This window comes from Streptomyces sp. NPDC058000, from assembly GCF_042886435.1.
Taxonomy (GTDB): domain Bacteria; phylum Actinomycetota; class Actinomycetes; order Streptomycetales; family Streptomycetaceae; genus Streptomyces.
In genome coordinates, this window is sequence record NZ_JBHVQS010000061.1 from 1 (window position 1) to 53,646 (window position 53,646).

51 protein-coding genes, 1 tRNA gene and 2 pseudogenes are annotated in these 53,646 nt (G+C 67.8%); 31 read left to right on the forward strand and 23 right to left on the reverse strand.

Features of this window, described 5'->3' with window-relative positions; all coding sequences use genetic code 11:
- Window positions 1-159: 159 nt before the first annotated feature.
- Window positions 160-1,494 (reverse strand): aspartate aminotransferase family protein, encoded by a 1,335-nt coding sequence (locus ACFVT2_RS35855; protein ID WP_390024952.1) that lies wholly within the window; start codon window positions 1,492-1,494, stop codon window positions 160-162.
- Window positions 1,495-1,584: 90 nt separating this feature from the next.
- Between ACFVT2_RS35855 and ACFVT2_RS35860 the strand changes: the two genes are divergently transcribed.
- Entirely contained in the window at window positions 1,585-2,334 is a 750-nt protein-coding gene (locus tag ACFVT2_RS35860; RefSeq protein WP_390024954.1) for an SDR family oxidoreductase, read from the forward strand.
- A 42-nt stretch (window positions 2,335-2,376) separates the two neighbouring features.
- Here ACFVT2_RS35860 and ACFVT2_RS35865 read toward each other — a convergent pair.
- The 5 genes and pseudogenes from ACFVT2_RS35865 to ACFVT2_RS35885 all read right to left on the reverse strand — a co-directional run.
- Window positions 2,377-2,847, reverse strand: a pseudogene (locus ACFVT2_RS35865) (DUF6309 family protein); the annotation flags it as partial.
- Entirely contained in the window at window positions 2,844-3,668 is an 825-nt protein-coding gene (locus ACFVT2_RS35870) for a phytanoyl-CoA dioxygenase family protein (protein WP_390024956.1), read from the reverse strand. The pseudogene ACFVT2_RS35865 and the gene ACFVT2_RS35870, both read right to left, overlap by 4 nt.
- A 433-nt stretch (window positions 3,669-4,101) precedes the next feature.
- A complete protein-coding gene (locus tag ACFVT2_RS35875; protein WP_390024958.1) occupies window positions 4,102-4,935 on the reverse strand; it encodes a hypothetical protein in 834 nt (277 codons plus the stop codon).
- A 328-nt stretch (window positions 4,936-5,263) separates the two neighbouring features.
- Entirely contained in the window at window positions 5,264-6,706 is a 1,443-nt protein-coding gene (locus tag ACFVT2_RS35880; protein ID WP_390024960.1) for a hypothetical protein, read from the reverse strand.
- Between the two features lie 536 nt (window positions 6,707-7,242).
- Window positions 7,243-7,392: a hypothetical protein gene (locus ACFVT2_RS35885; RefSeq protein WP_390024962.1), complete on the reverse strand. Its 150-nt coding sequence runs from the start codon at window positions 7,390-7,392 to the stop codon at window positions 7,243-7,245.
- A gap of 921 nt (window positions 7,393-8,313) precedes the next feature.
- Between ACFVT2_RS35885 and ACFVT2_RS35890 the strand changes: the two genes are divergently transcribed.
- The 4 genes from ACFVT2_RS35890 (at window position 8,314) to ACFVT2_RS35905 (ending at window position 14,195) form a co-directional block, all read left to right on the forward strand.
- A complete protein-coding gene (locus ACFVT2_RS35890; RefSeq protein ID WP_390025037.1) occupies window positions 8,314-8,853 on the forward strand; it encodes an endonuclease domain-containing protein in 540 nt (179 codons plus the stop codon).
- Window positions 8,854-9,469: 616 nt separating this feature from the next.
- A complete protein-coding gene (locus ACFVT2_RS35895) occupies window positions 9,470-10,843 on the forward strand; it encodes a hypothetical protein (protein WP_390024964.1) in 1,374 nt (457 codons plus the stop codon).
- Window positions 10,844-11,580: 737 nt separating this feature from the next.
- Window positions 11,581-12,513 (forward strand): P63C domain-containing protein, encoded by a 933-nt coding sequence (locus tag ACFVT2_RS35900; RefSeq protein ID WP_390024966.1) that lies wholly within the window; start codon window positions 11,581-11,583, stop codon window positions 12,511-12,513.
- 557 nt (window positions 12,514-13,070) lie between these two features.
- Window positions 13,071-14,195 (forward strand): hypothetical protein, encoded by a 1,125-nt coding sequence (locus tag ACFVT2_RS35905; RefSeq protein WP_390024968.1) that lies wholly within the window; start codon window positions 13,071-13,073, stop codon window positions 14,193-14,195.
- 647 nt (window positions 14,196-14,842) lie between these two features.
- Here ACFVT2_RS35905 and ACFVT2_RS35910 read toward each other — a convergent pair.
- The 12 genes and pseudogenes from ACFVT2_RS35910 to ACFVT2_RS35965 form a co-directional block, all read right to left on the reverse strand.
- Window positions 14,843-15,859: a hypothetical protein gene (locus ACFVT2_RS35910; RefSeq protein WP_390024970.1), complete on the reverse strand. Its 1,017-nt coding sequence runs from the start codon at window positions 15,857-15,859 to the stop codon at window positions 14,843-14,845.
- A gap of 2,944 nt (window positions 15,860-18,803) precedes the next feature.
- Window positions 18,804-19,709, reverse strand: coding sequence for a hypothetical protein (locus ACFVT2_RS35915; RefSeq protein WP_390024972.1), 906 nt, complete (start codon window positions 19,707-19,709; stop codon window positions 18,804-18,806).
- 4 nt (window positions 19,710-19,713) lie between these two features.
- The gene (locus ACFVT2_RS35920) at window positions 19,714-20,886 is read right to left on the reverse strand and encodes a cupin domain-containing protein (protein WP_390024973.1); all 1,173 of its coding nucleotides are present in this window, start codon (window positions 20,884-20,886) and stop codon (window positions 19,714-19,716) included.
- Between the two features lie 183 nt (window positions 20,887-21,069).
- Window positions 21,070-21,243: a hypothetical protein gene (locus tag ACFVT2_RS35925; RefSeq protein WP_390024975.1), complete on the reverse strand. Its 174-nt coding sequence runs from the start codon at window positions 21,241-21,243 to the stop codon at window positions 21,070-21,072.
- Window positions 21,240-21,602, reverse strand: coding sequence for a DUF6415 family natural product biosynthesis protein (locus ACFVT2_RS35930; protein ID WP_390024977.1), 363 nt, complete (start codon window positions 21,600-21,602; stop codon window positions 21,240-21,242). Before ACFVT2_RS35930 ends, ACFVT2_RS35925 begins: the two co-directional genes overlap by 4 nt.
- A 157-nt stretch (window positions 21,603-21,759) precedes the next feature.
- The gene (locus tag ACFVT2_RS35935) at window positions 21,760-22,344 is read right to left on the reverse strand and encodes a hypothetical protein (protein ID WP_390024978.1); all 585 of its coding nucleotides are present in this window, start codon (window positions 22,342-22,344) and stop codon (window positions 21,760-21,762) included.
- Window positions 22,345-22,364: 20 nt separating this feature from the next.
- Complete coding sequence (locus ACFVT2_RS35940) at window positions 22,365-23,048, reverse strand: helix-turn-helix domain-containing protein (RefSeq protein ID WP_390024980.1); 684 nt, start codon at window positions 23,046-23,048, stop codon at window positions 22,365-22,367.
- A 194-nt stretch (window positions 23,049-23,242) separates the two neighbouring features.
- Window positions 23,243-24,958: a relaxase/mobilization nuclease domain-containing protein gene (locus ACFVT2_RS35945; protein ID WP_390024982.1), complete on the reverse strand. Its 1,716-nt coding sequence runs from the start codon at window positions 24,956-24,958 to the stop codon at window positions 23,243-23,245.
- Window positions 24,955-25,296: a plasmid mobilization relaxosome protein MobC gene (locus ACFVT2_RS35950; RefSeq protein WP_390024984.1), complete on the reverse strand. Its 342-nt coding sequence runs from the start codon at window positions 25,294-25,296 to the stop codon at window positions 24,955-24,957. The genes ACFVT2_RS35945 and ACFVT2_RS35950 overlap by 4 nt, the downstream gene beginning before the upstream one ends.
- A gap of 432 nt (window positions 25,297-25,728) precedes the next feature.
- Window positions 25,729-26,541, reverse strand: coding sequence for a DUF2637 domain-containing protein (locus ACFVT2_RS35955; protein ID WP_390024986.1), 813 nt, complete (start codon window positions 26,539-26,541; stop codon window positions 25,729-25,731).
- 89 nt (window positions 26,542-26,630) lie between these two features.
- A pseudogene (locus tag ACFVT2_RS35960) lies at window positions 26,631-27,337 on the reverse strand (ATP-binding protein).
- Window positions 27,334-28,248: a hypothetical protein gene (locus ACFVT2_RS35965; protein WP_390024988.1), complete on the reverse strand. Its 915-nt coding sequence runs from the start codon at window positions 28,246-28,248 to the stop codon at window positions 27,334-27,336. Before ACFVT2_RS35965 ends, ACFVT2_RS35960 begins: the two are co-directional and overlap by 4 nt.
- 345 nt (window positions 28,249-28,593) lie before the next feature.
- Between ACFVT2_RS35965 and ACFVT2_RS35970 the strand changes: the two genes are divergently transcribed.
- The 5 genes from ACFVT2_RS35970 to ACFVT2_RS35990 all read left to right on the forward strand — a co-directional run bounded on the left by ACFVT2_RS35970 (window position 28,594) and on the right by ACFVT2_RS35990 (window position 33,505).
- A complete protein-coding gene (locus ACFVT2_RS35970) occupies window positions 28,594-29,136 on the forward strand; it encodes a helix-turn-helix domain-containing protein (protein ID WP_390025039.1) in 543 nt (180 codons plus the stop codon).
- Between the two features lie 188 nt (window positions 29,137-29,324).
- Window positions 29,325-29,561 (forward strand): helix-turn-helix domain-containing protein, encoded by a 237-nt coding sequence (locus ACFVT2_RS35975; protein WP_390024990.1) that lies wholly within the window; start codon window positions 29,325-29,327, stop codon window positions 29,559-29,561.
- Window positions 29,561-30,784 carry a tyrosine-type recombinase/integrase gene (locus ACFVT2_RS35980; RefSeq protein ID WP_390024992.1) on the forward strand — a complete coding sequence of 408 codons (1,224 nt, stop codon included), beginning with the start codon at window positions 29,561-29,563 and terminating at the stop codon, window positions 30,782-30,784. The genes ACFVT2_RS35975 and ACFVT2_RS35980 overlap by 1 nt, the downstream gene beginning before the upstream one ends.
- 172 nt (window positions 30,785-30,956) lie before the next feature.
- A complete protein-coding gene (locus ACFVT2_RS35985) occupies window positions 30,957-33,029 on the forward strand; it encodes a GNAT family N-acetyltransferase (RefSeq protein WP_390024994.1) in 2,073 nt (690 codons plus the stop codon).
- On the forward strand, window positions 33,026-33,505 hold the full coding sequence (locus ACFVT2_RS35990) for an ASCH domain-containing protein (protein ID WP_390024996.1): 480 nt from the start codon (window positions 33,026-33,028) through the stop codon (window positions 33,503-33,505). The genes ACFVT2_RS35985 and ACFVT2_RS35990 overlap by 4 nt, the downstream gene beginning before the upstream one ends.
- Before the next feature lie 526 nt (window positions 33,506-34,031).
- On the opposite strand, the gene ACFVT2_RS35995 is transcribed toward ACFVT2_RS35990, so the two are convergent.
- Window positions 34,032-34,787, reverse strand: a complete 756-nt coding sequence (locus ACFVT2_RS35995; RefSeq protein ID WP_390024998.1) for a GntR family transcriptional regulator — start codon at window positions 34,785-34,787, stop codon at window positions 34,032-34,034.
- Window positions 34,788-34,866: 79 nt separating this feature from the next.
- Between ACFVT2_RS35995 and ACFVT2_RS36000 the strand changes: the two genes are divergently transcribed.
- From ACFVT2_RS36000 to ACFVT2_RS36015, 4 genes are all read left to right on the forward strand, one after another.
- Complete coding sequence (locus ACFVT2_RS36000) at window positions 34,867-35,145, forward strand: hypothetical protein (RefSeq protein ID WP_390025000.1); 279 nt, start codon at window positions 34,867-34,869, stop codon at window positions 35,143-35,145.
- 584 nt (window positions 35,146-35,729) lie between these two features.
- Window positions 35,730-36,473 (forward strand): GntR family transcriptional regulator, encoded by a 744-nt coding sequence (locus tag ACFVT2_RS36005; RefSeq protein WP_390025041.1) that lies wholly within the window; start codon window positions 35,730-35,732, stop codon window positions 36,471-36,473.
- Complete coding sequence (locus ACFVT2_RS36010) at window positions 36,470-36,748, forward strand: hypothetical protein (RefSeq protein ID WP_390025002.1); 279 nt, start codon at window positions 36,470-36,472, stop codon at window positions 36,746-36,748. The genes ACFVT2_RS36005 and ACFVT2_RS36010 overlap by 4 nt, the downstream gene beginning before the upstream one ends.
- A gap of 309 nt (window positions 36,749-37,057) precedes the next feature.
- On the forward strand, window positions 37,058-37,291 hold the full coding sequence (locus ACFVT2_RS36015) for a hypothetical protein (RefSeq protein ID WP_390025004.1): 234 nt from the start codon (window positions 37,058-37,060) through the stop codon (window positions 37,289-37,291).
- 26 nt (window positions 37,292-37,317) lie between these two features.
- Here the strand turns inward: ACFVT2_RS36015 and ACFVT2_RS36020 are convergent, their stop codons facing one another.
- A complete protein-coding gene (locus tag ACFVT2_RS36020; protein WP_390025006.1) occupies window positions 37,318-37,545 on the reverse strand; it encodes a hypothetical protein in 228 nt (75 codons plus the stop codon).
- A gap of 220 nt (window positions 37,546-37,765) precedes the next feature.
- Between ACFVT2_RS36020 and ACFVT2_RS36025 the strand changes: the two genes are divergently transcribed.
- The 3 genes from ACFVT2_RS36025 (at window position 37,766) to ACFVT2_RS36035 (ending at window position 40,697) form a co-directional block, all read left to right on the forward strand.
- The gene (locus ACFVT2_RS36025; RefSeq protein ID WP_390025008.1) at window positions 37,766-38,134 is read left to right on the forward strand and encodes a hypothetical protein; all 369 of its coding nucleotides are present in this window, start codon (window positions 37,766-37,768) and stop codon (window positions 38,132-38,134) included.
- A 176-nt stretch (window positions 38,135-38,310) separates the two neighbouring features.
- The gene (locus ACFVT2_RS36030) at window positions 38,311-38,991 is read left to right on the forward strand and encodes a hypothetical protein (RefSeq protein WP_388980476.1); all 681 of its coding nucleotides are present in this window, start codon (window positions 38,311-38,313) and stop codon (window positions 38,989-38,991) included.
- Window positions 38,992-40,064: 1,073 nt separating this feature from the next.
- Window positions 40,065-40,697 carry a response regulator gene (locus ACFVT2_RS36035; RefSeq protein ID WP_390025010.1) on the forward strand — a complete coding sequence of 211 codons (633 nt, stop codon included), beginning with the start codon at window positions 40,065-40,067 and terminating at the stop codon, window positions 40,695-40,697.
- A 343-nt stretch (window positions 40,698-41,040) separates the two neighbouring features.
- On the opposite strand, the gene ACFVT2_RS36040 is transcribed toward ACFVT2_RS36035, so the two are convergent.
- Window positions 41,041-41,508, reverse strand: coding sequence for an NUDIX hydrolase (locus ACFVT2_RS36040; protein WP_390025012.1), 468 nt, complete (start codon window positions 41,506-41,508; stop codon window positions 41,041-41,043).
- An 18-nt stretch (window positions 41,509-41,526) separates the two neighbouring features.
- Between ACFVT2_RS36040 and ACFVT2_RS36045 the strand changes: the two genes are divergently transcribed.
- The 11 genes from ACFVT2_RS36045 to ACFVT2_RS36095 all read left to right on the forward strand — a co-directional run bounded on the left by ACFVT2_RS36045 (window position 41,527) and on the right by ACFVT2_RS36095 (window position 48,709).
- Window positions 41,527-42,306 carry a GntR family transcriptional regulator gene (locus ACFVT2_RS36045; RefSeq protein ID WP_044370888.1) on the forward strand — a complete coding sequence of 260 codons (780 nt, stop codon included), beginning with the start codon at window positions 41,527-41,529 and terminating at the stop codon, window positions 42,304-42,306.
- Between the two features lie 139 nt (window positions 42,307-42,445).
- Window positions 42,446-42,802 (forward strand): hypothetical protein, encoded by a 357-nt coding sequence (locus tag ACFVT2_RS36050; RefSeq protein ID WP_390025014.1) that lies wholly within the window; start codon window positions 42,446-42,448, stop codon window positions 42,800-42,802.
- Window positions 42,803-42,804: 2 nt separating this feature from the next.
- A complete protein-coding gene (locus ACFVT2_RS36055) occupies window positions 42,805-44,160 on the forward strand; it encodes an FtsK/SpoIIIE domain-containing protein (RefSeq protein WP_390025016.1) in 1,356 nt (451 codons plus the stop codon).
- 81 nt (window positions 44,161-44,241) lie between these two features.
- A complete protein-coding gene (locus ACFVT2_RS36060) occupies window positions 44,242-44,922 on the forward strand; it encodes a DUF2637 domain-containing protein (protein WP_390025018.1) in 681 nt (226 codons plus the stop codon).
- A gap of 19 nt (window positions 44,923-44,941) precedes the next feature.
- Complete coding sequence (locus ACFVT2_RS36065) at window positions 44,942-45,136, forward strand: hypothetical protein (protein ID WP_390025020.1); 195 nt, start codon at window positions 44,942-44,944, stop codon at window positions 45,134-45,136.
- Between the two features lies 1 nt (window position 45,137).
- A complete protein-coding gene (locus ACFVT2_RS36070; RefSeq protein WP_359820937.1) occupies window positions 45,138-45,329 on the forward strand; it encodes a mobile element transfer protein in 192 nt (63 codons plus the stop codon).
- Between the two features lie 17 nt (window positions 45,330-45,346).
- Window positions 45,347-45,502, forward strand: coding sequence for a hypothetical protein (locus ACFVT2_RS36075; RefSeq protein WP_103377280.1), 156 nt, complete (start codon window positions 45,347-45,349; stop codon window positions 45,500-45,502).
- Between the two features lie 23 nt (window positions 45,503-45,525).
- Window positions 45,526-45,834 (forward strand): SpdD-like protein, encoded by a 309-nt coding sequence (locus tag ACFVT2_RS36080; protein WP_390025023.1) that lies wholly within the window; start codon window positions 45,526-45,528, stop codon window positions 45,832-45,834.
- A 138-nt stretch (window positions 45,835-45,972) separates the two neighbouring features.
- Complete coding sequence (gene repSA / locus ACFVT2_RS36085) at window positions 45,973-47,340, forward strand: replication initiator protein RepSA (RefSeq protein WP_390025025.1); 1,368 nt, start codon at window positions 45,973-45,975, stop codon at window positions 47,338-47,340.
- Window positions 47,337-47,549 (forward strand): excisionase family DNA-binding protein, encoded by a 213-nt coding sequence (locus ACFVT2_RS36090; protein ID WP_390025027.1) that lies wholly within the window; start codon window positions 47,337-47,339, stop codon window positions 47,547-47,549. Before repSA ends, ACFVT2_RS36090 begins: the two co-directional genes overlap by 4 nt.
- Window positions 47,549-48,709: a tyrosine-type recombinase/integrase gene (locus ACFVT2_RS36095; RefSeq protein ID WP_390025029.1), complete on the forward strand. Its 1,161-nt coding sequence runs from the start codon at window positions 47,549-47,551 to the stop codon at window positions 48,707-48,709. The genes ACFVT2_RS36090 and ACFVT2_RS36095 overlap by 1 nt, the downstream gene beginning before the upstream one ends.
- Before the next feature lie 51 nt (window positions 48,710-48,760).
- Here the strand turns inward: ACFVT2_RS36095 and ACFVT2_RS36100 are convergent.
- A tRNA-Gly gene (locus tag ACFVT2_RS36100) sits at window positions 48,761-48,834 on the reverse strand.
- 568 nt (window positions 48,835-49,402) lie between these two features.
- Here ACFVT2_RS36100 and dcd point away from each other — a divergent pair.
- The 3 genes from dcd to ACFVT2_RS36115 all read left to right on the forward strand — a co-directional run bounded on the left by dcd (window position 49,403) and on the right by ACFVT2_RS36115 (window position 52,284).
- Window positions 49,403-49,978, forward strand: a complete 576-nt coding sequence (dcd, locus tag ACFVT2_RS36105; protein ID WP_390025031.1) for a dCTP deaminase — start codon at window positions 49,403-49,405, stop codon at window positions 49,976-49,978.
- 68 nt (window positions 49,979-50,046) lie between these two features.
- Window positions 50,047-50,544 carry a phosphoribosyltransferase gene (locus tag ACFVT2_RS36110; RefSeq protein WP_390025033.1) on the forward strand — a complete coding sequence of 166 codons (498 nt, stop codon included), beginning with the start codon at window positions 50,047-50,049 and terminating at the stop codon, window positions 50,542-50,544.
- Between the two features lie 153 nt (window positions 50,545-50,697).
- Window positions 50,698-52,284 (forward strand): ricin-type beta-trefoil lectin domain protein, encoded by a 1,587-nt coding sequence (locus ACFVT2_RS36115; protein ID WP_390025035.1) that lies wholly within the window; start codon window positions 50,698-50,700, stop codon window positions 52,282-52,284.
- 119 nt (window positions 52,285-52,403) lie between these two features.
- Here ACFVT2_RS36115 and ACFVT2_RS36120 read toward each other — a convergent pair whose 3' ends face one another.
- A complete protein-coding gene (locus ACFVT2_RS36120; RefSeq protein WP_390025043.1) occupies window positions 52,404-53,339 on the reverse strand; it encodes a Yip1 family protein in 936 nt (311 codons plus the stop codon).
- Window positions 53,340-53,646 lie beyond the last annotated feature (307 nt).

Genomic DNA, 53,646 nt, shown 5'->3' on the forward strand with positions numbered 1-53,646 from the left:
CCGGCCCCTACGACGAGAACATCACGGTCCACCCGGTCGGCATCGCCAACTGACCACCACGAAGACCCCTGACCTGAGTGTCTGGTTCCGGTGGGTTGGGTGCCGCGCCAGTCGGGGTGGGTTCGCCGGTGCCCGACGCCGAGGCCCGATGTCGGCTGGTCACAGCGTGCTGAAGGCTTCTTCCACGGCCTCGCACGTGGCGTCCAGATCGTCGTCGGTGACTGCGGCGGGGACGAACCAGCAGGCCATGGCGAAGGCGTTGGCGTGGACCCCGCGTTTGAGGAGTTCGTGGCGGAAGGCGTGGTAGCGGGCCTGGTCGGTGCGGAGCAGCTCGCGGTACTGGCGCGTGGGCGTGCCGTCGGGGGTGAAGACGGTCTGGAACATGGCGCCGACGCCCTGGACCGCGCAGGGGACGCGGCGGTCGTGGGCGGCACGGCGGATCGCCTCCATGAGCCGCTGGCCGCTGTCCTCGATGTGCTTGGCGACCCCCGGCTGGCTGAGGTGGCGCAGGGTGACCAGTGCGGACGTCGCGCACAGCGGCGAGGCGTTGTAGGTGCCGCCGTGCTTGACGTCCCCTCGCGCCAGAGGTTCCATCACGTGGCGCTGCCCGGCGAACGCGGCGATCGGCAGGCCGCCGCCCAGCGCCTTGGAGAAGACGGCGAGGTCGGGCACGACGTCGAACAGCGCCTGGGCGCCTCCGGGACCGGTGCGGAATCCGGTGCAGACCTCGTCGAAGACGAGCACGATCCCGCGTGCCGTGCACTCCTCCCGCAGCAGGTCGAGATAGCCCGGATCGGGCATGGTGCAGGCGTTGTTGGCGACGATCGGCTCGCAGATGACCGCCGCGAGTTCCCCCCGGTGGGCGTCCAGGAGGGTGCGGAGCGCCGTGGGGTCGTTCCACGGGCAGACGACCACGTCGTCGACGACCCCGGCCGGAATGCCCGGGGAGTGGGGTACGGGGTGGGGCGTGGCGTAGGGGCCGGCCTCTGAGGTGCCGGGGCGATTGGAGATGGCCAGGGTGTCGGACCACCCGTGGTAGTGGCCCTCGAACTTGAGGATCTTCGAGCGCCCGGTGTACCCACGGGCGGCACGCACGGCCCCTTGCACCGCCTCGCTTCCCGAGTTGGCGAACCGGACGAGCTCCGCACAGGGCACCATCTCGCAGATCAGCTCGGCGAGTTCCACTTCGGCGGTGTTGCAGGTGCCGAACATCGCGCCCGTGCCGAGGACGGCGGTGAGGGCCTCGGTGAGCTCCGGGGCGGCATGGCCCAGGATCGCGCTGCCGTAGGAGATGAGGTAGTCGAGGTATTCGTTGCCGTCGACGTCCCGGATGCGCGTACCGGACCCACTGGCGATGTAGAGCGGATAGGGGTGCGGGCCGGTCGAGGTCAGTCTGGAGGAGGAGCTGATGCCGCCCGCCAGCGATGCCTGGGCCCGGTCGAACCAGGTGCGACTGGCGTCGGTTCCGCCCAACGCCCTTATCTGGCCGGTCATATGTGCCTCCTGTTTGGGAGAGGGGTGCTTGGGCACGTTCGGAGAGCCCTTCGTACACAGGGGATCGCTTGAGGAGAGGACGGGTGGGACGTGACGGGGAAGACGGCGGTCGTCACCGGGGCGGGCAGCGGGATCGGGCGGGCGTGTGCGCTCGGTCTGCTGGCGGACGGCTGGACGGTGACCCTGGTGGGCCGGCGCAAGGAGCCGCTGGAGGAGACGGCGGCGCTGACGCCCGCCGCCGGCCGTGACCGCGCGGTCCCGTTCCCCGCCGACATCACCGATCCCACCGCGGTGGACGACCTGTTCAGGTCCGTCGTGGAACGGTTCGGGCGGGTGGACCTGCTGTTCAACAACGCTGCCGACGTCATGCCCTACACCCCGACGGAGGACGTGCGCGTCGAGGACTGGCACCGCGTGATGGACTCCATCGCCACCGGGACCTTCCTGTGTTCCCGCGCCGCCTTCCGCGTCATGAAGGAGCAGACCCCGCGCGGTGGGCGGATCATCAACAACGGAGCGCCCTCCGCTCAGGCGCCCCGGCCGGACTCCCTCGCGTTCACCGCGGCCAAGCACGCGGTCGCGGGGATGACGCGCTCGCTGTCCTTGGACGGCCGCCGCCACGACATCTCCTGCGGCCAGATCGACATCGGCAACGTCACCCCGGAGGACCGCCCCCAGCCGGCGGTCCTACAGGCCGACGGGTCACGGCGGGTCGAACCCACCATGGACGTGCGGCACGTCGTCGACATGGTGCGCACCATGGCCGCTCTGCCGCCCGGGGTGAACATCCAGTCCGTCCTGGTCATGCCCAGCGCCATGCCCTACGTGGGCCGGGGATAGCCCGGCCACATAGGCGGGGAACCAGTTGCCGGGCACCAGCTGCCCGGCCTGTTCCCAGGCGAGCATGCGGTGCAGCCCGTCCAGATGGATCAACCCCTCGCGGACGGCCAAGCCTTCGTAGTCGGGTCCCGAAACGGGCCGGGTACTCAGGAACAACGGGCGGCGGGGGGCCGTGCTCTGCCGGGCGAGTTTGAACGCGCACAACGGGTTGGAGCGCGCGTACGAGGCGCCCAACGCCGCCAGTCGCTCCGCCGCCGCGGCCACCGTCAGCCCCGACTTGGGGACGAGCTCCACCTCCCCGTCCTCCCCCAGGTGCCAGGGGAGCACCACACCGCGCACTTCCGGACCCGCCAGCAGCACCTGATGCCAGCCGCCGCCCAACTCCCCCTGCCCGTTGCGGATGTGCCCCTCCGCCTCGTCGTTGGTGTTGGCCTGATCGGAGGCGTCGAAGGGGTGCTCCTGGGCGAAGTGGCCGATGACCGTGTCGAACCGGACCGCTCCCAGAATTCTCATCCGCTGCGCCTTCCCGCCTCGTGGTACTCGCCTTCGTGCTTGCCTTCGTACTCGCCGAAGTGCCGTTCGGCGAACAGCTCCGGACGTCCTGCGTCCAGACCGCGCGAGCGCGCCACTCCCAGCACCTGCCGCCAGTACGGCTTGACCGGCGGCCACAGCGTGCCCGTACGGCAGTACGAGCCGTCGATCATGTAACGCGGCCCCGCGTTCGGCTGCGGCGCTGACGCGGCCCGGCGGGTGTGAAAGAGCGCCGAGTGGAGTACGACGGTGGACCCGGCAGGCAAGTCGTCGATGAGCACCTCGCCCGGCAGGACCGCCGTCCCCAGGTGGCTGTGGGCGTCCTTCTCCGCGACTTCCCGGTGCGAGCCCGGCAGCACGGCCAAGCCACCCAGCTCTGGCTTGAGTCCGCCTATGTAGTGCAGGGCGTGGATCATCGGTAATCGGCGGTCGCGCTGCGGCCGTTGCTCGTAGTCGTGGTGCCAGCTCTTGCCGGCTCCCCCGGCCGGCCGCCGGTCGCTGTGCAGGTGGTGGAAGACGAAGGACTCCCCCAACAGGTCGGGGTGGCCGAGCAGGTCCATGAGCGGCGGGTACACCGCGAGCTCGCCGTGCGCCTCCAGGTCCACCTCGACCACCTGCGGCGACTCGGCACCGGAACGCAGACAGGCATCGATGGACTTCTGACGCCAGCCTGTCTCCACCCACTTGTCGACCTCCGGAGCGAGGCGGTCGACGAGGTCCGCCGACAGGAATCCGGGAAGGACGAGAAAGCCGTCCTCGGCGAAGTCTTCGATCCGAACCTCATTGGCACGCGTGCCACTCACGTGTCGGAACCCCCGGTTCACTCGGATGTTGCCCCATGGACGCCACAGTGCTCGGCGTTTCTTATCCAAGGCCGATATGCGTCATGCGCATGACGGGGTGAATGGCCAGAAAGGCGCACTGAACGTGCCGGGGTCACAGCCGCGCGCGGGACACCTCCAGGCCGGAGCGGATGACGCCTGTAGGAACAGATCACCCAGCCAGGTTCGGATCTACGGCCGGAAGCTCACGCTGGAGCGTCGCCGGTGCCGAGCACCGCCCGCAGGCCGAACCGGCGCCGGACGAGCACCGAACTGGTGCCCGCCCGGCGCACGGCCTGCTGATCCCCCGCCTGATCACCCACCAGCCAATCCGCCAGGCCGGCATGCCCCGGCCTCCCTCGCGTACCGAGCCGTCAGGCCCCTGAGCCGATGGCGCGGGGGAGGCGGGGAATGGTCACCGTCTCCCGGCGTGGGAGCCGTCGTGGACGGAGCAGCGGGTGTCCCTTTTGACCTCGCCGAGCGGCAGGTCGAGGCCGATGCCGGATTGGCCGCAAGTCTGGTTCTGGCGCCCGTTTTGGGCGGTGTTGGTCACGGATCCGGCGACCTGTCCGGCGTCGGCCAGGGCATGGCCGCGGTGGACGATCCCGGAGCCGTGGCCGTGGGGGCGGTCGGCGGCCAGGCAGGTGACGTGCTTGCGGACGGTACCGAGCACGTTGATGGTGGCGGTGTCGAAGAAGTTGCCGCAGTACAGGTTCTGCTTGCCGGTCTGGGCGGTGTTGACCTGTCCTCCGATCGCGGTGCCACCGAGGGCTCGGGCGTCGCGGGGGTGGTGGTCGCGCCCGTGGTGGCCGTCGCGCCCGTGGTGGCGGCCGCGGGCCAAGGCGGCGCAGGTGGTGTCCTGGTTGATGGTCCCGGCGATGTTCACGGTGATCACGTCCGCGGAGTTGCCGCAGAAGAGATTCTGCTTGCCCGACTGGGCGGTGTTGAACTGAGGGCCGATGGTGGTGTCGCCCTGCGCCTCGGCGCCGCCGTGGTGGTGGCTGCGGCGGTGGGTGTGGCCGTCGGTGTCGACGCAGACCTTCTCCCGGTGCACGGTCCTGAAGAGATTGATCCGGATCAGGCGGGCGGAGTTTCCGCAGTCCAGGTTCTGCTTACCGTCCTGGTCGATGTGCTTTCGGCCGCTGAACGGATCCCCTTTGATGACGTCGGCGAATGCGCCGGCATTGCCCGCGCAGGCCAGAGCACCCGCGGCCAGCACCGCGACCGCCGCTGCGCGGAGCCTTCGCATTCCCGTGCCGTCTGCGCTGTGTTGGCTTCTTCGCTGCATCGTGTTCTCTCCTGCTGATAGCCGAACCGTGTCCTGCCCGTATGAGTGCCGCATAGCGGCTGCCATCATGGACGGGAACGTGTATTTGGTGCGGAAAGTCACGGTCGGTTAGGCGGTTCGGGGCATCGCGCACGGTCCTGAATTGTCGGGTGTCCGCCGAACACGACGACGGCCTGCGTGATTCCCGGCGAGGTCACGCAGGCCGTCGATTATCGACAGCGTTTCACCTGCGCGGCAGAAGCCGATGCGTAAAAAAGGCGGGCCTCGGCAGCAGGCGGTGTTGCACTGATCAGCGGTAGACGCTGTGAATGTTCTTGGACTCGTCGACGGCCACGCACTGGGTGCGACTGCGGCTGCCCGAGAGGCTCAGATTCAGAGCGTTGGGGTTGCTGCAGTTGTTGTTCTGGCTGCCGTCCTGGGCGGTGTTCTGCTGGTTCACGGCCGCGAGGCCGGAGCCGCCCTCGGTTTCCGCACCGCCGCTGACATCGGCGCCGCCGGCGTTGACGGAACGGTCCACCGTCGCGCAGCGGCTGCGGGCCCGGCTCCCGGTGAGCGTGATGGTCGTGTCGTTGGCCCTGGCGCAGTTGTTGTTCTGCTGGCCCGTCTGCGCTGTGGTCTGCTGGTTCAGGGCGGCCGTGAGGCTGGTGCCCCCTTCGGTTTCGGCGCCGCCGCGCCTGACCAGGTGGTGCTTGTTGCGAGAGCGGTCCACGTTGGTGCAGCTGCTCTGCGCCAGTGCCCCGGTGAGGTTGAGCGTCGAGTCCTCCGGTTCGGCGCAGCTGTTGTTCTGCCGGCCCGTCTGCGCTGTGGTCTGCTGGCTCACGGCGCCGGTGGCGGAGCCGCCTTCGGCATGGGCGCCACGGCTCTTGAACACGGAGTGCTTGTTGCGGGAACCGTCCACATTGGCGCAGCGGCCCGCTACGCGGCTCCCCGTCACCTTGAGAGTGGTGTCGCTCGGATTGCCGCAGCTGTTGTTCTGCCGACCGTCCTGCGCCGTGTTCTGGTTGTCGGCGAAGTTGGCCACGCTGGAGCCGCCCTCAGCGTCGGCGCCGCCGCTCTTGACCACGGTGCCCTTGTTGCGGGAGCGGTCCACGTTGGCGCAGCGGCCCGCTAGCCGGCCCCCGATCACGGTCAAAATCGAACTGTTGCTGTCGGCGCAGTTGTTGTTCTGCCGCCCCTCCTGCGCAGCGTTCTCCTGGAACGTGTCGCCGATGACGCCGGAGCCGCCCGCCGTACGGGCGCCGCCTCCCTTGACCAGGGTGTGCTTGTTGCGGGACCGGTCCAGGTCGGCGCAGTGGCTGTGCACCAACCCCCCGGTCACCACGAGTTGGGAAGCGCTGACGTGGCCGCAGTTGTTGTTCTGCCGACCGCGCTGTGCTGTGTTCTGCTGCGCCAGTTCGGTGACCGTGCTGGAGCCGCCGACTGCGTGAGCACCGCGACCGACGACCACGGCGTGCTTGTTGATGGAGGCGTCAGCGGTCACACAGTGCGACACCGGCCGGCTCCCTGTCAGAGCAGGTTGCCCGAACAGCCTGTTGTGCTGGAAGCAGTTGTTGTTCTGCCTGTGCGCCTGAGCAGTGTTCTGCTGGGACAGGCCGACCCCGGTGAATCCGCCGTGGACGGAGGCGCCATGACCGTCACCCCCGCCCTCGGCGTAGGCAGCGGAGCCGACGGAGGCCACCCCACTCACCGCCAGGGCCACCAGAGCGGCCTGCACGATTCTGGCTACCTGCACGAAATCCTCCAATTCGAGCGCAGAGCTTTCCCGCAAACTTCAACACCCAACAGCACCGCACCCGATAAGACATGACAGCAGCCGCGAAATTGCACCCGGAAGGCTCAACAGCGACCGTGTGAACTGTCCAAACCGCCGACCATTCCAGGGAAGAGGCGTCAATCCTCAATGATATTTACGGAATTCGCCGGCCCACCGCGAAAACCAGGTGGGGTCGACGGGCCAGAGCGGATCTGCCTGTTGAGCCTATCGCGTAACCCTGTTGACATTCCTGGACCTGCCGAAGGCCAGACACTCACAACTACAATTGAGAAATGATGACCGGCTTACTTGATATCGAATGGGCCGATACCGCGTAAGCGGCCAGACGGTCTTCACGCCCAACAGACACGGCAGTTGCAGTGCTGGATCTCCTGGGGCCAGGTCGTCGCTCCCGCGGTGACGTTGTTCCAGCGTTGGTGGCGGGCGGCGGCCCGATGCTGGTGATGGCGGCGCCAGGCGGACCAGCGCAGGACGTGGAGCAGGTCGCGGCGGGGCTACGGAAGGATGGTGGCCCGCAGGAGCCGGACCCGTTCACGGGCGCTGACCAGAACGAACTCGGGCATGTTCGTGGCGGCACCGTTGGTGCGGGCGCTGGTGGCGGTGGAGCCGGCAGCGGCCGGCAGCCTGATCAGGCTCCAGCGCATCCAGGAGTTCCGGCAGGTGACCTTCCCTGGTCCCGTCCTGCGAGGCCCTTGCCAGTATGGAAGTCCTCCTCGACCCGCCGGAGTACTGGCGGGCGGCTCCGACCGCCTCCGCGGAGGACTTCTCTTTGCCTGTCTCATCCACGACCAACACGGTGTCATGGTCGGCGAGTTAGCCATCCGTCCACACCATCAGCCGGCCGCGCACCCGGTCGCGGTCCCACACGCCGCGAGACAGGAAGCGCCGCAGGCGGTCCAGGCCCGAGTGGCCGACGAGAGCCCGTCGGAGGCGCAATGAAGACACCAAAGGCCCCATATCCAGGAGGCATTGTGGCGAGATGGGGCACGCGGAGGGCATGTCGACCCCGAAGAGGCCCAGACAACAAACAAGGCCCCGGTCTCCGACCAGGGCCTTCGTTATGGAGCGGGTGATGGGAATCGAACCCGCGCTCTGAGCTTGGGAATCAGGGGGCTTTCGGGTGTCCAATGCCTGTCTGACCTGCGAAGACGCCGTAGCGAGTGGAGTGGCGCCCGCGTGAATCTCTGCCCCTGGGGGACCGTTGTTTACCGGTCTATCTGGCACGACACTGGCACGGCGGTCGCCACGGCTCGTAAGGAGCGATTTCATAGGGCTAGATCGTGGGTGTGGTTTCGCATGCTGCTGCCGACGGTACGGGGGGTTGCTTGTGTGACGGGGCGTGCCGGGTGGCCCGGCTCGTTACACGGGTTGAGCAGCTATGAGCCAGGACTTTGGAGAAGGCCCATATCTTCGGCAGCTGGGGACCGCGGTACGGCTTCGGAGGCTCCTCCGCAGTGGGCCACGGTCCGCTGAGTGTCAGTGGCGGCGTCTAGCCTGCGGCTGTGGATTGGGAAACCGGCGAAGAGTTCTACGCGTGGGTCGACACCTTGGGTGAGCCATGCGTGGTGTGTCTAGGCAATTTATGGCGAATCGATGCAGGTCCCAGGGGGGAGATATGTCCACAGTGCCGCAACGCCGTTCGGCAAGCGCGCCGGCACGGACTGACGCTTGCACGCGTCAATGCGATCCTCAGAGCCCAGGATGACACCTGTCCGCTGTGCCGCGAACTTGGTGGCGACGGCTCGATGGAAGGGCCGTCCTGGTGGCATATCGATCACGATCACGCCTGCTGTCCTGGCCAGTCGTCGTGCGGGCGATGTGTACGAGGACTACTGTGCCGGGACTGCAACGCCCGAGGGTTGGCGTGGTACGAGAACCTCACGGCCGACCTGCAAACCTGGGACCACGTCAACGCCTACCTAGCCGATCCTCCAGCACACAGGCCAGAGGCAGCCGTGCTGTTACTTGGTGATCTACGGGGCGTACGGTCACGTGACGGCTCCTTCGCAGGCTGGCGCTCGGGTCGGCCGCTCAACAGCACGCCAGAGTCCTCGAATATGGAACCACGGCTACAAGCTGAGGGGTTGGACGTCATCCGCTGTTAAACGGGGCCTGCGAGGACGGGGACTCAACATGTGGCGGCACCACCGCGTTGATCGGTGGTGCCGCCTTGTTCTGGCTCAAGGCGCGGCGTCTGTCCCGCCGCCTGCCGGTGCGGACGTTGATGTCGTCCGCTGGCATACCCTCCCCCTTCCGATGTCCGGAGGCAGCTGGACATCGGGTGGTTACGCATGACGCTGCAGCTGGTTCAAACGGCTGGCCCGGCTCGCTCACTGGCCGCGGAACCAGGTTTCCAACCAGATCACGATGGCTTGGCCGACGCCGAGGGCGATGCCCTCAAGAGCGTGGGTAGCCAGCTCGCGGAGTCTGCCGGCTGCTGAGGTCATTTGGCGGAGCATCGATCGGCGGAACAGGGCTCGGACGCGAGCAGCTCGGCTCTGGGGATCGTTCGATTTTGTCGTCATGCACCCAGTGCACCGCCGAGGCGAGGGCGGGCCACAGCAGCGCGAAGGGACCCAGATGTATCCGGACTTAGTCATGAAGACGCCCTCGACTAAGGGAGTTTCATGTTTCTTCGGCAACCTACGTCGTTTTTTGTGTACCTTCGGGGAACTTCGTCAGTGCCGCCCTAGCATGGTGATTCATCGATGAAGGGCGGCCATGGAGTACAACGGCGAATTTCAGGCGGAGTTAGAAGAATGGGCCAAGGACCTGCGGCGACTCCGTATCGAACACGGTGGCCCCACCCTCGCGCACATCGCGGCGCGTGCACCCAAGAACCGGCCGTTGTCGCCGTCTGGTGTCAGCGAGATCCTTAGCGGCAAAAGGCTGCCCACGTATGACTTCTACATGGCCCTAGTCCGTGTGTTGCTGGCCTGCGACGGGAGACCGGCGTCATACCATGACGAGCGGCTGGCGGAGTGGCGTGAACGCTGGCAGCGCCTCAAGGAGCTGGAGACTGAGCAGAAGAACCGTCGAAAACGGGGCGGTCGGGATGCCCCTGTGGCTGGTCGGTCTCTTGCACCAGACGGCGGGCTGGCTGCCCGTGTGATGCTGAGTGCCCTGAGTCAGGGACGAGGAGTGGAGATCAGTCCGCTGCAGCAGGAGCAGTGGGTTGGCAACCATGCTGTTGCGTTCTCTCCGGATGGGCGTGTGCTGGCAGTCGATTACCACGGGCGCGTACGACTGTGGCACCTCACCGCAGAGGCCGCTTCGTGGGACGACCCTGCCGGTGAACTCGGCAAGCGGCTCAACCATTTCCTCGTGTCCTTGGCGTTTTCGCCAGATGGGGGCCTACTCGCAGCCGGCAGCTCCAATGGGACCACATGGCTGTGGGACATGCATACCCGCACGCGGGTGAGTAAGGCATTGACCGGCCAGGAGGGGCTGCGCACCGTAGTTTTTGCTCCTGACGGGCATCACATGGTCACGGCTGGAAAGACCCTACGGGTGTGGGATGTCACTGACCCTGCGCATCCACGCAGGGTCGGGAAGCGGATAGGCGCGGGGTACACCGCTACGGCTACGGCGTTCTCTCCCAGCGGCCGACTGGCCGTTGCGAGTGGGGAGATCGGAAGGGTACGCCTGTGGGAAGTGGCCGATGGCGAGGATTTCGACAGCGAGGTCGGCCGGCATCGAGCCCCGGTCACAGCCATGGCTTTCTCGTCGGACGGCCGATACCTGGCCACGGGGAGCGAGGACACCACCGTAAGGCTCTGGGATGCAGCCACCCGGAAGGAGTCTGGTAGCCCTCTTGCGGGCCATTCCGGCCCCGTCACGACCGTAGCCTTCTCACCGGACGGCCAGTATCTGGCCACGGCTAGTGAGGACACCACCGTGCAGGTCTGGGACACGACGACAAACACGCGTATGGGCGAGCCCCTGAAGAGTCACACCGCGCCAGTCACGACGATTGCCTACTCACCCGACAGCCGTCTCCTGGTGACCGGTGGTGGCAGTGGGGTACGCCTATGGGTTCCTCCGGTGGCGCTCGATCGAGGGAGAGCTGACGGAGCATGGCACGGACACTGGTAGCGCTCCCGAAGGCGAGGCCGGCGCACCCGCCGATGAAGGGTGTGCGGACATCAAGACCGCAGCCTCTTACGTGGGGGAGGGCCTGCTTTCGTCTCGTCGTCGGAGGATAGGTCGTGGATCTCGCGTGCCTGTGTGCCACGACGTCATGAACCACTGCCCCGCCGTGGGGAGCGGTACCTCCGATCGCCTTGTACTGAGCGGGTGCTGTGACATTCTGAGATGCCCATAACACAAAGAAGGGGAATTGCGAGAGCTTCTTTATCTATCCGAGCCTAAGCTTTGCGAGTTTCAAAGCGAGGCAAAAGGCGCGGGCTGATAGGCGACCACTCGATCCGCGTTGGCAGCATGATGGACGGGATGATCACCGTCGACGACCTGATCATTAATCGCGCGGAGGTGACGTGGTTATCCTCCCGCCTGGTTGCCTCCCGCCCCTGCGCCCAGGGCGCGCCTGACGAGTACCAGGCCGAACAACGACGAAGTAGGCGACCGACGCCCCGCTTTTCAGCACTGCCTGTCGATCTGCCCCAGGGAGGGCCAGCCCGCGAGCTCATCAGGACAACCTTGCGCTGACACAATCCACGCAAGCAGTGAGGTGATTTAGTGCAAGATCGGCAGAAAATGATCGAAATCGATAAATGATCTGTCTTGTGGTGTGCACGTGGTGCTTCCTTCGCCATAATCCCCCGTGTCCTGCCCAGGAGGGCTACGTTTCTGGAGAGGCGAAGGTGTTGAGTTTGGAGCTCCATGACTCGGAGGGCGGCGCTCAAGAATTGCTCTCTGTCGCCTCTGGCGTCGAAGTGCAGGTGCGAAGCGCTCAAGCGACCCATGCAGGAGATCTTGAGATTGGGAACACTCGGGTCGCATGCGCGGTTCTTGACGGGGGAATTCGAGTAATCAATCAAAGTGCCATACTGTCGGCGCTCGGAAGGAATAGGCGGCCGAAAGGTGGTGATACCGGAACCATCCTACTCGCTGCCAACCTAAGTGCCCATATCTCTCCCACGCTCAAAGAAGTTCTGAGCGACCCAATCCGCTACCGAATGCCTTCCGGTGTCCGTGCACTCGGATACCCGGCGAGTGTTCTTCCGGAAATCTGCGAGGTCTACCTGGAAGCTCGCCGGAATGGGGTGTTGCTGAAGAGTCAGGAGCCGGCCGCTGAAGCGGCAGAGACTCTCGTTCGAGGCTTGGCGAGGTTGGGAATCATCGCCCTTGTCGACGAAGCGACGGGCTATCAGGAGGTCCGTGCGCGCAGGGAGCTGCAAAAGATCCTCGAAGCCTATGTGACGGCTGAGTTCCGCCCCTGGCTCAAGACATTTCCAGACGAGTTCTTCGAGCAAATCTATCGACTTCAGGGTTGGGAGTACAAGCCCGGAACATCAAAGAGGACTCCGTACGTAGGGAAATTGGTAAACAGGTACATCTATAGACACTTGCCGAACGGGATCCTGGAGGAACTGGAGCGCATCAACCCCCGTCAGGGGAATGGGTATCGCCGACATAAGCATCACCAGCATCTTACCGCTAACACGGGCAACGCTCATCTTGACAAGCAGATTTCCCACGTCATCATGCTGATGAGGATTTCGAAAGATCGATGCGAGTTTGAAGAATTGTTCTCCCGGGCGTTTCCGGAGCCTCAGATGCGGCTACCCTTGTCACCTGAATAGCGATGGGTGGCTGCCCATGGCGGGCGTCGGCGCTGGGCAGGACCTGGGGCACTACTTCTGTGGGTCAGGTTGCGCCATCCAACGAGGTAGCCAGTAGGCAAGGACGTAGTCGTCTACCCATCAGGCTTCGCCTGCGCAGAGTTGAGATGGCGGGGCAATAGCCGAGCGCACCCCCGGCGGTCACTGCGTCAGCCTGTCGGGTATTCATGTGCGGAGCTGGACGGCTGCTTCGCACATGAAATTTAAGGGCTCTTGAGGCAGTCAGGTCGCTGCCTCTGCCTGGGTGGGGCCAGGTAATAGGCGCCATCCCCGGGCATATCTAGGGCATTCGGCCCGCATGCCCTGAGTAGACCATGGTGATCATCCGCGGCTCTCGTTGACCGCCGTTTACCGCTCTGTCTGGCACTGTAGTGGCACGGCGGGGGCCGCTGAAGGGGATCGCGCTGTACCCGAGACTTTGCTCGGCGGGTGCGCGCAAGGATGGTTCGAAGTCGGCATTGCTGCCGCAAGTGGTGGCTTGTCCTGCAAGGCTGGGCGGCGTGACGTACGCAGTGACAGTGGATACGCAGATCGCGAGCGGCGCTCCGGAGATGGACGAGCTGCAGCGGGTCGGTGCCGGGGCGCTCCTGGAGCAGAGCTTCGACTCGGTCGAGTCGATCGACGGTCCGGACGGTGTGGAAGTGGAGATTGCCGACACGTGGGTCGGCGTCCATCCCGGCGGTGCACTACTGAAGGTGTTCGTGGACGCGCCGGCGCTGGAGTTCGCCGAGGAGGCGGTTCGTGCGCTGGTGGAGGGGCTGCTTGAGCGCTCGGCACTGCTCGGCGACTGGACGGTCGAGCGGTGTGAGGTCGAGCTGCACCCCGACCTCGCGAACGAGAGCCTGGAGGCGGCCGACGGCCCGGATGCCCCGCCGGACGATCTCGCCTCGCGGCGTGCCCGACTGATCGAGTCGGCCGCTGGCGATACCGCCGTCGGCGCGACGAGCGACGCCGTCGATACCGAGGCGGCGCAATGCAGGATGCGCTCCATGGCCAGCCAGCTGCGGGCCTTCGGGCCGGAGATTTTCGGCGCTCCCGATGAGGAGGACAAGGACGGCGACCTCGCCGATTACGGCTCCCGGGTGTCGGTCGATGATGCAGAGCTGGCGGCCGGGGCGTTGGTGTGGGCGACGGATGTCCTCTTGGACGAGCTGTTCCAGGATGCGTACGCACTGGCCGCAGAGGAGATGAATGTTGCTGAGTGCAACCGGCCGATGTGGCTGCTCGATGAACTGCCTCCGCGCGATGCCCTTCAATACGACGCCCGTTTCGGCCGGCGCTTCCTGGTGACGGCCGTTGCCCTGACCACACGCTTCACCGAGGGCAGCTTCCAGCAACTGGGCTGTGTAGCGGAGGAGCTGGTACTGAAGCTCCTTCTCGACCGGGCCGAGGTGACCCTCGAAACGTTCGGTCTCCTCGATGAGGGGGTCTCGTCGGCTCTGGAGTGCTTTGCCGCGATGGTCTACGAAGACATGGACCACGAGTGGTTGTACGACGACTCGAAGGACGGCATCGACGAGAGTCCGGTGGGCGAGTACCTCGGTGTCGCGCCCATGGGGCTGGCGAGTTGGTTCAAGCCGTTCAACGACGGCCGGTACGTCCATCCCTACGTAGTGGATGACCCCTTCGCTCAGGAGCGCTGAGCGAGGGAGAACAGGTACTGGTTGGTGGCCACGAGGCAGAGCAGCCGCTGCGACGGGGCCTTTGAGCCCACGACCTCTTCGACCCGAATGAGGTTCGGGCAAGATCGAGACCCGCCTGTTTGGCTTTCCCGCAGGTCAGGGTGTTGGGATCGATGGGCCTCACGTGGTTTCGGGAGGGTTTGGGGAGCGGGTCGGCTCCCAGATGGCTCCCACGATGCGCCGAAGGCTGCCGCTCTTCTCCGGCCGTGAACCTCAGCCGATCGGACGGCGGGGTGGCAGAGGTGCCAGGCTGGTCGCTGAGGGGCCTCCTGCTGTTTGCAGACCGGCACCTAGCTCGTGCAACGGGGCCGCGGCGTCAGCCTCATTCCCGGGCCTCAGTCCCGTACTCGCCCTCGCCGAGCTGATCGGTGACCGTCGTCTCGCTCCGCTTCAGCAGGAGGGGCCGGTTGGCCCGTCTTGCCGGACCTTCCGATCTTGCGGCGGCGCTCCGTCACCTGCCAGCGCTGACGTCGGTGTTCGAGGACGGCCTTCCACAGCTCCAGGCGATGGCGAGAATCCTTGGGCAACATGAAGCGGAGGACTCCGAGGACAACGGCAGCCACCAGCACGGGTGCGGAATCCGGGTGGTCGGTGAGGAACGGCATGGATCAGCCCTTCCCGTCGCACAGGTCGAGCGAGGCGGTGCCCAGCACCACCCGGTAGGTGTCACCGTGGCGGGTAAATCTCGCGCCCTTGACCCCGGCCTCCCGGTGGGTCAGTGCCAGAGCCAGGTCGCAGGGTTCGGGATAGCCGGTCCACCGGAACTCCCATGAGTCGCCGGCGCCCCAGAGCCGACGTACGGGACCGTGCCGGATCACTTCTGGTTCCTTCCTGCGTTCGACTCCGGGGCGCTCCAGAGGGTCCCAGGACAGACTGGTCGCCCAGTGGCCACGCCGGTCAACCAGGCTGTAGCGGGAAACGAGACCTGCCAGCAGAGTGGTCGCTTCCCCCGAGATCGGGGGGACCGCTGCCAGTGCGCGGCGCTCGTGTGCGGTGAGGTCGTTGTCCAGCGTGAGATAGGGGTGCCGGGGCACGAGGCTGCGCCTGTTGCCGCGCCGGCACCCGGCCGGGTCACCGGTGATGGTCAGCAGTGCACCGGTCGGCAGATGGCGCAGACAGACGGAGCGCTGCCCATGGCACGTGTAGCTGACCTCGTGCCGTAGTCCGGGGACGCCGCGTGAGTCGACCCCCTTGGTGGCCAGCAGCCGGGTGGCCACGTTCTCCGGGGCGCGCTCCGCCACCATCACCAACTGGTCCCTGCGGGGCGACATCACCGGGTCGTACGAGGCGACAACCGAGTAGTTCCACCTCGCCGTCGGGCCGGTGTACACGTTGCCGTTGAAAAGCGCGAGCGCTAGTAGGGCCCGGAAGGCGCGCTGGTTGTCCGAGCAGTGGTCCAGGCCCAGTCCGCGGGTGCCGCTGCTGATCGCGGATCGGGCGGCGGCTTTGCTCTCCCCGGTGTACTGGACGCGGAGCGGGATCCGCTCCTCGGGCGCCATGGTGTGGACGGGCAGCCCGCCCAACTCGCGCGCGGCGGTCAACCGTGCCTGTTGGAAGGGGATGACGTCCCCGGACTCGTGTCGGATACGGCGTGCGAGTGTGGCGATATCCCTGTCGAGCGTCATGTCCGGCTCCCGGTGGGCGTGCCTCAGTGCTCCCGCCCACTGCGCCCCATAGGAGGAACAACAGTTTTCAATCACGCGCGCCCGACGGCACTTTGCGCCCTCAACCCTGGGTAGCTGCGGGAGGAACCCAGGTCCGACGTAACGGCGAGCGTGGTCGCCTGGCCGAAGCATAGCGTCTTGAGGGCGCGTTGGACGAGGGTGTGCTCCGCTTGCGGAGCACACCCTGATCGCCTTTCAGTGCAACCAGTTCGCTACTCCCATGACACTGGCCGCCACCGTGCTCGCGAGCGTCAGCAATTTGAGCGGTGCGCGATCAAGGGGCACGTGCAAGGGGCCGCAACGGAGCTCGAATGTGCGTCGTCGCACGAGAAGGACTGACCTCCTACTTACTTGCGGTTGCGGGATGAACGGCCAGTCCAGACGGCGTACAAGCCGCCGAGGGCCGCCGCTAGAACCGACATCCCCTCGGCGTCGACCGACCGACTCATGATGAGCACTACACCGACCGCGAGAACGCCGATGAACGCTGTGACGTCAGCACCGAGTTGCGTAGGCTGGGTGGGCATCAGTGTTCCTCCAGAACGCTGTGGTTGGGCGCGAGGACGGTGGATGCTTGCCGGCGCTGCCGTCCTCGCCTCCGAGCACCGGGCGGTGCTCGCTGGGAACCATTCTGAGCGGGCCATCGGAGGACAGGCATGGACAGCGATGACGTCTTGGTCCGACTTATCCGCGCGCGTGTGCCCGCGCAGAGAAGGAGAGAGGTCGGACCAAGACGTCATCACCTGCGGTAGGGGGACGACTTTGACGGAGACGACGCAGAATCAGCAGAGAGCCAGGAAGCGAGCCGAGACCCTCAGAGTCCTCGTCCGGGAGCGGGGGCTCCCGGAGGTTCTCGCCGCGGAGGAGAAGCTGTGGTCCAACGGCCACGCACCCAAAGAAATTCGCATTCGAACCCCTTATGTCCGCAACCATGATATTCCAGACGTGGACCTTTGGGCTCCGTTTCCCATACCTGCGCAGCTCAGATTCGGATCCGAACTAGACGAACGCAAGCGCCCTGCGTCTCACATACTTCCCCCTATGGCGCGCCTTATTGTTTCGCAAGGGGTGGCGCTTCAGTTTCATTTGACTGCGCTATTTGTCGCACACTGTCAATCCCGCCCGGGTCGGGCGTGGGGCAATCAGATTCCCCTCAGTGGTCGTACCCCTGATTCGGTGAATTGGTTGGACCTTATTGCCGTGTCTGCCAAATCTAGTGGGAGTTCCGCCCAGGCGTCGTCCTACACGCGGAACAAACTCCGCCAGTTCCGATCGGCTCTCGGTCTACTGGCTCGAAATCATGTTGTCGACCTGGGGAAACCCGGATCGGTGAATAGGTACGAAGGTTTCCTGCTTCTGTCGGAGGATGCCAGTAGCTCATCGTCGGGTGCAGTCGAGTATCGCGTCCCCCGTGACGGCGAAGATACGCTGAAAATTCCCTTTCAGTTCTTCACGAGGGGGTGGGTGCATGTGTTGACGAAGAGTGAGATCGCTGCCTTCTTGATGTGCCTCCAGTTGGCCTCCAAAGAGGAGTATCGATCCATTTCATGGAAGGAACGGGCCGGCCTTTTTGGGCTGTCGCGCGACGTGTATGACGCCACGCAGGCCCTTGAGGCATACCGGCTTATCAACATCATGAGGCCAAGGGGTCGCAGGGAGGACGGTACTTGGCGCGGATTCAGCAGCGGCGGCCAACCGTTCTCAAATGCGATTCGCCTGAACCTTCGCGGCCTATGGAGACCGGCTCACGAAGTTGTCGAGGCAGCGGTGATGAAGACTGCTGCTCTAGGTAAATGGTCCAGACCCCTCGGTGGGTGAGCCAGGCGCGCATGCCGAGACGTTGCGTGTCAGCGTGCCTTCCTGTCGTGGTTTTTGGGTCTGCATTGATGGGACTCTCGTCGACCCCTTCCTGCCTGGGATGCCCGTGCTCGCCGTGCACCGGCCTGCCCTGCGCACTGGCGCCACGTCACGACAACAAGAACGCCGATGTGTCTGTCCGAGGTAGGTGCCACCATGGCCCGCATGGTTGCCAAGAGGTGTGATCACTGTGATCTGTTCATTGGTAATGGCTGTGACTGCCTGCGGGACGGCTCGGACGGTTTACGGCTGGTTGTTCCTCCCGACAGAATCCTGATCTCGCCGCAAGGGATGGCTCACCTGCCGGATGCGTGCAACCACCATCCGGATCAGAGCCACCGAGATGCCGGGTGGGGCTGGATTTCACAGCCGGCGAAAGGGCTGTGGGAGGAGATAGGTCCTACACGCCCCGTACGGGCCACGGAGGGGAATACGGCTCTCGTCGCCGACAGTCGGTGCAGGAGCTGTCTGTCGTAGCCGCGGATGGTCCGCAGCTCCCTGGGGCTGTTCCGGTAGTTCGAGATGGTGGGTGGCGAACTTCCAGGCGAGGGTGGCCAGAAGCAGGTTGGGGAGTCGGTCCCCGCACCATGTGCGCCCTGCTCCGGCCGTTCGACCTGTCCGGGCGGAGACGGCCGGAGCGGGCAGTGGTCCCACCCTTCAACGGTGATGCAGGGAAGGGCGGGACCGGCTTCCCTCACTGCGCCGGCATGGCACGGCATCCTTCAGGGGAGCGTCCGGAACGCTTCCCGCAGGACGGACCGGGGCCGCAACCTGCGCGCGTCGGCTCAGGTGAGAGGGGACACGTACGTGTCTTCTCGGGCTCTCCGGTCGGGGGAAGTTGTGCGGACGGAGAGGCCGTAGCCGTACTACGGCGCCCTGCCCGAGTTCACAGGTAGATCTGCTTGCCGCACTTGGTGCAGCACTTCTGGCCCTTGGGGACGTCGTGGGCGCAATCGAGCTGGCAAGGCATGACGGGGTCCTCTGGGGCTGAGCAGGCGGACACAGGCAGCCGGCCAGGCGCGCGGGCGACTCCTGCCGAAGGGGAGTTCTAGGTGTTGCTGTGGGGGCCGCCGTGGCGGCGAGGCAGCGGCGGTTGCGGTTGGGCGGTCCGATCCGGCGTGGAGGCCAAGGCGCGTAGTTGGTCGACGTGCTGCCGTACGTGGTCGGCGAGGTCGGCGTAGAACGGCACGCGGGCGGCTGCCTGGAGGATTTCGGTGCAGGCGGTCAGCTCTCCGATCAGGCCGGCGGGGGTGCCCAGGACGTGAGCGAATTCCTTGCGGACGCGTTCGGCGAGGTCTGGTACGTGCAGGGAGTGCAGGTAGAGGTTCGCGGCGTCGTAGCCGGTGGGGGCGGTGCCCCAGCCTTCCCAGTCGAGGAGGGTCAGTTGGGGTCCGGTGAGGTTGGCCCAGTGGAGGTCGCCGTGTGCGGTGGTCCAAGTGATCTGACCTGGAATGATGTTGGTGAATTCCGGGACGCGGCGGCGGATGTACTGCTCGCGTACCGCCACGCGGTCAGTGGGGACGGTGGCGATGCGGTCCAGGGAACGGTGGAGGCTGTGCCACCAGGTATCCGGTAGGTCCATGCCCCTGCGGATGACCGGGCTTTCGGAGACCGGTGTCGTGGTGACGTATTCGTAGAGCTCTGCCCGGTAGTCGCAGCCGTCGGCTGACCAGTCCCGTAGCCCGAGCAGTCGCGGCCGGGGGACAGTCGGAGGCATGGACCGTTCTGCCTCCTTCGGTCCCTCCCACAGTTTCCCGGTGCCTTTGCCGTGGGGTTCGCTGACGAGCCGCAGCCAGGCAGGGGTGGTCGGAGTGGCGACGGCGGCTGACAGGGTCCGGCCGGCGTATCCCCACACCTCCCCGCCCGCGGTGCCGGTGAGGCCCAGAAGGGCGCAGTCGTGGTCGCGGGCGGAGAGCATGCGGTCCCTGACGGGCGGCTCAGGGGCGGTGAACATGGGGCTACCTTCTGCGCCTGACGGCGGCGATGTCGGCCGCGACCAACTCAGTGACCAGGGCGGCGATCTGGCCGACGGGGAGGGCAGAGGCTACCGCCAGTTCGCCCAGGGACGCGGTACTTCCCTCGGTGAGGTGTTGGACCACGGCGAGGGCCGGGGCGGCGAACGTCCACTGCCGGCCGCCCGCGCTCATGACCACGTGGCCCTCGTCGTCGACCTCGTACCAGGCGCCCGAGGCGGTGAGGCGGACGTGAAGGTTTTCGTCGGCGGGGATGCCGTCGACGAACGGCAGAGAGGGCGTCGGCCGTCCCGGGTCCATCGTTCCCCGTGCGCAGAGGAACTCCTCGATCGCGCCGTCGTGCAGGACCTCGGCGAACGCCTTCCGCAGCCTTGCGAGGTGCGCTGCCTGTGCTTCGGGCGAGGCGAGGTGGGGCAAGTTGGCGCGGACGGTTGCCGAGGCCCGCAGCTGGTCCGCCAGCCAGGAGAGCAGGTCGGCGCCAGTGGTGGGCTTCAGCCCGCAGGTCAGGTGCAGGGAGCGGCCTTCGGTGGCGGCGACGGCGTGCCACCAGCCGCGGGGCAGGTAGAGCATGTCGCCAGCCCGCAGGACGATCTCGGCGACCGGTTCACTGTCAGGTGGTTCGGGGGCTTCGACGTCGATCCGGAGCGGGGCGACACGGGTGGGTTCGTAGGTCTTCCACCGCTTGGCGCCTTCGAGTTGGAGGACCACCACGTCGTGGTCGTCGAAGTGGAGGCCGAAGCCCTCCTTCGAGGTCCACGAGGCGTAGAGGTTGACCTGGATGTCGGTCCTGAGGTGCCGTTCGAGGGCTTCGGCGAAGCGCCCCACTCCCTCGTGCAGGGAGTCGACGGCGTCCAGGACGAGCGAGGCTCCCTCGTTGAGCCGGCGGTGGAGGTTGCCCGGTTCGATGCGGTGCCAGATGGTGCGCCGCCTGGAGACCACGGGGTGGCTGTAGGCGTGCTGGGGGACCTGGGTGCCGTCGTCGAACAGCCGCAGCCGCGGGGGTTCGAGGCGCTGCCGGGCGATGATCTCGTTGAGGTCGTCCCAGGTGAACAGGCCGGAGAAGTCTCCGACTCCGGGCCAGAGGCGGTAGGTGCGGCCGAGCGTCTCGGCGGGGAAGTCCCCGCCGAGACTGTCGACCGCCGCGGTGAGGGCGGTCATTTTCTACGACTCCGATCAGTCGTTGCCGTCGCCCTTGCCGGTACCGCCGCCGTCGCTCAGGCGGTCCTGGGTGCGGGCGGCCTTCACGGTGCGCTTCGAGACGATCAGGTTGTCCATCTCGCTTCTCCCTTCTCTCTTTCGGTTCTCCCGCCGAGGTTTCGGCGGGAAGCTGTGTGGGGTGGGTTACGGCACCGGGTTGGTGTCGGGGGCGGTGGTCGGAGCGGGCGGGACGTGGTTGCTGTCGTGCTGGACGGTCAGCACGGCCAGGAGGGCCAGGGCGGCGGTGCTGCCCAGCAGCCACAGCCGCCCCAGCCACACCTCCAGCGGCGGGTCGTCATGGCGGTGTCGGCCTCTCACCGGCCGCCGCCCACTACGTCTCGTCCCAGCTCGCGGTCGAAATGCAGCACGCACCGGGCGAGGGCCTGGAGGCGGTGCGCGGCCGAGAGCAGACCGTCGCCGGGCCCGGCACGGAGCTGGAACTCGGCCCCGGCGATGGCCTGGCGCTGGGGGCCGTATCCCGGGCGGTACTCGTTGAGCTGGTCTTTGGCCTGGTCGACCAGTGGGGCGAGATGCCCCTTGAGGATGCCGATCAGCCGGAGGACGTCGTCGTACGGCGGGAGGGTCTCCCGGGAGCGGAGAGCCGCAGCGACGGCGGCCCGGAGCTGGTCCCTGCCCGTGCTCACGGCGGGCGGATGCGTGACGGTGCTGGTAGCCACGAGGCGGCTCCTCGAAGACGGGGGTGGTCATCACCGCCGCCCGGGGCGAGGAGAGGCCGACTGCGCGTGGCCCCTGGCGGCTGAGACGAGTCAACCGCCGTACGGAGGGGCAGATCCGCAAACCGTTTGCGAGGTCGCAAACCCCTTGCGGGTCGGATCAGTTGACGGTCACGCCGGCACGTCCGGCGAAGGCGCGGACGCCCGCCAGGCTCCGGTCATGGTGCAGCAGCCCGCCGGCCAGGTCCTTCACCGCGCCGCGCCGGATCTCCTGGGGCGCGGCCCGTTCGGCCGCCAGCAGGGCCCGGTAGCACTGCTCGGGCTTGCCCCACTGGTCGAAGCAGCGGGCCACATCGATGAAGAACCGGCCTTGCCGCTCGGCCGTCGGCAGCGCGGTGGGGTCGATGGTCCTGGCCAGGTCGATCGCCTGGCCGGCATCCCCGAGCAGATAGTGGACCGACAGCTGATGCAACAGAACCTGCTGAAGACCGGCGTCGGTGGGGGAATCGGCGTTCGCACGACCGGCCTTGGCGGTCTCGGCCGCCTCCCCGATCAGCGCGTGCGCGGTCTGTCGGTCGCCCATCTTCGCCGCCGTGTACGCGGCGGTCGCCAGCAGCGAACTGCTCGCCGCCAGCCGGGTCGGCTCAGGCGAGCCGCCGCCGGTCCGGACATCCTGCGCGGCCCGTACGGCGATGTCGGTGGCCCGTGCGAGGTGCCCCTGGCGGCGCCAGGCGCTGGAGACCATCCGGTGGGACTCGGCGATCGTCAGGGCGTTCCCGCCCTGCGCGCGGAGTTCAGGGTGCGGTCCGAGGTGATCGCGACGAGTCCGTCCTCGCCAAGCTTGATGCACAGGCGAGCGGCGATGTTGTAGAGGTCGGCGACCGCCGTGGCAGACACCTCCGCCGGCTTCACGGCCCGAGCACGGGCGATCTGCCCGGGCAGGGTCCGGGCCAGGGTGTCGTAGCGGGCGGCCCGGAAGTGCTGGCGGGACGCCTTGACCGAGGCGGCGACACCGGCCGGTGACACGTCAACCTCCTCGGGCACGGGTGCCGTGCCGTAGAGGAGGAGGTCTTCCAGCGGTGCGAGCGTGCCTGCGGCCTGGGCCGGTGAGGCGGTCGCCACGGGAGTGGCGAAGACCACCGCCGCAGCGGCCAGAAGTTTGCGGCGTCGCACGGGGTCGTCAGCCTCCTCCGGACCAAGATTGCCGCCCACCCTAGCGGAGGCGGGGCGGCGGCGAACCGATGTCGGCGGCTGCCCGGAAGGCGGCGCGGCAGCAAGGAGTTCGGGCAGCGGAACACCCACGGCATCGGAGATGCGGCGCAGCGTCTCCAGGCTGTTGACCGGGATCACGTCCCGCTCGACCTGGGACACCCAGCTCTCCGACTTGTCGATCATCGCGGCCAAGTCCCGCTGCGGCCACCCCTTGCGCCTGCGGGCTTTTGCGATCACCTTCCCGAGCGTCAGTTCGTTCCCCGCCACTGGGTAGTCCCCCAGGTTCGTGTCCCTACCTCGTGAACAAGCCACGGTACTGGTGCAAGAGCCTCTGAAGTAGGGGTCATTGCGCCGAAGACGGGGGAATGCCTGCGGCCCGGCGGGCGACCGAGAGCACGCTTGGGGTTTGGTCATGGGCCGGGCGGTCGTGGTCACCGTCGCCGGGGCCGGTTCGCTGGCTGGTTGGCGACGACGGCTGCTGCGGGGACCTGGGCGGTCGCAGGCCGGGGGCGCTGCGTCCGGGGCGCGGTGGTGGGCGGAGTGATGTAGCCGAGGTGGTGTAGGCGCCAGACCAGGACGTCGCTGATCGAGTCCGCGCTGTCCAGTTCGCGTCGTGCCGCGGCCTTGGTGAGGAGGGCGGTGGTGTCGTGGCCGGCGCGTTCGGCTTGGTCGAGTGCGGCGGTCAGGGCGTTCCATCCTGGTTCGGCCTGGAGGCGGTCGGAGAGGTGCGGGAGCGTGGTGCGGACCGTGTTCGCCTGCCGCTGCCGTACCGGATCGGGGAGCTGCTGTCCGTATGTGCGCATGGCGGCCAACGGGGCTGCGGCGGTGGCCTGGTAGGCGGCGCGCAGGTGGTCGGCGGCGCGCTGGGCGGCTTCGGCCTGCTGGGCGTGGGCGCGGGCGGCGTGCCAGCGGGCGGCTGCGACGACGGCGAGGATCACGATGTCGAGGAGCGAGGCGGTGGCGGCGCCGTCCGGTCCGCGGCCGAGGGCGGGACCGGAGTGAACGATCTGGAGGGCCGCGCGTCGCAGCCCGTGCATCTGCGCCTCCTTGGCACGGATATGGGAGCGGGTGGCGCGCTCGAAGTGCCTTGCGGCCTCTCGCAGTTCGTTCCGCGTGGTTCCGCCGCTGGTCTGGGTGAGGGCGTCGAGGACCTCGCCGACGCCGATCAGCTGGGCCGAAGCCGCGCCGTCGTCGCCGGATGTCATGGACGTCAAGGCCGCGTCGGAGGCCTCGGCGGCGAAGTGGCGGGCGCGGACCGGTGCGGTGGCACCGCTGCGTTCCAGGACCGTAGGCGGCCCGGCCATGTCCGCCGTGGTGGCGAATCGCTTGCGTATCCGGGGCAGGGACAGGTCCGGGGCAAGCTTGGATCCGGAGAACCAGATGGGCTGGCCCGTCTTGTTGCGGTCGCCGACGATGGCGACCGAGTAGCCGAGCATGTCTCCGGACGGCGCGACCCGCTTCTTGATCCGGACGCCTTCGGCGGCGAGCCGGTCGAAGAACTCGGTCTCGTCGACCGCGCCGGCCAGCGCCCGGTGGACGTGCTCACGCAGCAGTTCGCGCGAGGTGGAGTCCTGGCCGAGCCGTTCGGCCTTGTTGCGCTCGGCGCTGGTGGATCGCTTGGCGGCGGTGCCGTCTCCCGGCGCGACGCGGCGGAGTCCGTAGTCGGCTTCGATGGCGCGGGCCTCGGTCTGGGCGCGGCGGGCTTCGTTGTGCAGGCGGGGGCGGCGTCCGTCGTCGCGGACGAGGGTGGCGACGATGTGGATGTGGTCGTCGGCGTGGCGTACGGCCGCCCAGCGGCACGCCGTCTCGTCGCCGTCGGGGGCGATGCCCGTGGCGTTGACCACGCGGCGGGCGATGGCCGCCCAGTCCTCGTCGGAGAGGACCGGGTCTTCGGGGGCGGCGCGCACGGACAGGTGCCAGACGTGCTTGTCCGGGCGCCGTTGCTCCGGGAGGGCGTTGACGGGCTGGTCGAGCAGTTGCTGGAGCTGCCTGTAGGTGGCTTGGGGATCGCGGCCGGGGTCGGGGGCGAGCGGGTCGAAGGCGGCGACGAGGTGTGGGTCGAGGTGTTCTTCGTGCGTGCCGGGACCGTAGAGGTAGTGCAGCAGGCCGGCAGTGCGGCCGCCGCGTTTGTGGAGGCGGGGGATCACTGCGAGCCACCGCCGCTCCGGGACGCGAGGAGGGCGTCGGCGGCGTTCTCCATGCGGCGGGCCGCGTCTTTGACCGCCTGGGCGGCGGCGTCCAGCTGGGGTGCGTCGGCACCGGAGTTGAGGGCTTTGGCGACCTGGTTGAACAGGCCGTGGATGCGGCCCAGGTGCCGGCGGGCGGCGAAGACCTCGTCGAGCACTTCCCGTTCGGTGGCGATCTCGACGTCGGTGCGATTCAGGTCGCGGGCGGCCTTGTCCACGGCGTAGGCGAGGAAGGCGGCGTGGCTCATGTTGCAGGCGGTAGCTGCGGCGTCGAAGCGGGCGTACTCGGTGTCGTTCATACGGCAGCTCGGCTGGTGCACACGCTTGAGCGGCTTGGGCTGACGCGGGCGCTGGCGTGCGCGGGAGAGAGTTTCCGACCGTTGCGACTGCGGGCCGCCCTCGGTCGCTGACGCCCGGCCCGGTGCCCCCTGGCGCCGGGCCGCTCCCGCCACCCCCGGGGCGGGATTCCCGGAAGCATTGCTTCCGGGACAACTTGCTCCGCCTGGGGCTTGGGTGGAGTTCTGTGTGCGGTCGTGGTGGGCGAGGTCTTCGGGGTTCGGGGTGTGCATGCGGTGCGGTTCTCCGTCGGGCGGGGGTGGTTCGGTCCGTTGGCGAGCGGATCGGGGAGGGGAATGGCCGTGGGTGGCATGTGTGAGCGAGGGGTGGCCCTGTTCCTGGGCGGTGGGCTGCTGGTCCGCGGGGCGGACGGGTGGGGGTGACCGGATATCCGGTCAGGCGGTGCGGCCCCGGTCTGCGGGCTGGTCGTCCTCGGACCGGAGGACCTTCATGAGTTCAGTGAGCCGGTCTTCGGCGATGGTCAGTTCGGCTTCGCGGATGGCGTCGCGGACCACCGTGCGGGAGGTCTTTCCGTGTGCGTCGATCGCCTTGCGGGCGATGTCGAGGAGCACGTTCATTTCGGCGCCCGGAGGCCGTCCGTAGCGGCGGGGGACCGTGTCGTTGGGCTGTGGGGCGTCGGCCTCGTCTGCGGGTTCCGGGTGGGGGCGGCTGGCTTCCGTGCGGTCGTGCGGGTGCGGGGGCGCCACTTCCGCGCGGGCAGGGAATGGGGCTGCCGGGGTTGGGGTGTGCCGGGCGATGAGGATGTAGAGGTGGACGGCGCCGGCTAGGGCGAGTGGGGCGAGGGTGGAGAGCACTCCGACCGTGAGGTCGCCGAGGCGCAAACCCGCCTCCGTGGCTTGTTGGTTGAGGCGTACGGCGTGGAGGGCGTTGGCCCAGATGCTGGCGGTGGTGGCGGTGCCGAAGAGGGCCCAGACGTACATCCGTGAGCGGAACGGAGCGGTGCGCAGGATGATCAGGGCGCGGACGCCGTAGGCGATGAACCCGTCGATGACGAGGGGGAAGAGGTAGGTCAGCAGTCCGCGGACGTGGATGGCGGTGGCCATCTGCTGGAGTGCGTCGTAGGAGAGGGCGCATCCTGTGGCGCCGAGGGCGGTGATGGCGGCGCGGTCCCAGGCGGTGGCCCGACGCTCATCAGCAGCCCGCGGTATGGGATTTGGGGCAGGGGTGGCCAGGGCGAGGTGTGTCATACGGGCCTCCGGAGAGCCCGCCGCACCAGTGGGCGGTCTGGTGCTGGCGGATGGGATTGCGGGGCGACGAGGCAGGGCGCAGGGGCCTGTTAACGGCCGGTGGGCTGCCTTCTGCGGTCGGTGCCGCCGAGGATGACGCGGGTGGTCATCTGGGCGAGGCGGGAGGCGACGCGGTCGCCTACGGCGTCACGGAGCTCGGTGATCGGCAGGTTGGTGGTGACCAGGGTCGGGAGCATCTCGTTGTAGCGGCGGTTGATCAGCCGGTACGTCAGCTCCTCTGTCCACTCCGAGGTCTTGGCCGCGCCGAGGTCGTCGAGGACGAGCAGCGGGCAGCGGCCCAGGGACCACAGGGCGCGCTCGGGGGCGTGGCCCGCGCGGGGGCGCAGGTCGGCGTAGAGGTCGGCTGCGGTGGTGGCTTCCCAGCGCAGCCGTACGCCTGCGGCCAGCAGGGAGCGCACCGCGCCGTATGCCTGGTGGGTTTTGCCGGTGCCGGTGGGTCCGGCGATCAGCAGCGAGGGGCCTTCCGCGATGCCAGGGGCCCCGCCGGGTCCCTGGCGGCTGGTGCGGGTGATCTCCTCGACCCAGGCGGTGACCTCGGGGTGGTCGGCCAGGGCACGCCGGTAGCGCGCGGGGATGCGGGCGTCGGCCAGCCCAGCGCCGTCACCGGCTCGCCAGGCGACTCCTCGGCGGTGGCCGCGTCGGGGTCGATGCCCCGGCCGGCGAGGATCGAACCGAGCCGCGTGGCCAGGGCGCCGACGCGCTCCGGCTCGCGGGTGGCTGTGGCGGCTGTGGTCACAGGTCACCTCCGTAAGCGGCCTCGACGTCGGTGGGGTTGGTCCAGGGCCGGTGCGCCGCACGGGCGGGCTGGGTGGCGTTCATGGCCTCGTTGACGAGGCTGGGCAGCACGCTGGGGCTCAGGCCCTTGGTGCGCAGGCGCTCCAGTCCGGCGCGGATGTGGTCGGGAGCGATGTCCTCGCCGAGGAGTTGGTTGATCTCTCGTCCGAGGTGGCCGAGCAGCTTCTCGGGCGGGCGGTGGGCGCAGGCGCCGACGAATTCGCCGATCAGCTGCTTGGCCGAGACGGTGTCCGGCGCGGGGCCGCTTGCGGCCCCCACAGGTACTGATCCTAGATCCAGGATCCTAGGTCCTAGATCCGGACGGTGAGGACTCACGGAGGGCGCGGTGAGCCCTCCCTGCCCCCTCATCGAGGGCTCACTGAAACCGTCCTGACCTGCGGATTCTTCCCGTGACCCGGAGGGTTCGCGCATTTCACGCGAGTCCTCACGTCCTCCTCCGTGAGGTGTCGCGGAGGAGGGGATGAGGGCTCCCCGCGCGGGCGGCAAGGGCTCACTGCGCGGCGCACCGTCGTGGTGGGGACAGGCGGGGTGGCGTACGCCGCTGGGCCGGTTGATCTTCTGGTGGCGGCTCCAGGTGACGATATGCAGGTACCGCTTGCCATCCGCGCCCTCGTAGCGGCAGATCAAGTCCGCGCCGGCGAGTTGCGTGAGGTCGTCCTCGACGCCCATGGGGCCGTGTTCGGGGCGCAGGGACCACAGCAGTCCGGCGATGACGGCGGCCTGGTCGCGGAACCGGCCGTGGTCGTCGGCCTGGGTGAGCAGGCCGAAGAAGGTCCGCTCGGCGGTGACGGGGACCTGGGCGAGGGACTCGGAGGCGAAGGCTTCCGGCTTGATGGTGCGGATGCGAGCCATGCCTATCGCCCCGCCTTCGCGGACGGGCGGCGCAACGGGGGTGCGGGGAGGGAACGCGGACACGTACTCTGAGGCATAGAGTTCCTCACACGGCAGGCCATCGAGGCGGCAACCTCGGCCTGACCGGTAGATCGTTCAGGGATGGGCGGTGGTGGGGACTTCGCTTCGGCCCCGGTGTTCGCGCACCGGGGCTATTCGCGTTCCTGGGGCCCGAGGTGGGCTCAGGGCACTTATTGTACCACGCACATTGCCGATTGCAGGAGAGCTCTGCATTACGCAGGACGTTGTGCTACAGTTTTCGTATTGCGAATCGCAGTGGACTGCTACACGAGGAAGGGATCATCCGTGGAGGACGGCGAGGAGTCCGGTGACCTGCCGGTGTTCCGGGGCGAGGAGAACGCCGCCGTGCGCATCAAGCTGGAGCGCGAGGCCCGCGGCTGGGGCACGAACGCCCTGTCGGACCGGCTCAACGAGGCCGGCTTCGAGATGAACCCGTCCGCCGTGTGGCGCATCGAGAACCGCAAGCGGCGGGTCAACCTCGATGAGGCGATCGGCTTCGCCGAGGTCTTCGGCATCTCCCTCGAAAGCCTCGTCGGCTCCCCGAAGCTGGCCCAGCACGCCCGCGCGATGGAACTCGTCGAGCAGATCCGACGGGCCTTCCGCGAGACCCAGCGGGCCAACCTGGCCTTCAGCGAAGCCAGAGATGCCCTCGACCGCTACCTCGACGAGCACCCCGACATCCACGAGGAGGTCGACGCTGCCGTGCAGCAGGCCATCACCGAGGAGATCGCCGACAACCCCAGCTCTCCCTGGCACGGCATGCAGCACAACGTACGGCCCCGGCCGGCTTCGAAGCCGGACGCCCCTGACGGCGGCTCCGAAGGCTGAAGTTCCTTCCTCCAGGCCGTCGCGGCCACCGCACACCCGGGCCTTCCCGGAACTTTCCCACCACCGCCCATCCCACGATCACCGGCCAGGCCGGGGTTGCCGCCCCGCGCCGGTCAGACGAGGAACCACCCTTGCGCCACCCCGCAATACCCCCTGCCCCGCCTTCGCCCTCGCGCGCGACGGGGGAGGTGAACAACCATGCAGATCGCTCAGACCCCCTGCTGAGCGTGCCCGAGGTCGCCGAACTCCTGGGCACCAGCGAGCGTTTCCCTCGTCGGCTGATCGCCGAGCGGCGCATCCGCTACGTCAAGGTCGGACGCCACGTCCGCATCTCGCAGAGCGCGCTCGACGCGTATATCGCGGCCCGCACCGTAGAACCGGTGCGCCAGCCCCGTTCCCGCTCCGGCTACCGGCTGGCGGCGTGATGGCCCGCAAGCGTAAGCCGCAGCGGCGGCGTTACGGATCCGTGCGCCAGCTTCCCTCGGGGCGCTGGCAGGCTCGCTACCCAGACGCGAACGGAGACCTGCGCGCGGCGCCGGAGACGTTCGAGGCCAAGACGGACGCGGAGATCTGGCTCAGCCAGACCGAGGCCGACCAGACGCGCGGCGACTGGATCGACCCGCACGCCGGTGCGGTCAACTTCCTTGAGTACGCCACGAAGTGGATCGACGAGCGCGGGCTCGCCGCAACTACGGACGAGCTGTACCGCAGGCTCCTGCGTCTACACCTGGAGTCCACTCTCGGGGCGTTGGCCGTCAACGAGATCGGCCCGTCGAGGGTGCGGACGTGGCGGGCCGAGTGTCTGATGGCGACGGGCGCGACCACGGTCGCCAAGTCCTACCGCCTCCTCAAGGCGATCATGGAGACCGCGGTCGACGACGAGCTGATCCGCCGCAACCCGTGCCGCATCAAGGGCGCGGGTAAGGAGGAAGCCGACGAGCGTCCAATCGCCACCGTCGAGCAGGTCTTCGACCTCGCCGACGCCATCGGCCTGCGCTGGCGGCTGATGATCCTCCTCGGCGCGTTCGCCTCCATGCGTCCGGAGGAGCTCGCGGAGCTGCGCCGCAAGGACGTCGACCTGGACGAGGGGGCGATTTGGGTCAAGCGCGCGGCCCCGGAGCTGACCACCGGCAAGCGGGTGCTCGGCGACCCGAAGTCCCGTGCCGGCAAACGGGAGATCGTGCTGCCCCAGTTTGTGCTCACCGACCTCCGCCAGCACCTGGACTGGTTCGCCGAGCAGGGCCCGGAGGGCTTGGTGTTCGTCGGAGAGCGCGGGGCGCCCTTCCGCCGGTCCACCTTCGGACGCAGGTACCGCAAGGCGCGGAAGAAGGCCGGCCTGCCCGACGACTTCCGCTTCTACGACCTGCGGGGCACCGGCAACACCCTGGCGGCCGACACCGGCGCGAAGCTGAAGGACCTCATGGTCCGCGCCGGCCATTCCAGCGCGCGGGCCCAGCTGATCTACCAGCACTCCAAGAAGAGGCATCAGCACAAGATCGCCTCTGCCATGGACGCTGACGTACGCCGTCAGCGCCAGGAGGCATCCGAGCACAGTGAGCTGGCTGGGGAGATGGCCACAGTCCATCGCCTGGTCGTTCGGGCCGGCACTGAGGCGCCAGGGGAGGCCACCGAGGCAGCCGAGCGGTAAAGCAGCATGACCGGTGAGCGGGGCCGGGCCGACGAGACGTCCGCCCGGCCCCTTTCATACTCGCTTCTTGCGCCGGTCTTGATCGAGGCGGTCTTGGCCAGGACGCCCTCCCCTGTATGTACTGACACCAGAGACGAGCCGACCAGTGGCAAGTTCTTCCGGAGGGGGACTCATGGCGATCAAGATCGTGCCTGTGGCGGAGACGAACGCTGAGTTAATCGATGCGGCCGTGGCCTTGGGCGACCGCTACACCAAGACGCTGGGGTTGCTCACGCCGCCCGCGTACCGCAAGCACGCGAGCGATGGTGGTCTGCTTGTCGCAGTCGACCATGGCGAGGTGATCGGGTACGCGTTGTTCGGTCTCCCGAAGCGGAGCCCGCATGTGCGGCTCGCGCACCTGTGCGTTGCGGAGGAACACCGCGGGAAGGGCGCTGCGCGGCTGCTGGTGGAGGAGATCCGGCACAGGCACCGGGACCGGCTGGGAATCAAGGCGAAGTGCCGCCGTGACTACGGGCTCAGCGACATGTGGACGAGTCTGGGGTTCGTTCCGCGCGGGGAAGTGCGTGGTCGCGGACGAGACGGGGAGATCCTGGACGGTTGGTGGCTGGACCACGGCCATCTGGACCTGTTCGCGGGCATGGAAAGCGAAGCGCTGTTGGTCGTGGCCGTGGATCACGGTGTGTTCGCCGATCTCCGAGGGCGGGCGCCTACGGGCGAGGCAGCGGAGTCGCAGGCCCTGGAGGCCAGCTGGCTGACAGACCTCGTCGAAGTCGCCGCTACGCCTCAATTGCTGTACGAGATCAGAGACATCGCCGATGCAGCGGAGCGCAGGCATCAGCGGATGGCCTCGCAGGGGTTGCGGCAGCTCACCCCGGATGCTGAGGCAGTGGGTGTACGGACCCGTGAGCTGTTGCAGGCGGCGCGATCAGACGCAGCGGGCCACGGCATACCGAACGATTCCGCATTGATGCGGGGCGTGCAGTACGTGGCCGAGACTTCCTGTGCCGGCCTGCAGGTGCTCGTGACCCGGGATCCGGTGTTGATACAACTGGCCGATGCTGCCTGGAAGGTGGCCGGAGTAAGAGTCGTGACGCCGTCGGTCGTGACTCTGCATGTGGACGAGCTGCGGCAGGCTCAGATGTACCGGCCCGCCGACCTCATGGGCACGGAGTTCCGCGCCGGCGAGGTGGCCCCAGGGGCGGAGGCCGAGCTCGTGGCGTTCTTCGACCAGTCGGGCGAGGACAACGGCTCGGAGTTCGCCCAGCGGCTCGAAGCCCTGATCGGCGACACGGTTGTCTGGCACCGCGAGTTGCTGCGCGATGGCCAGGGCCGTCCGGTCGCTCTCTACGCATGGGCGATCGACGGACGGACGCTGACCGTGCCGGTCCTGCGCACCGCGGCGAACCCTTTGGAGGAGACGCTGGCGCGGCAGATGCTGTTCTCGCTGAAGCGGCTCGGAAGGGACTGCGGCGCTCAAGTCGTACACATCAGCGACCCCTTCCCCTCGCCCGCAGCCAGGGCCGCTGCGGGCAACGACGGCTTCTTCCAGCACGATGGCGGGCTGGCCTGCCTGCTGGTCGAGGTCTGCGGGAACGCCCAGGACGTGGCGGCCACTGCGGGTGAGGCCGCCCGTGAGCTGGGACGAGAAGGGGCTGCGGCACTTGAGGCTGATCTGCCGGCCGAGACCGCAGGGGTGGTCGAGCGGGCCTGGTGGCCGGCGAAGATCATGGACTCGCTGATGCCGTCGTTCCTGGCGCCGATCGAGCCTCGATGGTCCGCAGAGCTGTTCAACGTGCCGACGACGCTGCTGCCACGCCCCAATGAGTTGGGGATCAGCAGGGAACACGTCTACTACCGCTCTTCCGGGCGCCGTGGTGAGAGCGTCCCGGCCCGGCTGCTCTGGTACGTCAGCAAGGGCTCCTCTCATGAGGAGGGCCAAATGGTCATCGGCTGCTCGCGGTTGGACGAGGTGGTGATCGATGCGCCGGATGCCCTGCACTCGAAATTCGAACACCTGGGCGTATATGGTCAGGGGCAGATACGCGCAATCGCTCGCGACGACGCTTCGGGCCGTGCGATGGCCTTGAGGTTCTCGGACACCGAGATCTTTCCGAGGACGGTGTCGCTGCGTCGATTGAACTCACTGGCGGAAAGCCTGGGACTACAGTTTTCGCTGATGTCGCTGTCGAAGATCAGCAACAGGCTGTTCCAGGCGGTCTACGAAGAGGGACACCGAAGGACGTGAACGATCTGGACCGCGCGATGCTGCTGTCCGTGCACCCCCGCTTCGCCACTGCGATCCTGGCGGGCAGCAAGACGGTCGAGGTACGCCGACAGCGCGTCGCCGCGCCACCCGGCACCACCGTCGTCCTCTACGCCACCGCCCCCACGATGGCCTTGGTGGGACTGGCGCGCATCGCGGCGGTCAGCGTCGGCTCCCCCCGGGAGGTATGGCGCACTCACCGGACCCAAACCGGCATTAGCCGCAGGGAGTTCGATGAGTACATGAGCGGCGCCACCCAGGCCAGCGGGCTCACTCTTGAGGCGCCCCAGTCCTTCGAGGAGCCGGTGCCGCTCAGCGCCCTGCGTGCCGCCGGGACCTTCCACCCGCCGCAGAGCTACCGCTACCTCAAGGGCGAAGCGCTGAAGCAGGTAGCCGAAGCCTCACCGGCCGCGGGCACGGTGCTGCGCGGAATCCTGGGAGAGCCCGTACCGGCATAGAGGAGGGCGGGCAATCAGAGGGCCGGGTCGACAACCAGTTGGCCCGGCCTTCATCGTCCGCCGTTAGGCGAGGCAATGTCAGGGATGTTTGCGGGTGCATCGTTGCAGACCGTTCAATGACTTGTGGTGCAGGTCACTAAAATTGCGTCTCACGATTCGAGATGACAGCTGATCAGGTTCTCCAGGAAGGGCTTGCGGCCGCCAACTCGGTGCGTTAATCGGTCCCTTCTGGCGCGCGTATGGCACGCCGACCAAAAATGGTCTAGACAACAAGTAAGCCCCAGGCCGCTGACCTGGGGCTCATGTATGGAGCGGGTGACGGGAATCGAACCCGCGCTCTGAGCTTGGGAATCACCGGCGGGTTGGCTCATTTATGGGCGCTGACCAGGCAGAACGGCTCGCTGGGGTGCTGCCGCGCCCCCTCGGATCGAACCGCCGTTGACCGAGGTTCTCCGCTGCAACTGGTGCTCTTCTGGTGCGCTAGCCGTGCGGCAGCATCGGGCTGCGAGCGCCTGGCCCTGCCCTGCTAACGACTGATGGGAATCTCGTAGACGATCTCGCACAGAGCGGCGGGTACGACGATGTCCGCCGTCTCCACGGGCCGCCCCTCGTCGCTGTAGTACGTCCGCCGGATGTGCGTGACCAGGCTGGCCTTCTGGATGCCGAGGAGTGACGCCTCCTCGGCATTCGCTTGCCGCGGCTCCGGCTGCTCGACAGCGTGGCTGACCGTGATGCCGATCTCGGCCATGCGGTTCACGACGCCCACCCCGGCGTGCGGCCCACCTTCTGGGAGGACGACGAGCGTGCCGCCCGTGAGGTCGTACGGCTCCCAGCTCGTCGACAGCTGCACCGGCCTCCCGTCGGCGAGGAACTCGTACACGGTGCGGACGCACAGGTCGCCCTCGTCGATACCGAGGCGCGACGCGATCTCAGCCGGTGCCGGCACCTTCGCCTCGGTCCGGCTTTCCCAGTCCCCCGACTTGCCCACGGCCTTCATGTCCGCGCGGAACGGAGAGCCGTTGGGCTGCTCGCGTGCCGAGGAACGGACCACGCGTACGCGCTGACGAGGGGCGGCGACGTACGTGCCGGAACCGGCGCGACCCTCCAGCACTCCCTGAGAGATCAGTAGCTCCTGAGCACGACGAACCACGTTCTCGCCGACACCGCATTCCTGGGCGATCTGGGCGCGTGACGGTAGCCGGTCTCCCGGCGACCACTCATGCTCCGCGATGCGGCGCCGGAGCTCGTCAGCGATGCGGAGATACGGCGGCTGCTCAGGCATATGGAAAATCTAGTCCACTAGCTCTAATCTAGTTAACTAGCTTTACTCCAAGTGATCTCCCAGCGACGGAGGCTGCCCTGTGCCTGCTTCGGAATTAAGCGCCGAAGAGATCGCAGCCCGGTTGTCCGCCGTCGGACTCACTCCGCGCGTGGAGCGGCACACGCAACTCACATCGATCGAAGCGGAGGTGCCGGAATCGTTCTCCGCCGAGTCGTGGCGGGAGGTCTTGGAAGCAGTGGCGGAGGCCGATCGATTCGGGCTCCTCGCCAACAGATTGAACGGCCGCACCTTATGGGCCGCCGTACGCACAGTGGCCCCCGCGACGGGCGATGTCCGGGGGCCTGGACATCAGCGATAGGAGCTGATCAGCGTGTTCAACCGTATCTGCCATACCGTCTCGCACACCGATGGGCGGTGCATCCCGACGGGCCGGCGCCACCGTTCCCCGAGGTTCGTCCAGCCGGCGGTCGTGCTTCGTGATCGCTTTGCGCGCAACTCGTTCGCGCCGGCGGAGGCCCTCTGATGCCTCCCAGCCAGCAGGTTCGCGTGACCCACACGAAGTCCGTTCCCTACCGGTCGAGTTCCTGCCTGATCGGTACGCACTGTGAGTGCGCACAGTCTTCCCCCGCTGCCGCGCCAATCGGCATCCCCGTGGTCTACGAGGCGTGCAGCTGCTCCTGTCACACAGTGGCCGCCCGTGGTCACCGAACGGACGTACCCCAGTGAGGGGCTGGGCACCGACCGGTGCACCGGTCGCCCTTGTCGAAATCACCGCTGCCAGCGTGCAGTGCGGCGACGTCATCCAGATTGGCGGGCAACCGTGTTGCGTCACGGACCTGCTCCAGCTTCCCGGCGGAGCGAAGCGCCTGTGGTTCGAGTCGGGCGAACTGCTCACCATGCACTCCCGGACTCGGCTCGTAGCCCTACGGATGCTGAGAGGTGGTGACGCAATCCGTGCCATCTCGCCGTCACGACATCGCCGATGACATTCGGAACCAGATCTCAACCGGCCGGATCAAGGCCGGAGAACGCCTCCCATCCGAGGCACAGCTCGCTTCCCGCTACGCGGTCAGCACGCCGACGCTGCGGAGCGCCCTCGCGGTCCTCCAGGGCGAGGGGCTCGTCGAGAAGATCCACGGCAAGGGAAACTTCGTCCGCTACCCCCGCCGCAGAATCACGTACGTCGGCGGTGGTCACGCACTCAGGACGGAGTCCCCGGTCGAGCCGGCGTTACGCGTCAGCATCCGCACCACCAACCTCCTGGCGCACGGTCAACTGACCTGCCTGTTGGGGGTATCGGCGAACAGCCCGCTCACCGAATTCCTCTGCCTCAGCCACGAGGGGAAGTCTCCTCACAGCCTCGCTCGCATCTACGTCCCTCGCGACCTGTCGCCGACTGACGTCCCCACCGAATCGCACTGCTGCAAGACCGTCGAGGCAAAGCTGGCAGAGCTCCGCCCGCCCCTGGCCGAGGTCCGAGAACGAGTCAGCGCTCGCCCTCCCACACCAGAGGAAGCGGCGACCCTTCGAATCAGCTCGTCCTTGGCAGTGCTCGCGATCACACGGGTGGCTGCCGACAGCACCGGACGCGTGGTCGAGGCGGCGCTCCTGGTGCTTCCCGGCGACCGCGCCGACGCAGTCTTCACCACCCACCACATGACCGACGAGAGGACGAGCGGAGAATGACGACCCACAACGAGCTGCGGCTCCTCCCGTGGTCAGGACCCGAGGGCAACCCCTGCTACTTGAGTACCGAGGGCAGCGGCTTCCTGTCCCGCCTGGCTGACAACACGGAATCGGTGCAACTGGAAGTGGCAGCCGAACTCCTGGAGCACGCGCTCGAAGTACTGGGCGACGGGGAGACGGAGCCGAACGAGCTGCGACTCCTGGCGATGGACATGACTGAAGCCCTGCGTGACGTGCGTCGTGTAGCGATCAGCCGCGGCCGCCGCTGCCGCTAACGGATCCTCCCGCTTGCGAAGGAGGAGACGAGGGCCCTCTACTGCCGGCGGCGGCTTTCGGCTAGCAGCGGCAAATCGAGCGGCAGGGGAGCCTCACACTCAAATGGGGGCTCCCCTGCAGCACGATTGGGCCCTCCAGCAGCAGCCACCGCCTTGGTGGGCGAGATCCTGAGCTCATCCTGTGGTGTATGGCGCGCTCTCCCAAACGATGTTCAGTCATGTCAACCGAGAAGAATCGTTCGTATGCCCTCAACTGCCGCTGTTGGATAGGGTTTTGACAAGCACTCGCCGACCTCAGGGGGAACTGTCATGACCGAGATCGTCGCCGCCTTCATCGGCGGAGTGTTTGCACTCGGCGCCGCTGTCATCACCGTCCGGTGGACACGCTCACGCTCCTCCGGTGGCCCTGCCCCCGACCAGTTGCTCCCCACCACCAACGCACAGTCGGATGGCGTCACCATCGACGCCCGCCACTCCGGGCAGATCATCGGGACGAACAACGGCACCGTCTCGCAGACCAACTACCGCGACGACAAGCGGTGAAGCTCCCAACGATTAGCGCTGCGGCGTTACTTGGGCTGGCCCAGGGCGTCTTTGCCGCGGCCCTCGCCGCCCTGGTGGCCTTGTTCTCTATCGGCCTGATCGGAGAACAGTTCCCCGACGCGTTCCCAGCCGTCGGACGGTTCCTGGAACGCCTGGTTCAGCTGTCTTCTGACGAGTACGCCGCAGCGTTCATACGGGACCGGCTCCTCGTCTTCGGCGTCATCGGCGTGGCGTTCCTCTTGTGGGTCACGCACAAGTGGCCCACCTTGGTGAAGACGATCGGGCAGGCACTCAACCCGTTCGCGCGGGTCGGTGTGGCCGCCGTCTCAGCTGTCGCCGCCGTCTTGGTTGCGCTCATCCTGGCTGGCCCGCTTGGCCAGGCCAAGACGAAAGGCGAGTGCACCTCGTCCTTCCGGCTGCAGCTGGATCACGCGCCCTCCTTGGTAAGCAACACCGCATGTGGTGAGGGGAGCCATGGCCGCGCACCACGCCATTGACCAATACATCCAGACCAACAACGGCAGCGTCTATCAGACGATCATCAACAGCAAGGGGATCGATGAGGAGACCAAGCAACAGGTACGGCGTCTGGCAGTCTCCTCGCCCGAGATGATGGCCAAGCTGGATGCAATGCTGAAGGATTCGGGCGACGTGAAGGCGGCCGCAGCGCTGGTCCGGGATGCTAGCGACATCCTTACAGGAAACGGGGGATCGGCGGCAGTGTTCACTGACGCAGGCGACGATCCCATGTTCCCTGGCAAGGGCGAACGGGAGCTTCGCAAGGCGATAGCAGGCCCCTTCCTGCTGCTCGTCGTGATCGTCGCCCTGATCATCTGGCTGTAGCCCTCGGGCATGGGCTGCAGCCATGCCGCGATTCGTGTCCAACCCTGCCGACCGCGCGGCGTTGCACATGCTGGCGCCGTCAGGCTGCGCGTCGGAGATGAGAGGGGGCGTGCGGCCAAGCTGGGCTGCTTGGCCGCGTGCACTGCGTCTGCGTCGCAGCACGTGAAGCTCTGGAAATGTCCCAGCTCTTGAAGGCGGCGGTCCACTCGTCAAAGATGTGCCGAATGAGTGGGTGGAGTGATCTCGCAGGTCAGGTCGCCAGTTCCTTACTTGGAACGCTGGTCGGTGGCGCAATCACCATTTTGGTCGCACGTTGGCAGACAGCCAAAACGATTGGATCACAGGGACAGCTGGCAGCCTCCCAGCAAGCCGCAGCTGCAAGCCTCGCTCGCTCCGAGAGAGAGCGGGAACGTTCTGCCGAGGCTGCGCGCCAGTTACTTGAACGATTGGCAGACCTCTACGACTGGCTGCCGTCGCTGCCGGATGTGGGTACAGACCGCCCCACACTGAGCCATCACGCGCGCCGGCAATGTGCCTCAGCCATGCAGTCGATCCGGCGAGGCATGCACACTGACCTGTACTTGATCCGCGAAATGCAGGTTCGGGATCGTTACCGGACACTCGTGAAGCTTGCATACGACGTCGGTTGGCGTGGAGTGGGCCACGAATATCGGGATCGCCAAATACGGGACGTACGGAACTACATGCGCTACGTACAGTTCTCGCTGGAGGCCGTCATTGACGGCGACTCACTGCCTGATCATGTTGCCGCTCCGGCCCTCGAACGAGAAGCTTCAGAAGCTTGGCTCCCGCCCGAGTTGCCCTGGCACTGGGGAGACCCTGCAGACGGCAGCTAACTCAGGCGCTGCACACGCTTCGGGAGCCTGCCCAAGTTCGACGCGGGTGCGGCAACCGCCACCACGCCGAGGGATGGCGCGGCTACTCAAGACCGCTCAACGCTGCCGATGTGCACCGACGTTGATGTCAGCAAACTTCACCGGCAGCCTCGATGACGTCGGCCCAGACATGGGATTCCCAGGGATTGCCGCCCAGTCCGAGCCGCGCAGCCACCACGTCATCCAGGAAGCGGGCAGTAGCAGCCTCCAGAGCTTCGTGCGGCCACCAAAGGGAGTCGCACTCAGTACACAGTGAGAAGGCCGCCCTGTCGTCTTTGAATCGATACGGGTGGACCCAATCCTGATCACACCGCGGACACTCGGGCAACGAAGCCTGCATGCCGATGAGGCTACTAGCGCCACTCGTTGCGAACTACGGGCGGGGCGACCTCTGGGGTCATCCCGCCTGATCACCCGGCCGGCACGGGGCAACGACGGTCACCGGAAGCCATCACGGTTGCTGTACTTCGCTGCTGTACCACGAGATTTCGAGCAGGGGAGCGGTCCGGCCGATCCGTTGCCTCAACTCTCACTTCTCATCCGGGCCAGTAGTCCCTGAAGCAGTAGGAACACGCGGCACGTTTTTTCGCTATGGCTTCGGCTAGCGTCACATGGCACCGAGGGTGAGGGGTCATGCCCAAACTCGCGGCGTACTCCTGCCCTTCCTCCAGGGCCTTGCAGGTTGAAGAACTATGAAAGACGTCGCCCCCCTTCGTGATCCAGACGGACCTCACCGACCGCTTGCGGCCTCGTTTGCCTCGCTTACCCATGCCGTCAGGTTAATCAGCGGTCTGACAAGATCGTCGAAAACTGATGAATCGCGACTGCGATGCCCGACCGTCCTGCGCCGGCTGACCACGGCATCACAAGTTCGGTTCGGCGACCGCCGTGGGCGCGGTCGGCTCAGTTGTGCACACTCTGCCTACGCCGTGATCTGTTCGCGTCCGCCGTCGTTGATGTCAGTCCTGGATGTCATCTGACGTTGTCCAGCAAAGTGGCTGCATAGCACGAGCCATGTCTCCGATGATGTTGAGATGTCCGATGCCTTATGGATCAAGCTCATCGATACGGTCCCTGCCATGCTTTGGGTCGCCTTCGCGGCCACCGCATACTTCACCCTTCGGGGGACGCTCATCCAACGGATGGTTCCTCGACTAACTGCGGTACGAGCACTCGGCGTTGAGGTCGAGCTCGCTGGCGAACTACTCGATCGCGCTCAAGATGAGAGCCAGGTGGCTGTCACCGCAACTGCCAGACGTACCGCGCTGGGTAGGCTGGAGCACGCTGCCGACGTACTGCAAGGCGGCAAGATCCTCTGGGTCGACGATCGCCCCGAAGGCAACACCCCGCTCGTCGAGCTCTTCCGCACCGCAGGCATGCACGTCGACGTGGCTCTGTCGACGGAGGAGGCCACGCCCCTCTTTCGCCGCAGGCCGTACGACATCATCGTCAGCGACATCGACCGGGACGGTGATCGGCAGGCAGGGATCAAGATGTTGCGCCTGCTGGACCAGTACAGGATTGACGTGCCCGTGTTGTTCTATACGGGGCGGTTCGATCCTGAGAGGGGCATTGATCGCAGGGTATTCGCAGCCACCACGGCGCCGGTCGAACTTGTGCACTATGTGATTGATCTTATGGAAAGGGCGCGGTTGGGCTCACTTTGATCTCGCGGTCGGCGGAGCGGCTTTGGGCTGGAGCTGCTTTGGGGCGAGTGATCATGGCCCCGTAAGCTTGCGGCGCGTCGGGCAGTCTGTGGACCTGCCCGGTAAAGCACGACGTTGGGGCCATGATCTTAGAGGCTCGCCCCAAAGTGGCTGCCTAAAGCCGTGGAGCCGACCGCCCCAGCCGCGACGTACCTCTTCTCTGGCCTCAGGTGGCTGATCGTTGAGCGCGCGGGGCGGGCGCCGGCCGGGCTGGAGCGGGGCGGAGACAGGAGCGCAGGCCCGGACGGGGGCCGGGCCGCGCGCGGCGAGCGGAGCGAGCCGCCTTGATGAAGTAGGGAAAGTTCTATCGCGCTGGCGTCAGCCGCTTGCCGTCATGGCTCCGCACGTGAGGGCCCGTACCGTCCAAGGCATCCAGGAACCGGATCGCGTAGACCTCGGACATGGAGTCCGCCACCTCGTCGGGCGTGAGCCAGGTGACCGCCGTCGACTCGCTGGAGGTGCGCTCCTCGCCGCCTACCGGCTTGCAGCGGAAGACCAGGGCCACGATGCCTCGGGCCGTGTTCTTGTAGACCCCGGTGAGCTCGTCGACCTCGACGTGGATGCCCGTCTCTTCCCAGACCTCGCGCCGTACGCCGGCCTCCGGGGACTCTTCGAGTTCGAGCACTCCGCCCGGGAGCTCCCAGGCGCCGTTGTCGGCTCGCCGGATCGTCAGGAGTTTGCCGTCCTCGCGGACCACGACCCCCGCCACCGACACGGAGTGCAGTGGCGTTGACTGGGCTTTCGCGGCGCTGTTACTCATGTACAGGAGCATAGGAGGATGGGAAGAACTATGGGAACCGCGGTAGGAGGGGGCAAGGCCGTACCTCGATACGTGCAGATCGCCGACGACCTCGTGCAGCAGATCAGGGCTGGGGTCCTCAAGCCTGGCGACATGGTGCCGAGTGAATCCGAGCTGGTCGAGCGCTACGGCGTCGCGGGCGGCACGATCCGTAAGGCGATGGTGGAGGTCCGAGCGAGCGGCCTGGTGGAGACCCGCCACGGCAAGGGCTCGATCGTGAAGGACCGACCGCCGGTACGGCACCGCTCCTCCGACCGCTTCCGACGCTCACACCGGCGGGACGGCAAGGCCGCGTATCTGGCGGAGTCCGCGCAGTCGGGAGCCACGGCCAAGGTCAGCGTTCTGTACATCGGCCCCATGGAGGTCCCGGAGGACGTGGCCGAACGCCTTGGAGTCGAGCCCGGCACTCAGGTCCTCGCCCGTCGGCGGCTCTACTTCCGTAACGGCACTCCGGTCGAGACGGCCAGCTCGTACCTGCCCTGGGACGTCGTGAAGGACATCCCCGAGCTCTTTGCCGAGAACCCCGGCGGTGGCGGCATCTACGCCCGACTCGAAGACCACGGGCACGAGTTCGCGGAGTTCGTCGAGACCTTGCAGGCCCGGCCGGCCTCCAAGGCAGAAGCGTCCGAGCTGGCGCTCAGCCCTGGTGCCCCCGTCGTGCATCTCGTCCGTGAGGCGCTGACGACCGAGGGGCGCGTGGTGGAGGTCTGCGACACCCTGATGGCCGCTGACCAGTTCGTTTTCAGCTACCGCATCCCCGCCACGGACTGACGCCCGCTCAACTTCCCTCAGCCCGCCCCGACTTCTTTGTCGCGGCGGGTTGACTCATGTACAGGAGTCAGGCACTCTTCTTCATGTCACTCATATACATGAGTGACGGAGTTCAGCATCTATAGAGGAGTGATCCGTAGTGCGTCAGATCCCCGTCGACACCTCCGCCGCGACCGTGATGGTCGCGAAGCAGCCGCAGATCAAGGTCAAGGACCGCCGTACCGGCGAGGTCGCCCTCGACATCGAGACCGGGGCGAAGCTGATGACCGTGGACGTGATGTTCGCCGCCAACGACGCGGTGGAGATCCTGTCCGTCACCGTCCCCGAGAGCGGGGTCTCCGGTGAGCTGGGCATGGGCACTCCGGTGGCGCTGACCGGCCTGGTCGCCCGTCCCTGGGAGAACGAGTTCAACGGGCAGAAGCGGCACGGCATCGCCTTCCGCGCCGTGGCGGTCACCTCGCTCGCCGCCGGTGGCTCGCAGGCTGAGGCGGCCTGATCATGGCCCGCCTGTCGGTCGTACTGCTGCTGGTCGTCGCCACCGCTCTCGTGCTGCGGTGGCGGCGTCCCGCCTGGTACTGGATGACCTTCGGGGTCGTCCTCGCCGCGCTGCGGGTCTTAGCCCGGTACGCCTCGGTCATGGACGCCTGCGGTCTGACGGTCCCGCCCGCGCGCTGGCGGCTCGCACTTTCCCGCATGACCGACCGGCCGGCCCCCGAGTCGCGCGCCCCGCGCATCCGCCGTCTCCGGCCGACCCGTACCGGGCTCGTCCTGCGGCTCAAACTCCGGCCCGGCCAGGACGCTTTCGACGTCTCCGCCGCCCCTGACCGGCTGCGGCACTCCTTCGGGATGTACGGCGTCACCGCCCGGGAGATCCGCTCCGGCGTCGTCGAACTGCGGATGACGGGCTACGACGTGCTCAGGCGCGTGCAGATGCCCGCCAAGCTCGATCGCGCTCCGATGCGTGTGCCCGTCGCACTGCGCGAGGACGGATCGGTCCACTACCGCGACTACCGGACAGTCCCGCACGGGCTCACGATCGGGGCTACCGAGTCGGGCAAGTCCGTCTACCAGCGCAACCTGGTGGCCGGTCTCGCCGCTCAGGATGTCGCGCTCGTCGGTATCGACTGCAAGCAGGGCGTCGAGCTGTTCCCGCTGGCTCGCCGTTTCTCCGCCCTCGCCGACAACCAGGACACCGCTCTCGAACTGCTCGAAGCCCTGGTCTCGCACATGGAGTCCGTCTACCAACTCATCCGCGAGGAACAGCGCATCAGCGTGAACGTCCCCGACGCGGAGATCGCCGCCGACATCTGGGATCTGGCCGAGGACCTGCGTCCCACGCCCGTCGTGGTCCTGGTGGACGAGGTATCCGAACTCGCGCTCTTCGCCTCCAAGGAGGAGGAGAGGCGCCGGGACCGGATCATCACCGCCCTCGTCCGCCTGGCCCAGCTCGGCCGCGCTGCCGGCATCTACCTGGAGATCTGCGGCCAGCGCTTCGGCTCCGAACTCGGCAAGGGCATCACCATGCTCCGGGCCCAGCTCACCGGCCGTACCGTGCACCGCGTCAACGACGAGACCAGCGCCAACATGGCCTTCGGCGACATCTCCCCTGACGCCGTACTGGCCGCCATCCAGATACCCGCAGACGCCCCCGGCATCGCGGTCGCCGGTGACTCAAGCGGTGGCTGGTCACGGATCCGCGCTCCGCACACCTCGCTGCGCGAAGCGGTCAACCTCTGCAACAAGCACGCCGACCGCACGCCCGACCTGCCCGCGCTCGCGCCCTTCCGGCCCGCCGTCGCCTCGTCGGCCTCCGGCACTCTCCCGCTCAACAAGGCGTCCACCGCGACTGCTTGACCCTCCCGCTCCAAGGTCGGCGCTACCTCGATGCGCCAGGTCCCTACCCCCTCCATGCCAGATCCCGGAAGGAGAACCGTCATGGGACGCATCCGCCCGGACGCCGTCCTCGTACAAGCCGTCATCGCCGGAGCGCTCTCCTTCGCCCACCTCCACGACCTGGCCGCCGCTGCCGGACAGGACGGCTGGAAGGCGTGGGCCTACCCGATCAGCGTCGACCTGCTGCTGGTCGCGGCCTGGCGGCGGCTCCGCAACAACGGCCGGTCCCGGCTCGCCTGGTGCTGGTTCCTGATCGCCCTGGTGGCCTCGCTCGGTGCCAACGTCGCGACCGCCGGATTCCTCGACCTCCAACACCCGCCCGCCTGGCTCCGCTTCGGCATCGCCGGATGGCCGGCACTCGCCTTCCTCGGCGGGACCCTGCTGGCCCATACGCGGAGTGCGGCCGAAACCGCCGATCCCGCCCCGCCGGTCGACGTGACTCCAGAAGCCGCTCCCGTACCGGCTCCGGTCGCTGCCCCTGAGCCTCCAGCGAGTCCCCCCGAGCAGGAAGCCGCCGACCTCCCCCCGGCTGAACCACCCGCCGAACCGCCCCGGCCTGCACCCGCACCTGCGCCAGTCCCGGCCGCGCTCGTCGCCCACGCCCGCAAGGTCGCCGACGAGCACCGCGCCCGTACCGGGGACCGGATCGACACCGACACCCTGCGGGCCCGCCTCGGCGTCCCGCCCCAGCTCGCCGACTCCATCGCCGCCGAACTCACCTGACCAGGAAGGGAGAACTGCCGTGACCCGTGACCCGGCCGACCTGACCGCCGCGGACTACCTCGACAGCGCCCGCGAGATGACCGCCGCCGACCGGCCCTACCTCGCCCACCTGCTCGCCGAGGAAGCCGTCCAGCGCACCGCCGACCCGGCGACCGCGGCCGGTATCCGCGCCGCCTACCCCGACCCGACGACCAAACGGACGGAGAGCGACTGACATGCCCGCCCGCGACCACTTCCACTCCGTCATGCGGATCGGCCCCGTACAGATCGGCACCTATCGCGACCGCTTCGGCCGCACCAAGCACGCCGCCGTCTGCACCGCCGATCGCTGCGGCTGGTCCGCCGACTTCTCCAGCCGCTCGGCCGCCCAGCTCGCCGCCCGCACCCACCGCTGCACCGTCCGCTGACCGACTGAGGAGACCCCATGGACGTCCCGCTCTGGCTTGCCCTGATCGCCGTCGGCTACCTCGGCATCAAGCTCATCCGCCCGCCCTGGTGGCTCGTGGCCGTGTTCCTCCTCGGCGGCTACCTCCTCGCCCACAGCTTCCTGGCCTCCGCCATCGACACGGCCGTCAAGTAACGCCCGAAGAAGGGAGATTCACCATGTTCTGCCCCAAGGTCCCGACCAACCCGACGCCCACCGGACTCGTTCCCCCGTCCGTCGTCGAACCGACCTCCACGGTGCGGCAGACCCCGCCGCCAGCCCCCGTCGCTCAGCCCTCGACCCGCCCCACGGTTCACCTCACGCCCGGCACCGCGCTCGCCCTCGTCGGCGGCGGCACGGCAGTGGTCCTGATCGTCGGCGCCGTCCTGGTCTCGATGCTCCTGGCGGTCGCCATCAGCGGGGTGTCCGTCGCCGTCTGCGCGGTCGTCCTCCGCTCGATGCTCGCCTCCGAGCGCACACACCGCTGATCGGCCCCCGGACGGCCTCAACCGCCAAGTCTCCGCCGCCCGGGAGCCGTGCTCCTGTCCGAACCACAGATCCGGAAGGAACCCCCATCATGACCGACCGCACCGCCGCCCGCCCGTCCCGTACGCGGGAGGACGCCCGTGCCTGACACGCTCCTCGACCCGACCACCCTCGGCGACCTGCTGAGGGTGGCTTCGGCCCCCGACTACGACCGCTGGGCAGACCAGATCCACCGCACCGGCGGCTGCTCCGACCCAATCCACCTCACCGGCTGGACCCTCACCAAGGACCGCACCTCGGGCGAGACCCTGCACCACTACACCACTGCCGGTGAACCCGGCGGACGCCTCCGCCTCGCCTGCGGCAACCGCCGCGCCTCCCGCTGCCCCGCCTGCGCCTGGACCTACGCCGGGGACACCTACCACCTCATCCGCGCCGGCCTGGCGGGAGACCACCGCCGCGACATCCCCGCCACTGTCCGAGACCACCCCCGCGTCTTCACCACCCTGACCGCGCCCTCCTTCGGCCCCGTGCACAACCGGCCCGACCGAGGCGTCTGCCGCTGCGGCACACAGCACGGCACGGGCGATTCGGCGCTCGGCACCGCCCTGGACCCCAAGACGTACGACTACGCCGCCGCCGTCCTGTTCAACAACCACGCGGGCGACCTCTGGCAACGCTTCACCACCCGACTCCGCCGCGAACTGGCCGCCCGCGCCGGCCTCACCCAACGCGACCTCAAGGAATCGGCCCGCCTCTCCTACGGCAAGGTCGCGGAGTTCCAGAAGCGCGGAGCCCTCCACTTCCACGCGGTGATCCGCCTCGACGGACCGGACGGCCCCGGAGCACCGCCGCCGTCCTGGGCAAACATCGACCTGCTGACCGACGCGATCCGTGCCGCCGCCGTGCACCCCTACACCTCGGTCACGGCTCCGGCCGCCCGAGATGAGCCCGCCCGCAGCTTCCGCTGGGGCACGCAGCTGGATGTGCGGCCGGTCAAGGCGTTCGGCGACGGCTCCGACATCACCGAACAGGCGGTGGCCTCCTACGTGGCGAAGTACGCGACCAAGGCCGCCGAAACCACCGGCACCCTGGACCGCCGCATCGGCGAACTCGCCGAGCTGGACCGCCACCAGGTCCCCGAACACACCCGCCGCCTGATCACCGCATGCAAAACCCTGGACCTGCTCTACCCGGACCGCCGCCTCTGGGCCTGGGCCCACATGCTCGGCTTCCGCGGCCACTTCTCCTCCAAGTCCCGCCGCTACTCGACCACCCTCGGCGAACTGCGCGCGGCCCGCGCCGACTTCCGCGCCGCCCAAGAACGCGAAGCCCTCGGCCTCGAACCCCCGGAGCCGGACACCGTCCTCGTCCTGACCGACTGGCAGTACGTCGGCCACGGCCACACCCCCGGCGAATCCGCCCTCGCCGCCACCATCGCCCGCGACCTCCAACTCAACCGCGAGACCGCCCGGGAAGCCCTTGCCCAGGAAGGAGAACGAGCGTGACCGACTCCCTGCTCACGGTCGACCAAGCCGCCGAACGCCTCGGCACCACCACACGCTTCCCGCGCCGCCTCATCGCCGAGCGCCGGATCGCCTTCGTGAAGGTCGGCAGCCACGTACGCATCAAGGAGAGCGTCCTGGTCGCGTACATCGACGGGAACACCGTTCAGCCGGTCCGCCGTCGCCGTTCCCGCTTCGGGAGGGCTGCCTGATGGGGAACGCCAAGGGCACCCGCCGACGCTTCGGCGCAGTGCGTCAGTACCGGTCCGGCCGCTGGACCGCGAGCTACCTGGGACCGGACGGCCAGGAGTTCCGCGCACCTGAGACTTTCGAGACCAAGAAGGACGCCGAGGTCTGGCTCTCACAGATCGAGGCCGACCTCTCACGCGGGAACTGGCAGGACCCGGACGCCGGTGCGGTGAACTTCAAGGAGTACGCACTCCGGTGGGTGGAGGAGCGTGGCCTGTCCGCCACCACGGACGAGCTGTACCGCCGACTCCTGCGGCTGCACATCCTGCCCACCTTCAAGGGCCTGGACCTCGACGAGATCACGGCTCCACGCGTCCGTACCTGGCGTACCGAGCGGCTGGCATCCACGGGTGCGGCTACGACGGTCGCCAAGTCCTACCGCTTGCTCAAGGCCATCGCGGAAACCGCGGTCGACGACGAGCTGATCCGCCGGAACCCCTGCCGCATCAGAGGCGCCGGAAAGGAGTCCTCCGCCGAACGCCAGATCGCCACCGTCGGCCAGGTCGACGCGCTCGCCAACGCCCTCGGGCCTCGCTGGCGTCTGATGGTCTTCCTCGGTGCCTACGGCCCCATGCGGCCGGAGGAGCAGGCCGAGTTGCGCCGTAAGGATGTGGATCTGGACGCGATGACCATCCGCGTCCGCATGGCCGCCCCCGAGCTGACGACCGGCCGTCGTGCCCCGGGCGACACCAAGTCGGAAGCGGGCAAGCGACTTGTGGTCCTGCCGGCCTTCCTCCGGACCGACCTCCGACGTCACCTCGACTGGTATGCGGAGAAGGGGCCGGACGGACTGCTGTTCGTGGGGGAGAAGGGCAAGCCGTTCCGGCGGTCCACCTTCGGGCGGAAATGGCGCAAGGCACGCGTGCTCGTCGGTATGCCGGAGGGCTTCTGTTTCTACGACCTTCGTCACACCGGTCACACCCTGGCGACGCGGTCCGGGGCGACGCTCAAGGACACGATGGTCCGTGCCGGCCAGTCGTCGGAGAAGGCCGCGCTCATCTATCAACACTCGGATCTTGAGCGGCAACAGGAAGTCGCGAGCGGGCTGGACGACCTCGTGCGGGCCGCCCGCAGCAAGGCTGATCAGAAGCCTTCTGGTGCGGATCTGGTGCGGGACGCCTGAACTGGTTCAGACAACGAACAAGGCCCAGGTCGCTGACCTGGGCCTCAACTATGGAGCGGGTGACGGGAATCGAACCCGCGCTCTGAGCTTGGGAAGCTCATGTTCTACCATTAAACTACACCCGCGTAACACCGCCCGAAATCTGAAGGCGGAGCGTCGTCGCACACTCTACCCCATCACCGCGTCGCGGTGCATTTGGCATGTCCGGGGAGGGGGCGGGGTGTCTCGGGGGTGCTGCCGGGGAGGGTGCGCGGAGGTGTTCCTCGGGGCGGGACGCGGGTGCGGGGGACGGGAGTTGAGGCGTACGGTGGGGCATCGGAGTGCCGCCTGCGAGTGCATCCAGTTCATCCCCTAATGTGGCTTTTGTTGTCCACGCAGTTGGGAGAGGGACTTGATGGAGCGCACCGTCGTACGTTGTGCTGAGGGGCACGTCTTCAGCACCGCTTCGTTCCCCATGCAGACCACCGGCCGGCTCGGTCCCGGGCGTCTGCTGCGCTGCCCGCGCTGTGCTCGGCTGCGGCACTCGGTGCCGGTGGAGCACGCCAAGCGGTAGTGGCGGTTGCGAGGTCGCGGTGAAGGTCGGCGGTGATCTTCGGGCGCGACGTCCAGGTGAGGTTGCTGTGGCCCGGTCCCTGATGGGGGCCGGGCCCTCGTCGTACGGCGGGGGCTGCGCGGGCGCGTATCCTCGTCTGCGTGCTTCTCTCAGACAAGGACATCCGGGCCGAGATCGACGCGGGTCGGGTGCGCATCGACCCCTACGACGCGACGATGGTGCAGCCATCCAGCATCGATGTGCGGCTCGATCGCTATTTCCGGGTGTTCGAGAATCACCGTTACCCGCATATCGACCCCGCCGTCGAGCAGGCCGATCTGACCCGCGAGGTCGTGCCGGAGGGCGAAGAGGCGTTCATCCTGCACCCCGGCGAGTTCGTGCTGGCCTCGACGTACGAGGTCATCTCGCTGCCCGACGACCTCGCCTCGCGGCTGGAGGGGAAGTCCAGCCTGGGACGGCTGGGGCTGCTGACGCACTCGACCGCCGGGTTCATCGACCCGGGGTTCAGCGGGCACGTGACGCTGGAGCTGAGCAATGTCGCGACGCTGCCGATCAAGCTGTGGCCGGGGATGAAGATCGGGCAGCTGTGCATGTTCCGGCTGACCTCGCCGGCGGAGCACCCGTACGGCAGCGAGCGCTACGGGTCGCGGTATCAGGGGCAGCGGGGTCCGACCCCGTCCCGGTCGTTCAAGAACTTCCACCGTTCGCAGGTGTGAGGCACCTTACGCAGGTGTGGGGCAGGGCCGGTGCGGGCCCGGAGACGAAGAGAAGGTCTGGGAGAGTCGTGGGTGACGTGCGGGAGAACCTGACGTACGAGCGGTTCGGCGGAGCCATCCGTGAGCTGGCGCAGACGATCGCGGATGACGGGTACGAGCCCGACATAGTGCTGTCGATCGCCCGGGGCGGCGTGTTCGTGGCCGGCGGACTGGCGTACGCGCTGGACTGCAAGAACATTCACCTGGTGAATGTCGAGTTCTACACCGGGGTGGGCACCACCTTGGAGATGCCGGTGATGCTCGCACCGGTGCCGAACGCGATCGACTTCTCGGACAAGAAGGTGCTGATCGCGGACGACGTCGCCGACACCGGCAAGACGCTCAAGCTGGTGCACGACTTCTGCCAGGGGACCGTCGCCGAGGTCCGCAGCGCGGTGATCTATGAGAAGTCGCACTCGCTGGTGAAGTGCGAGTACGTCTGGAAGCGCACGGACGACTGGATCAACTTCCCGTGGAGCGTCGAGCCGCCGGTGGTCCGGCGGGAGGGCCAGATCCTCGACGCCTGACGTACGGCCCCACGGCCTTCCCGCGAGCCCGCGTTTTTTGCGGGCTCGCGGCATTTTGTGGCGCGCCTTTCGGCCAGTTCTGTTCCGGGTGTTCCACCGGTCACTACCTCCGAGTAGAAACCGGCGGTAACAGCAGACCGGAGGGGAGCCCCAATGGTGCGTGCGAGACGCGGGCCGCGGTGGAGCGGACGTGGGCGAGGGCGGCGGCTGCGGGCCGCCGTGGCGGTGTCGGCGGCGGCGCTGACCGCCGCTTTCACGGTGACGGCGGGCGGTGCGAGTGCCACCGGCGTCAGGACTGCGGCGGCGGGAACCGCAACGGCGGCCGGCCGACCGGCCGTTCAACCGCTGTCGCCGGAACTGGAGCGGATCCGGGCCCAGCAGGCGACGAAGCTCTACGGCGATTCCGCCGTGCGGCCGCTCGACGAGCGGAAGACCTCGCTGATCTCGTTGGGCGACAGCGAGATCTCCGGGGAGGGCGTCGGGACGTACGAACCGGGGACCGACGGGCCCACCAACTGGTGCCACCGGTCGCCGGATTCGGCGATCCACCGGACCGGCATCGCGGCGGACGTGACGTACAACGTCGCGTGCTCGGGCGCGTACACCGGCAACATCCGGATCGGCGGCAGCAAGCAGTACCCCGATGAACTGGTGCAGAGCGACAGCCTGGCGGTCGCGGCGCGCAACACCCGGCTGAAAATGGTGCTGTTGGTCGCCGGGGCCAACGACGACCTCCAGTTCGGGCCGGTGATGACGGACTGCGTCGAGCGCTGGTTCCTGCTCCAGGGGACCTGCGAGCCCAAGTACCAGCCGGGCTGGCAGGCCCGGGTCGACGGGCTGGTGCCGAAGGTCGAGGCGACGGTGCGGGACCTGCGGACCGTGATGCGGGACGCCGGGTACGCCGACGGCGACTACCGGTTCGTGATGATGTCGTACCCGAGCCCGATCGGCCCGGACGTCGAGGACAACCCGCAGTTCCCGGGGAAGATCCCGGGCGGCTGCACCGGGTACACCTCGGACGCCGGCTGGGGGCGCAACACGGCGGTGCCGGCCTTCGAACGCGGCGTGCGCAAGATCGCGCAGGACACCGGCGTCACCTATCTCGACTCCTCGCGGCTCTTCCACGGGCATGAGGTGTGCATGCCGGAGACCTGGGCCCGCGGGCTGTACGTGAACGTCTCCAACCCCTTCCCGCCGGACGCCAATTCGGTCCGCCAGTCCTTCCACCCCAACGTCCGCGGGCACGGCGCGTTCGCGTCCTGCCTGACGCAGCTGTACGCGGCGCCGCAACTGCGCGAGGCGTCCTGTGCCGATCCGGCGAACACCGGGCAGCCCAAGCTGTACCCGGGCGCCTGGGACGACGCCTACCGGCCGCTGAAGAACGCCGCGACCGGCACCTGCGTGGACGCCACCGGCGGGCTGTCCCGCAACGGCACCGCGGTCGGCGGCTGGGACTGCAACGGGCAGCGCAACCAGGGCTGGTGGTACGACCCGGACCGGAAGTCGCTGCACGTGGAGCTGACCCAGGCCCGGTGCCTGGACGTGCCGGGCGCCCGCTACGAGGCCGGCGCCGCGCTGGTGCTGTGGAACTGCTCGGGCGCGGCCAACCAGCAGTTCGCCCGGGACGGCGGCACCCTCCGGCCGACCGCCGCATCGTCGCTGTGCCTGACGCTGGGCGCGGCGAAGGACCCGCTGCGGCTCCAGAAGTGCGACGGTTCGGCGGGCCAGCGGTTCGCCTGACCGGCCGCCGGAAGCGGTGGGCGGGCCCGCCCCCGGTACGACGAGGGGCCCGTTGCGGGAGGTACGTCGTGGACGTCTCCCGCAACGGGCCCCTCTGCCGTGGGCCGGACCGTGCCGCGCTACAGCGTGCCGAGCTTCACCAGGGCCAGCAGCGCGACCAGTTGGATCGCGGCGGCGCCCAGGGCCTTGGGCCACGGCAGGTCGTGCGACTTGCTGACCATGGAGGTCAGGAGGTAGCCGGTGGCGAGCCAGGTGGCCCAGCCCAGTACCTGGACCAGCGGGCTGTTGCCGCCCAGGAAGATGGCGAAGAGCAGCCGCGGCGCGTCCGGGATCGTCATGATCAGCATGGACAGGCCGATGGTCGGCTGCCAGGCACCGTCGCCGCCCAGCTGGCGGGCCATGGTGTGGGTGACCGCGCCCAGGATCAGGCTGCCCACGATGAACATCACCGAGGTGATCAACACCCAGGGGATGCTGTTGCCGATCGTCTGGTTGAGCACGTCCTCGCGGGCCTTGTCGAAGCCGAAGACCGCGAGCAGGCCGTAGACGAAGGTGACGATCAGCGCCGGGGCCCACAGCGCGTGGTCCCGCATCTGCCAGAACGTGGGCGTGGGCCGCAGCACGATGCCGGCCAGCAACTGCTTCCACGGCAGTCGCGGACCGGCCGGGGGCGCGCTGGTCTGGCCGGCGCGGTAGGTGCCGCCGTCCGCGTACTGGCCGTCGCCCGCCCCGTCCCCGTACGTGCCGTAGGCGTCCGGGGCCTCGCCGACGCTGAACTGCTGGGTGTGCCCCGCCGCGTTGTTGCGGTTGTCGTAGGGCGCGTACGGGGGCTCGGGCGCCTGGTAGCCGCCGTCGCCGAAGTACTCGGGCTGCCCCTGCGGGCTCGGTCCGCCCTGGGGGGCGCCGTACGCCGGCGGCGTCGGTTGCCACTGCCCCGGCCCCTGCCCCGGCGGGGGCTGCTGCCCGTACGACGGCGGCGGCCCGTATCCGTGCGGCGCCTGGTGCCCCACCTGCTGTCCGTCCTGCGCGGGACGGGCATCCCGTCCGCGACCCATCCTGAATCCAGCCACGCTCTCGAAAGTACCTGGTCCCGCGGAGCGGGTGGGGCCACGGCGGAGGGGTGGTGGCCCTTTGGGGCCGAGCTGTGACATCCCCTAAGGGATGCCCCTTGGGGGGCCTCGCATGTTGTCGGCCGTCCGGCCGTGGGCCTGCGGCCGGCTGCGTTCCACGTCGTCGGCTTCCCCGCCGTGGGGGTTGCTGTTCTGCGCCTGCGGCGCGTTGCCGCTGCGCGGGGCTGGTCGGGCGCGGTGCCGGGTCTGTGGGGTGGGGGTGTGCCGGACTGCTTCGCTTTACGTCCGGCAC

What these genes read in the sequence shown, in the direction of transcription:
- ACFVT2_RS35935 (WP_390024978.1), bottom strand. Translation starts at nt 22,344, where the DNA reads ATGGTCTCCAGCGCCTGGCGCCGCCAGGGGCACCTCGCACGGGCCACC.
- ACFVT2_RS36045 (WP_044370888.1), top strand. Translation starts at nt 41,527, where the DNA reads ATGGGAACCGCGGTAGGAGGGGGCAAGGCCGTACCTCGATACGTGCAG.
- ACFVT2_RS35855 (WP_390024952.1), bottom strand. Translation starts at nt 1,494, where the DNA reads ATGACCGGCCAGATAAGGGCGTTGGGCGGAACCGACGCCAGTCGCACC.
- ACFVT2_RS35910 (WP_390024970.1), bottom strand. Translation starts at nt 15,859, where the DNA reads ATGACGCTCGACAGGGATATCGCCACACTCGCACGCCGTATCCGACAC.
- ACFVT2_RS35915 (WP_390024972.1), bottom strand. Translation starts at nt 19,709, where the DNA reads ATGTTCACCGCCCCTGAGCCGCCCGTCAGGGACCGCATGCTCTCCGCC.
- ACFVT2_RS35895 (WP_390024964.1), top strand. Translation starts at nt 9,470, where the DNA reads ATGGAGTACAACGGCGAATTTCAGGCGGAGTTAGAAGAATGGGCCAAG.
- ACFVT2_RS35985 (WP_390024994.1), top strand. Translation starts at nt 30,957, where the DNA reads ATGGCGATCAAGATCGTGCCTGTGGCGGAGACGAACGCTGAGTTAATC.
- ACFVT2_RS36055 (WP_390025016.1), top strand. Translation starts at nt 42,805, where the DNA reads ATGGCCCGCCTGTCGGTCGTACTGCTGCTGGTCGTCGCCACCGCTCTC.
- ACFVT2_RS35875 (WP_390024958.1), bottom strand. Translation starts at nt 4,935, where the DNA reads ATGCGAAGGCTCCGCGCAGCGGCGGTCGCGGTGCTGGCCGCGGGTGCT.
- ACFVT2_RS36025 (WP_390025008.1), top strand. Translation starts at nt 37,766, where the DNA reads ATGGCCGCGCACCACGCCATTGACCAATACATCCAGACCAACAACGGC.
- ACFVT2_RS35955 (WP_390024986.1), bottom strand. Translation starts at nt 26,541, where the DNA reads ATGACACACCTCGCCCTGGCCACCCCTGCCCCAAATCCCATACCGCGG.
- ACFVT2_RS35980 (WP_390024992.1), top strand. Translation starts at nt 29,561, where the DNA reads ATGGCCCGCAAGCGTAAGCCGCAGCGGCGGCGTTACGGATCCGTGCGC.
- ACFVT2_RS36030 (WP_388980476.1), top strand. Translation starts at nt 38,311, where the DNA reads ATGTCCCAGCTCTTGAAGGCGGCGGTCCACTCGTCAAAGATGTGCCGA.
- ACFVT2_RS36115 (WP_390025035.1), top strand. Translation starts at nt 50,698, where the DNA reads ATGGTGCGTGCGAGACGCGGGCCGCGGTGGAGCGGACGTGGGCGAGGG.
- ACFVT2_RS35885 (WP_390024962.1), bottom strand. Translation starts at nt 7,392, where the DNA reads ATGCGCTGGAGCCTGATCAGGCTGCCGGCCGCTGCCGGCTCCACCGCC.
- ACFVT2_RS36040 (WP_390025012.1), bottom strand. Translation starts at nt 41,508, where the DNA reads ATGCTCCTGTACATGAGTAACAGCGCCGCGAAAGCCCAGTCAACGCCA.
- ACFVT2_RS36035 (WP_390025010.1), top strand. Translation starts at nt 40,065, where the DNA reads ATGTCCGATGCCTTATGGATCAAGCTCATCGATACGGTCCCTGCCATG.
- ACFVT2_RS35995 (WP_390024998.1), bottom strand. Translation starts at nt 34,787, where the DNA reads ATGCCTGAGCAGCCGCCGTATCTCCGCATCGCTGACGAGCTCCGGCGC.
- ACFVT2_RS36120 (WP_390025043.1), bottom strand. Translation starts at nt 53,339, where the DNA reads ATGGGTCGCGGACGGGATGCCCGTCCCGCGCAGGACGGACAGCAGGTG.
- ACFVT2_RS36075 (WP_103377280.1), top strand. Translation starts at nt 45,347, where the DNA reads ATGGACGTCCCGCTCTGGCTTGCCCTGATCGCCGTCGGCTACCTCGGC.
- ACFVT2_RS36015 (WP_390025004.1), top strand. Translation starts at nt 37,058, where the DNA reads ATGACCGAGATCGTCGCCGCCTTCATCGGCGGAGTGTTTGCACTCGGC.
- ACFVT2_RS36095 (WP_390025029.1), top strand. Translation starts at nt 47,549, where the DNA reads ATGGGGAACGCCAAGGGCACCCGCCGACGCTTCGGCGCAGTGCGTCAG.
- ACFVT2_RS35965 (WP_390024988.1), bottom strand. Translation starts at nt 28,248, where the DNA reads ATGGCTCGCATCCGCACCATCAAGCCGGAAGCCTTCGCCTCCGAGTCC.
- ACFVT2_RS35950 (WP_390024984.1), bottom strand. Translation starts at nt 25,296, where the DNA reads ATGAACGACACCGAGTACGCCCGCTTCGACGCCGCAGCTACCGCCTGC.
- ACFVT2_RS36010 (WP_390025002.1), top strand. Translation starts at nt 36,470, where the DNA reads ATGACGACCCACAACGAGCTGCGGCTCCTCCCGTGGTCAGGACCCGAG.
- ACFVT2_RS36080 (WP_390025023.1), top strand. Translation starts at nt 45,526, where the DNA reads ATGTTCTGCCCCAAGGTCCCGACCAACCCGACGCCCACCGGACTCGTT.
- ACFVT2_RS36060 (WP_390025018.1), top strand. Translation starts at nt 44,242, where the DNA reads ATGGGACGCATCCGCCCGGACGCCGTCCTCGTACAAGCCGTCATCGCC.
- ACFVT2_RS36070 (WP_359820937.1), top strand. Translation starts at nt 45,138, where the DNA reads ATGCCCGCCCGCGACCACTTCCACTCCGTCATGCGGATCGGCCCCGTA.
- ACFVT2_RS35920 (WP_390024973.1), bottom strand. Translation starts at nt 20,886, where the DNA reads ATGACCGCCCTCACCGCGGCGGTCGACAGTCTCGGCGGGGACTTCCCC.